The organism is Campylobacter concisus (assembly GCF_002912895.1).
GTDB classification, from domain to species: Bacteria; Campylobacterota; Campylobacteria; order Campylobacterales; family Campylobacteraceae; genus Campylobacter_A; species Campylobacter_A concisus_G.
This window is the reverse complement of the sequence record NZ_POZX01000066.1, coordinates 1-56,529: the sequence shown is the minus strand read 5'-3', so window position 1 is coordinate 56,529 and position 56,529 is coordinate 1. Positions and strand designations below refer to the sequence as shown.

Genomic DNA, 56,529 nt, shown 5'->3' with positions numbered 1-56,529 from the left:
GTCCTGCGTTGGATTCGAACCAACGGCCCCCTCATTAAAAGTGAGATGCTCTACCGACTGAGCTAGCAAGACATTTACTTAAAAAAGAATTGAGATTATACAAAAAACATTATTACATGTCAAGAAAAGGATGTTTAAAATTTGTTTTTAGCTAACATAGTTGCATGGTTAGGTTGGTTTGGCATCAATAAGTTTTCAAAATAAAATATATTATAAAGCCCACTTGCAAGATATGCAGACACCAAATAGGTGAATATTGGATTTATGTAATAAAATTTATTTATATTTAAGTATCTTGTCTTTTAGTATTATGTGGACAGCTATTGCTATACGATAGATGATGCGTGATTTGTGGTAAAAATTGTGAATAATATGGATCAACGACATTGATTGCACATATGGCTAAATAAGTTATTTTTGAACTAAAGAGTTGTTTAAAGACAGTATATATTTGAGATGTCTACTTGAATAAATTCTATTTACCTCGTGCAAGTTAAATCAAAATTATAGATAGTACTTGAAAAATATTTTAAACTGTGTTCAATAAATAAAAATCTGTAAGAATATAAATCTAGGATATTTAAGATTAGGATAAACCCCGTTAATAGGGGCTTAATAAGTTAATTAATTATAGTCCATCAAAAGGATTTGAAACTACATCTTTGCGATCTACTATGTAAGGTATAATAGCTGCATGACGAGCTCTTTTGATCGCTTTTTCTACCATTTCTTGATGTCTTTTTGATGTGCCAGTTAAACGCCTTGGCATTATTTTAAATCTCTCTGATAAACAATACTTTAAAAGAGAAGTATCTTTATAATCTATAAAATCAATTTTTGCTTCTGTAAATTTGCAATATTTGCGTGAATATTTTCTTTTTTCTGCCATTTTCTATCCTTTAAATTAAAACGGTATTTCGTTGTCGCCATCAAAATTATCGGCGTCAATGTTTATATCAGGGATTTTCTCCTCATAGTACTCTTCTTGTACTTTTTTATTTTGTGGTTGCATTTGCTGTCTTTGTGGTGCTGAATTTTGATATCCACCATTGCCATAGCTATTATTTGAACCATTATTTCGTTGTTGCGAGTATGAACTATTTTGATTAAATCCACCTTGACTTTGTCCATTAGCTCCGCTATTTCCGCCAAGCATCTCCATATTTTCAACTACGATTGAGTGCTTTGAACGGTTTTGTCCATTGTTGTCGGTCCATTGATCAAATTTTAATCTTCCTTCAATCAGAAGCTTAGAGCCTTTGCTTAAATATTGATTTGCTATCTCAGCTGATTTGCCAAAGAATGATATGTCAATAAAGCATGTCTCTTCACGTTTTTCGCCGTTAGTATTAAATTTTCTAGTAACAGCAATACCGGAATTTCCTATAGCAGATCCACTAGTAGTGTATCTTAGCTCGATATCTCTTGTTAAATTCCCAACTAGTACTACTTTATTGAACATTTTTTATCCTTGATTATTCTTCTGTAAAAGTTTGCTCGTCTACTTTTTCAACTCTTGGCTCACGCGGTGCTCTTGGCTCACGAGGCTCTTTTTTTATAGTTTGTTTGATACCTTTGCAAAGTCTTTCCCAAGCTGCGATTTCGCGTTTATTTTCATATTTAACGCTTAAAAATCTTATTATATCTTCAGTGATCCTTACATTTCTTGTAAGTTCTGCAAGAAGCGCTGGTGGTGCTTTGTAATAGATAACAAAGTATGTTCCACGCTCGTATTTTTTGATGGTATAAGCTAGTTTTCTAGTACCCATCTCAACGACAGTAGCGATCTCGCCACCATTTTTTGTTATAACTTCTTTTACGAAGTCAACTTTAGCTTTAACTTCCTCTTCCGTTAATGTCGGCTTAAGAATAAATAAAAGCTCGTAATGTTTCATTTCTTCTCCTTATGGATATTTAGCTCACTTTGTGAGCAAGGATTTTGCTTTAAGCAAGGGTGGATTTTAGCTTAAAGTTACTTAATATTTGCTGTTGATATGAGATGTTGCAAATTTAAAATAGTTGATAATGCAAAAATTTCTTTATCCATTTTTGTGTTTGTTTTTAGCTCTAGCTCGGCTAAATTTAGCGTTTTAAATATCTCCAAATAGGTATTTAAATTTAGTTTTAAGCTATTTGCTTTTAATAAATTTGCGACATTTACAGGCGGTTGATAACCGATTGCTTCATCTAAATTCAATCGACCATTTATCTTAATGTAAGAGTAAATTTTAAACAGCCTAAAAAATGCTTTGTAAAGTGAGTTTAGAAGTAAAATTTCATTAAAATTTGGATCTTCTAGATAGGTAAAAAAGTCGTTTTTTATATCTTTTAGAGCCATAAATTTATTGAAAAAGTCATCAAAATTTATCCCGCCAAGTCCAAAAACTAGCCTTTTTACATCATCTTGTTCGATGTGTGTGTTTAGGCTCTTTAGCTTTGTTAGCTCGCTTGCTGCAAGGTATAAATTTTCATTATGCGTAAAGTAAAGTTCATAAAGTGCGTTTTTAGTTATGTTTAGTCCTATTTTGGCTGAGTTTTTGGCTAGTAAATTTATCGCTTCATCTGGGGTTGAGGGCTTAAAAAATCTCGCAAAATTTGTCCCAAAAGCCTTTTGTGTATCAAAAACTAGCTTCATATCGGCCTCATAAAGCTCAAACAAAAAGTAATTATACTGGCTCTTTGAGCAAAGCGAGATGAGCTCTTTTAGCTCTTTTGCTGGGATCTTTTTGTCGCTTTTTATATAAAGGATATTTTTGCCGCCAAAAAGTGACTGTTCGCTTAGATGAGAGCTTGCTTGCGTGTAGTTGTACTCGTCAAAATAAAGACTAAGCAAATTTACATCTTCGCTTGCATAAAAGCTCAAAATTTCCTTACCAAAGAGCTCGATCTGAAACTCATCCGCCCCAAAAAGTAAGAAGTAGTTGCCTAAATTTGCATTTGCTAAATTTAGCTCCAAATCTTTTCTATACATCGATCTTTCTTACCACTTTTGCAAAAATTTTAGCACTTGCGATGTCGGCCTCTGTGATCTTGACGACAAGTTTTTGGAGTAAATTTGCACTGTATCCTGTTATAAAAATCCTAGCTCCAACAAAGTAATCATCAAGCTTTGCGATCAAGACATTTTGGTTTTCGCTCACGTAGCAGCGCACCTCTTTGCCAATGTTTGCTGCTGCCCAGCGTGCAAATTTCCTATCCATAAAGTCGTAGGCTACCTTGTCGGCTTCTCTTTCAAGCTCGCTTAAGGTTGCACATGTGCTTTGGATGTTTAAAAGCAAGAAGTTGTAAAGCTTCTCATCTTTTGAAATTTTAGCCTTTAAAAGTCTATGTAAAATAAGGTCAGAATAGCGTCTAATAGGGCTTGTAAAGTGTGTGTATCTATCAAATCCAAGCCCAAAGTGGCCTAAATTTTCACTTGAGTATTCAGCTTTTTTTTGAGACTTGATGATGAGCTTATCTATCTCTTCACGGTTGCCAAGTTCATCGGCTTTTAGCTGGATCTTTCTTATCAAATTTGCAAGATCGTTTTCATAAGTAAAGTCAAGCCCTAGAAGCTGCAGGTCCTCAAGCAAAGTATCTATCTTTTTAAAATCAGGCGAAGCGTGACTTCTAAAAACACCTTTTGTGATGAGCTTTGCGGCAGCTTTGTTTGCTAAAAGCATGCAGTCCTCGACTAGTCTATGGGAGTCGGAGTCACTTTCAAACCTGGTTTGCGAAATTTGACCCTCATCATCAAGGCTCATTCTAAGCTCTTTTGTCCTAAAGTCAAATGCGTGCAAAAGCCTTTTTTTGCGAAGTTTTGTGGTGAGTTTAAAAAGTGGCTTGACCCATGAAATTTCACACTCTCTTTTGCCCTCTAAAATTTCATCGATCTCATCGTAGTTAAAGCGCCTTTTTGAAAGGATGATCGCCTCAAAAAGCTCCTCTTTTTTTACCTCGTTGTTTGCATCAAGTGAAATTTTAAAACAAAATGCAAGGCGAGGCACATTTGGCTTTAGCGAGCAGATATTTTCACTGAGCGCGCGCGGCAACATCGGTACTGAGATGTGCGGAAAGTAGATCGAAAAGCCTCTTTTTTTAGCCTCGCTGTCAATAGCGCTATATGCGGTCACATACTCGCTTACATCAGCGATTGCAACGTAAATTTCATGCTTTTTCTCATCGAAATATATCGCATCGTCAAAGTCTTTAGCATCGACTGGATCGATCGTACAAAAGTCTAAATTTCTTAGATCAACTCTGTTTGGATACATGCTAGCATCGACTTCGTCGCCAAAAGCCTTTGCTTCAAGCTCGCAAGCCTCGCTAAATTTATCGTTTTTATTATAAATAGCAAGCGAAATTTTTTCATCACTTAGCGGATCGTCTAAATTTCCTAAAACCTCGACTATCTCGTTGTTTAGGTTGTTTATCTTAAGCAGCGTCCCAAGAGGAAGCATCTTTAGGCTTTTTTGCGTCGCTTTTAAGGTAGTGCTTAGTCCAGTTTTTAAATTTACACCTAAAATGGCCGCTCCAAAGCGTTTTGTATAGACCACACTTGTCTCATGTGCAAGCTTTAGGCTCATTACTATCTTAGCGCTTTGGCGTTTTTTCTTAAGCGGCAAAAGCTTTGCTAACACAATGTCGCCAAGGTGAGAGTTGTTTAAATTTTTATTTTCTACGATGATATCTTGCTTGAAGCGTTTGTCAAATGGCATGATAAAGCCAGTTGCATTTTGACTGATGTCTAGCTTGCCGCAGACGTAGCCATTGTTTAGGTAAAATTTATCTTTATGGGAGCTTACGGCACCAAGATTTAAGAGATTTCGTAAAATCTCTTTATCTTCGTTTGAAACTTCTTTTTCCTTGATGCCAACTAGTAGTGAGGTTAGAAATTCTTTCACAAATTATCTTTGACTTTAGCGACAGCCATTAAAAACGTATCATGTCCAAAGCCGTATTCGTCAAGAAGAGGTAGGGTATTTTGTATGCTTATATCATCAAGTTGATTAAAGATATTTACAGCTGTTTTTATCACCTTTAGGGCTTTTGCATAGTCTTTTATATGATCTGGTGCCTCTTCTGGATTATTTGAATAGAGTATTGAGCTACTAAGCTCCGTCTCAAGGTTCCATTGTTCAAAAATTTTAGCTGTAACTTCTTCATTTGACATATCTAAAATTTCTGTTTCAAATAGGGCAAGATCGATTGGACTAGATATATTTTTAAGTTTTTCTCTAAATTCGACGTCTTGTTTATTTTCGGCTAATTCATGAGCAAGAACTATCTTGCCAATCTCAAGCATAAATGAAGCTGGAGAGAGAATTTCCAAGCTTTTAGGATTAACTTTAGAATGCCAATTGTACATCAGTGCATTTTGTATTATCGAGATATTTAAAAAATCTTGTGTAGTAATGCCATAAGGCTCTAAATTTATAGAAAAGCTCTTTTTAATCGTACTTGAAAGCGCAAAACCTCGAATAGTAGCCATACCAAAAAGAGAAATAGCTCTTGCGATGGTTGTGATCTCTTGAGAAAACCCATAAAGTGGAGAGTTTGCTGAACGCAAGATATTTGCTGTTAGCATCGGATCCTTTTCGACCACTTTTGTAAGATCACTTATTGAGCTATTTTCGTCCGCATGTAAGCGTTGAATTTGTATAACTGTGTCATCTAATGGTGGAAGTGCTTTGATTTTTTTAAAAACTGATTCATTCATTGAGTTATCTCTTTTTTTGAAATTTCAGCGTATTTTATCAAAATAAATTATCATAAAACTTAAAAAGAGTTTCTATATATTTCAGCCGAATTTTTGCTGGCTAAAGTTATAATTTTGCCAAATTTTAATAATAGGAGTAACAATGGCTATAAATGTTTATTATGATAAAGACTGCGATTTAAGCCTTATTCAAAGTAAAAAAGTAGCAATCATCGGCTTTGGCTCACAAGGTCATGCACATGCTGAAAATTTAAGAGATAACGGTGTAAGCGTTGTGATTGGCCTTTCAAAAGGTGGCAAAAGCTGGGCAAAAGCTGAAGCAAAAGGCTTTGAGGTAAAAACCGTAAGCGAAGCTACAAAGGGCGCTGATGTGGTTATGATTTTAACTCCAGATGAGCTTCAAGCTGAAATTTATAAAAATGAGATCGAGCCAAATTTAAAAGATCATGCTGCTATCGCATTTGGACATGGATTTAACGTTCATTTTGGCCAGATAAAAGCTCCAGCAAATATAGATGTCATTATGATCGCTCCAAAAGCTCCAGGACATACAGTCAGAAGCGAATTCGTAAGAGGCGGAGGTATACCTGATCTTATCGCTGTTGAGCAAAATGCAAGTGGAAAGGCAAAAGAGATCGCTCTAAGCTATGCTTGCGGTATAGGCGGCGGCAGAACCGGCATCATTGAGACAACATTTAAAGATGAAACTGAAACAGATTTGTTTGGTGAACAAGCAGTACTTTGTGGTGGTCTTTGCGCGCTAGTAAATGCTGGTTTTGATACGCTTGTAGAGGCTGGATATGAGCCTGAGATGGCCTATTTTGAATGCTTGCACGAGCTAAAACTAATCGTTGATCTAATGTATCAAGGTGGCATGGCTGATATGCGCTACTCTATCTCAAACACAGCTGAATACGGCGACTACGTAAGCGGCGTAAGAGTAGTTGGCGAAGAGAGCAGAAAAGCTATGAAGGAAGTTTTAAAAGAAATTCAAAATGGCAAATTTGCAAAAGACTTCATACTTGAGAGAAAAGCGGGTTACGTTAGAATGAACGCTGAACGCGGTATAGCTGAGAGAAGCTTGCTAAATCAAACTGGCAAAAAACTTCGCGCGATGATGCCTTGGATAACTAACGGCAAACTTATAGATCAAAATAAAAACTAAGCCTTGAGCGAAAAAAAGACTACAAAGAAGCGACCTACAAAAAAGAGCGCAGGTCGCTCTAACAACAAAACCTATCTTGGTATCGGCATTATCGCAGCTATTTTGATAATAGCACTTAGCGTAGCCCTTAGTATAAAAAATAATAGTGCAGAACAGATAAGCAAAGCAAATGAGCCAAAGATAGAGAAGCAAATTCTAAAAAAAGCTGAGACAAAGGTTGCTAGCAAAGAAAAAAAACAAGAATACGAGAAGAGAAAATACCCTCTAAAATTTGATGAAGATGAAAATTTAAGTAAAATTTTTACCGATCCTAAGCATAAAAGTGAGCTTGTTTTAAATTCAAAAGTTGAGCCAAAAGAGCAAAAAAAGATAGCTGAAGTAAAGAGTGAAGCCAAAAAAGAAGAGATAAAAAAAGAGCAAAACGATACTAAAAATTTACTTGCAAGTTATAAAAACACAGAACCTAGCGTAATAGAAAATGAACAAAAGATAGAGCCATTTTATAGCTCAAAAACTGAACAAAAAACCGAGTTAAAATCTCAAAATTTTGAAGTAAAAGTCGATCAAAATAAAAGCACTGAAATAGAAAAAAAAGAGAAATTTAAAAGCGAGAACACAAAAGTCGAGCCAACTAAAAAAGCTGAAAATTTAACTACCAAAAAGATAGAAAAAATAAAATACGAAGAAAAAAATATAAAAAAAGATAGCTTTGAAGCGGTACCTTTTACGCCAAACGCTAGCATAAAAGGACGTGCAAAGCTCGTTATCATAATAGACGATGTGGCGACATTTGAACATGCGAGTATGATAAAGTCGCTTGGCTTAAAAATCACGCCGTCTATTTTTCCAGCGACAAAGACTCATCCAGATACGCCAAATATCGCAAGAACATTTGAGTTTTATATGATACATCTTCCGATGCAAGCAAAACACTTTGATAGTCCAGAGATAGGCACTCTTACGATCAACGAGAGTTTTGAGAGCATGCACGAAAAGATAAAAAAGATACGCAAAGACTTCCCGCGTGCAAAATATACAAACAACCACACAGGATCACGCTTTACAAGCGATTTTGACGCTATGGATAAGGCTTATAGGGCGCTGATAGAGCAGGGCTTTGTCTTTGTTGATAGCAAAACTATCGCCCAAACCGCAGTAGCAAGAGCTGCAAAAAAACATAATCAGCCATACATTTCAAGGGATATATTTTTAGACGACGATCCATCGGCTAGTGCTGTTAGGCGTGAGCTTGTGGCTGCTGTAAATTTGGCTAAAAAAAGAGGCTATGCGATCGCCATCGGGCATCCAAAGAAAAATACGATCTCGGTTATAAAAGAGAGTAAAAATAATCTTTTAAAAGATGTTGATGTGGTTTATTTAAAAGATATTTTATGAGACTCGACTTTATCCCAGAGCCGTTAAAAAGACTAAAAAATCCACCAAAACAGCTAAATTTTATCGGAGATACTTCGCTTTTATCCTTACCAAAGATCGCAGTTGTTGGCTCAAGAAAAGCAAGTGTTTATACAAAAGAGTGCGTCACAGCACTTTGCGCAGTACTAAAAAGTGCAAACGTCTGTGTGGTAAGTGGTGGAGCAATCGGCGTTGATATCGCAGCTCATAAAGCTGCTATGCCACGAACGATTGGCATTTTTGCGAGCGGGCTTGACACCATCTATCCAAGCCAAAATAAAGTGGCAATAAATGAAATTTACGCCAAAGCCTTGGCTCTTAGTGAGTATGATGAAGGTGAGCCGCCACTTGCTTATAGATTTTTGGAGCGAAACCGCATAGTTGTGGGGCTTTGTGAAGCTCTAGTTGTCGCGCAAGCTGATCTTAAAAGTGGCTCTATGCAAAGTGCGAGGCTTGCAAACGAGCTTAAAATCCCAGTTTATGTACTGCCACAACGCATGGGCGAAAGCGATGGGACAAATTTTTTGCTTGCAAATAAAAAAGCCGAGCTTATTGATGACTATCATAAATTTGCTTCACTTTTTGGCGAAATAAAAGAGCAAGAAAAAACTAGTGACGAGATCTTAAAATTTTGTAAAAATGGTGTAAGTCTTGATGAAGTTTTAGCAAAATTTGGCGATATCATCTATGAGTACGAGCTTGAAGGTCTAGTTGAAATTTCAAATCTAAGAGTAAAGAGCTTGCTATGAGAGAGAAATTTATGGCTATTGATGTTGGGCTAAAGCGAATAGGGCTTGCTTTTGGTTTTGGCGAGATCGTGACTCCGCTTGAGCCAGTGCTTAGAAAAAATAGAAACCAAGCCGCAAGAGATGTGAGCCAAAAGGTAAATGAATATGCCCCAGATACGCTAGTGGTGGGCGTGCCAATCGGTGGTAGTAGCGAAGATGAGATGAGAAGACGCATCGAGCATTTTGTCTCACTTCTTGATGTAAAGGCAAATATTGTCTATCAAGATGAGGCCTTTAGCAGCAGCGAAGCTAGTGAAATTTACACCAATACAAGACGAGATGGTAGGCTAGATAGCATTTCAGCCACTATTATTTTAAAAAGATATCTTGGGATAAATTAAAAAGTAAAAATCGGTCTATTTCTCAAGCGAATTTTTAAAAGCTAGCTGAAAGCTATCTGTGCTAAAAGGCTGCTTTAATACCGTGACATGATTTGGCAGATCGTTAGCCGACTCATCGTTTTTGCAAATGGCTACGATACGAAAATTCTTAATATTTTTAAACTCAAGTATATCCTCTAACATCGCTTCATTTTTTAAAATTTTACTATCGATAAAAATAACAAATGGGGTAAAAATAGAATCTTTTATATGTCTCATTAGATTGCCAATGTCGTTTTTGCCGATAACTTTTAGATCTAAAAAATTTATCTGAGCACTAATGGTGTCAAACAAAGCATCGTCATCGCAAGCAACTAAGATATTTGTATTTGTTTGATTTTTGATATTTATTTGTCTTTGGATGGCTCTATCGCCCGTTAGTGCCGCGCTAAAAGATATTAAAAATTCTCCATCATTATGAGAGATCATAGATTCATTTGCTTTTTTTAGATAGTCATTTATCTTGCTGAGATAGTAATGACTTGGCCTCATTACGCTATGGCTAGATTTTATCTTAATGTCAAAATGTACAGATTTGGGACTATAATTTTTAAGCTGAAAGAGAATGTAAATGTCTGCATATTCGGTAGAGTAAAGGAAAAATTTGCAAATATTTTCAAGTGTTTTTATAAAATTTGTAGCATCAAATTTTAAAAGCCTTGGATAACTTGGATCGTAGCTAAAAATGATGGAATTTTTAGTATCTTGCGCATCTTGGTATATGGTACTAAGAAAAATTTCCATTCTGTTTATGATATCGATAGGCTTATCTTTCATATTATCAACATCCCGTCGCCGTATGAGTAAAATCTATACTTTTCATCAACTGCCGTTTTATAAATTTTCATCGTCTCTTCAAGCCCTATAAAGCTGGTTACTAGCATTATTAGAGTTGATTTTGGTAGATGAAAATTTGTAAGAAGGTAGTTTTGCCTGATAGGCTTATTATTTAGGTTTAAAAATAGCTTGCAAAAGCCGCTTGCTTGCTTGCTTCTTGCAAATTCTTCAACACATCTAGTAACCGTCGTGCCAACGCCAAGGATTGGTTTATTAGAATTTATAATCTCTTGAGCTTGCTCGCTTAGCTCGTAAATTTCTGAGTGCATTTTGTGGTCATTTATATTTTGGCACTCCACACCTTTAAATGTCCCAGCACCAACATGAAGCGTAATGTAGGCGACTTCATGCTTTGCTTTTATCTGCTCTAACATTTGTTCACTTATATGAAGGCTAGCTGTCGGAGCTGCCACTGCACCGCTATTTTTGGCAAATATGCTTTGATACCAGCTCTCGTCATCCTTTGTATCAGCTCTTTTAATGTATGGCGGAAGCGGGACGTGACCAATCTTTTCAAGCTCACTAAAAAGGTGAACATTATCAAGCAAAACGCCATTTTGCGTAAAATTTACCACCCTTGTGCCATCGTCATTTAGCTCAAGCACATTTACTTTTAGGTTATCAGGAAAATTTAAAATGCTACCAGCGCTTACTTTGCCTCTTATATAGACGCTAAATTTATTTTCGCCTATGGGCTGATTTAGCATTACTTCGCAAGCCCCACCGCTTTCTTTTTGTCCTAAAATGCGAGCTTTGATAACTTTTGTGTTATTAAAAATGACCGCTGCGTCCTCTGGGATGAGGCTGGAGAGATCTTTAAATTTGTAGTGTTTTATCTCTTTTGTATTTTTAAAATAGACAAGCAATCTTGCCTCTTCTTTTGGCAAAACTGGCTCTTTTGCGATGAGCTCTTCAGGCAAAAAATAATCATAACTTGAGATGTCGTTTATATTACTCATCGCTTGCTACGTCGCTGTCTTGTTCTTCTTTTTCGTCTTCATCGTCGCTCTTGTTAGCTCTTTTAGCGACGATTATTGAAATTCCATAAAGTCCGATGAGTGGCAGTGCCATTAAGACTTGACTTATTACATCAGGTGGTGTAACGATGGCTGCAAAGATAAAGATGATAACAACAGCGTATCTGAAGTAATCTTTTAGCATCTTGTCATCGACAAGTCCGATCTTTGCTAAGAAAAATGTAATGACTGGTAGCTCAAATGAAATTCCAAAGCCAATTAGTAGTTTTGCAAAAAAGCCAACATACTCGCCAATGCTTGGTAATGCCGTAAAGAGCTGGCCACCAAAATTTACCAAAAATGCAAAGCCAAGTGGGATGACCACGTAGTAACAAAACGCCGCCCCGCACGCAAACATAAATGAAGCTGAGATGACAAATGGGATCACATATTTTTTTTCATTGTCATAAAGCCCAGGTGCGACAAATAGCCAAAACTGCCAAAAAATGATAGGTAGCGCGATCACGACACCAGCAAAAAATGCAACTTTCATCGCTGTAAAAAATGGCTCTTGAATTTGAGTAAATATGATATTTGAGCCAGCTGGCAATACCTGTTTTAGTGGTTCGCTCATCCATGCAAGCAGTGGGTTCCAAAACGTAAAGCAGACGCCAAAGCAGACAAAAACGCTTACTATGCTTATAAAAAGTCTCTTTCTAAGTTCGATTAAATGGGGTCTTAGCTCTTCAAACATTATGCCTCTTTTTTATCGTTTAAGATCGCATCTTTAACTAAATTTGTTGGATTTTGTATATTTTCTACCGTTTTTTTGGTGTCGCTTACGACATTTTGTATATCGTTTGTGATATCATTTGCGCTTTTTTTGATCTCGTCAAGCTCTTCAAAAGTAAGCTTTTTGCGCACACTTTGCGTACTTTTAGTTATGCTTTCTTTATATTTTTGAGCATCTTCTTTTAGCTCAGCTATCTTCATTTCTTGATCAAATGTTGATTTTGCGTCGTTTATGCCTTTTTTAAACATTTTTAGAAATTTTGCAATCTGAACCATCGCGCTTGGCAGCTTGTCAGGACCTAAAACTAACACTGCAATAATGGCGATAACTAAGATTTCAGAAAAACTCATTCCAAACATTTTTTGCCTCTATTAAATTTTATTTAAGCTTTGTATTTTATCTTGACTTTGCTCAAAATTTTATAAATTTAGCCCTCGATAAAGAGTGCGATTTCGTCGCTTAGTAAGAAATTTGGATTGTAAAATTTGCCATTTTTAAAGAGCAGTTTTTCATTTTCTACAAGAAAATTTGCTCTTTTTATCTGAGCCTCACTTAAGCGTCCAGCCTCCACGCCAACTATGCTTCTAAACCCTAAAAATATATGCTCTCTTGCTAGCTCACTCTCGTTTAAAATTTCCTTTTCTCTATATGTTGGTTTGGCGATGTAGGTATCTATGCTATTTTTGGCGTAGTATCTAGTGCCATCCACAAAACCCACGCTAAAAGCCCCTACACCAAGGTAGTTTTTGCCTTGCCAGTAGCCAAGATTGTGCTTGCAAATTTGACCAAAATTTGAAATTTCATACTGTTTAAAGCCAGCAAGCCCAATTTGCTCTATCATAAGTTTAGCCAGGCTGTCGCTATCCTTTTTATAGCTTTTTTTGCCAGCAAATGGGGTGTTTTCTTCAAGCGTGAGTGAGTAAGCGCTAAGGTGAGTGATATTAAGATCTTTTAAATTTGCCACTTCAGCTAAAAGGCGTTTTTTAGTATCAAATTTGGTGTCGTAGATAAGGTCTAAATTTATGCTCTCAAAGCCAGCTTTTCCAGCATTCTCTACAGCTTTAAAAATTTGCTCCCTGCTGTGAATGCGACCAAGAAATTTAAGCTTATCTTCAAAAAAACTTTGAGCACCAAAGCTTATGCGATTTGCCCCTAAACTTTTCATCGCTTTTAGCCAAACAAGGCTTGCTGAGTTTGGATTTGCCTCGAGAGTGATCTCGGTTGTTGGTGTGCAAAGAGGCACTAAAATGCTAAAAATTTCATCATAAAATTTAGCATTTACAGCACTTGGTGTACCTCCGCCAAAAAATACGCTTGAAATTTCTCTTACATTTTGGCTTTTTAGCTGAAAATTTAGATCAAGAACTAGCGCTTGAAAATAAGTGCTAGCCTTGTTAAATTCGTCGTCACTTGATCCAAAAGCACAATAAGGACACTTGCTTTCGCAAAATGGCACATGGATATAAACTTGCAAATTTCTCTCTTTTAAATTTTGAGGATTATAAGAAATTTGGCATTTATAGTAGTTTAAAAGTAGCTTTTGGTCTTTAAGAGTTTGCTTGGCAAAAAGCCAAAATTTATCTTAAAAATTTTTGCAAAATGTGCAGTATTTGTATAACCTACGATATTTGCAGCTTCTTTTATGCTGATATCATTTTGCTTTAAAAGAGTAAAAGCGAGCTTTAGACGCTCTTTTGCTAAGAGCTGGTAGATCGTATCTTTGAAAAATAGCTTAAAATTTTTCTTTAGCCAAAAGTCATTTGTACCACAAAGATGAGCTAGCTCTTTGATACTTGGAGGATTTTGCATACGACTTAACAAGATTGTTTTAGCCTTTAAAAGAGTCTTTTCTTCGTCACTGTTAAGTGAAATTTCGCTCTCTTTTTGTATTTTGCTTTTATAAATAAGCTCTAAAATTTTTGACTCAGTAAAAATTTCCCTCAGCGCGCCTTCATATAAATTTGTCGTCTCAAGTTCATTTAAAACGCAAATTTGCGCTAAATCTTTTTTGTATTTCAAAAGCTCAAATTTATCATCAAATCTAAGTCCAGCAAATATCTCAAGCTTATTTGCATAACTTTCGTCAAAAAGTAGTGTTTTTGTCTTATAAAATTTATTTTGATACTCAAAGATGCCTTTAAAATCGTCATTAACAAGCCCAATGCAAAATTCATCTTTGTTTAAAATATACTCTTTTCTATCAAGTTTAAAGCAAAGATCGTTTTTAGCCTCATTAAACATTAAAAATAGGTATTTTTTAGACTTGTGACGATCTCTTTTTATCCTGCCGTTACATAAAATTTCACTTTTTAGATAGCTAATACCGCTGCTTTGCTTGTAAAACTCTACGCTTATTTGTTTTTCTTTTTGAGATATCTTTCTCGTTCCATATTTTTTGTCTAAATTTATCATTTTATCCCTCAAGCGTTAAATTTAATCCCTTTAGCGTTACGTATGATATTGATAACGATTATTTAATTTTAGTAAAATGCGCATTAAATTTTTATAAGGAGTTTTTGTGAAAAGTGCATTAAAAATTTCTATTTGTGCGGCAATTTTTATAAATTTACCGCTTTTTGCAAATGAAGATAAAGTTCTACCAGAAGTTAAAGTAGTGAGTGCAACAGGATTTGAGCAAAATATCAAAGACGCACCAGCAACGCTTAGTGTTATAACTAAAGAGGCATTAGAAAAGAAAAATCACAAAGATGTCGAGAGCATGACCAAAGATATCCCAAGTCTTTTTGGAACTACTCCCGAAGCGGCAAATAGACGAGGAATTTCTATACGTGGATTCTCACCAAGATTTACTAAAATTTTAGTAAATGGCATGCCAGTACCAGGCGATAACGCCTATAAAGGGCTTAGAAGCGTTGGAGGCTCATATAGTTTCGTCCCACCAGCAAGTGCGATAAGCCGTATCGAAGTGATACGTGGACCTATGAGCTCGCTTTATGGAAGTGACGCACTAGGCGGAGTTATAAATATCATAACAGATGAGTTTAGTAATGAATTTGGTGCAAATCTTGGCTCAAGCTATAAATTTGCAAGAAATAAAAATATAAGTGGCGAGTTTTACAATAGCCTTTATTTGCACTCTGGGCTAATAGATGATGTTTTAAGTGTTTCTGTTTATGGTAAAAATTTAAATAAATCAGAAGATAAAATTTATTATGCAAATAGAGAGCAAAAGGATAGAAATTTTGGTGCAAAACTATTTTTTAGGCCAAATGAAAATAATGATCTTACGCTTGAGCTTGTAAGAAGCGATGTAAAATATAAAAGAACTAAAGGCAAAACACTATCAACTGGTACTAACTCGGTTGCTAGCGAGAGAATAAAGGGCGATATGATAAATTTAAGCCACGAAGCAAGGCTTGATAATATCTTGCTTCAAAGCTATTTATCTTATGGCAAGATAAAAGAGATAGCACAACAAAATTTGACGCTAAAGACTCTAAATTTTGATACAAAAGGCTCATATTTTACTGATAATAATGCTTTTACATTAGGACTAAATGCCAAAAAAGAAAAGCTTGACGAAAAGGCTACCACGGCAGATGCGGCAAATGTAAAAAGATATGATGTTTCACTTTACGGCGAAGATGACTATCATCTTACAAAAGATTTTATCTTAAGTACTGGTATCCGCTATAACTACGATGAAAACTATGGCTCGCACGTTTCACCAAGAATTTATGGCATCTATAACTTAAATGACTTTTTTGCCCTAAAAGGCGGAGTTAGCACAGGTTATGCAACACCCGATATCAAGCAACGCACGCAAGATCTTGCATTGCCATTTGCTGGAGGACGTGGAGCACAGCTTGGTAGAAGTAGTCTTAAGCCAGAGTCAAGCGTAAGCTATGAATTTGGCGGCGTTTATAATAACAATGAAGGTTTTGAAACATCTTTAACTGGCTTTTACACAAGTTTTAAAGATATGTTAAGCTATAGCCCTATCTGCTCAAGAGGCAGTGTTTGCAGACACAAAGGCAAAATTTATCCAAATGGTATTTGGGAGAGTATAAATATCGGTAAGGCTGAAATTTACGGAGTTGAGCTAACAAATGAGTGGCAGGCAACAAATGCTCTTAGACTAAATCAAAGCTATGTTTATACAAAATCAAAACAAAAAGATGGATCAGAAGTTGGCAAAAGCTTAAACAACTATCCGCTTCATACATTTAAATTTGGAGCGAACTACGAGCTAAATAGATGGCTAAATTTCTGGTCACAGATAAATTATTATGGTAGAACTAAAAATTCATTTAGCTATGCTGATGATATGAGAGCTTATGTGATCGCAGATCTTGGCATAAATTACAATGTAACTAAAAATTTCAGCCTAAACTTAAGCGTTTATAATCTCTTTAATGAGTTTTTTACGACAAGATCAGGCAGATACGATGTTTTGATAGTTGATGGACAAAAGATCGAACTTGGCTTTAATCTAAAGTTTTAAAATGTTTAAAATTTGGCGAAAATTTCACTTAATTTTAGCTCTTATCTTTGCTTTGCCACTTTTGATAATCTCAATTAGTGGAGCAATTATTTCGTATCACGATGAGATAATTGAGGCTTTTAGCAAAGATGAGATAGACATAGCAACTAATAAAAGTGCTTTAAAAATAGATGAAATTTTAAAGGTCTTTAGTAAGACTAGGCCAAATTTTAACCTTAGTTATATAAAGATAAAAGGCGAGGCAAATAGAGCTTATGTGGTAAGCGGCACAAGCGAGAGTGGCGAGTTTAAGTCATTCTTTGTAGATCCCTATACGGGTGAGATAGTCTCTGAAAATAGTGTAGAAAAATTTATAGGGCTAGCTTTAAATTTACATAAAAATCTAGGACTAGCTCTATTTAAAAATGAAAATTTATCTAAATTTACAAGTGAGCTAGTGGCGATTTCAACGCTTGCACTACTTGCGATTTTATTAACTGGAGCGTTTATACAATTTTGGAGATTTAGAAGCAAATTTATGAGTGCCTTTAAGCTAAATCTAAAGGCAAAGAAATTTGCATTTTTATATTCGTTGCACGGATTTTTGGGGCTTTATTTGGGAGCCATTTTGCTTATTATCTGTGTTAGCGGTCTATACTTTTCTTATGAGAGTTTTGCTAAGGCTATAAATCAAATTTATGGCGAAGAGAAGGTCTTTAAAAAGCCAAATTTTACTAGCAAAAATGGTTTTAGCCTAAATGATGAGCAAAAGGTAGAAAATCTTAAAAAAGCTTATGAAATTTTTACTTTAAAATTTGGAAATGAGTTTGACGCTTTAAATTTTATCCTCAATAAAGACGGCGTAAAATTTATGATCTTTTACTTGCCAAAAGGTGCTAGTGAGAGTGATGGCGTTAGACTTGTAGTCGATACGGCAAGTGGAGAAATTTTAAAAAACACCATGCCAAAATCTTTTGAAATTTATAAATTTATGCTTGATCTGCACGCTGGATATACATTTGGGGAGGCTGGAAAATTTATCTTTTTTATGGCTTCTTGTGGAGTTGGCGTGCTACTTTTTAGTGGCTATGTGATTTACTACAAACGTCGTAAAAGGTAGTCTTATTTATCTATCTCTTAACTCTTTTTAGTTATTATCCCAAATAAAATTTTTGGAAAAATCATGCAAAAAAAATACAGACCAAATGTGGCAGCTGTTATTTTGTCTAGCTTGTATCCATTTAAATGTGAAATTTTAGTCGCAAAAAGGGTGGATATGGATGATATTTGGCAGTTTCCTCAAGGCGGAATAGATGAAGGTGAGAGTCCAAAGCAGGCCTTAAAAAGGGAGCTTAAAGAAGAGATCGGAACTGATAAAATAGATATCTTAGATGAGTATCCGCAGTGGCTAAGCTACGACTTTCCAGCTAATGCGGCAAAGAAATTTTATCCATTTGATGGACAGACGCAAAAATATTTTTTGGTTAGACTTAAAAATGGAGCCAGCATAAATTTAAAGACAGAGCATCCCGAGTTTAGCGAGTATAAATTTGTAGATTTTGGTAGAAGTTTAGAGGGAATAAATCACTTTAAAAAGCCTATTTATGAAAAGGTTTTGAGTTATTTTAAAGAGAAAGGATATTTTTGATGTTGATCGTTCAAAAATTTGGCGGAACTAGCGTAGGAACACTTGAGCGCATCGAAGCTGTGGCAAATAGAGTCATTGAGACAAAAAATAGCGGTGCAGACGTAGTTGTGGTAGTTTCTGCGATGAGCGGAGTTACAAATCAATTGGTTGAATATAGTGAGTATTTTTCAAAACATCCAGATGGCGTCGCCACTGATATGCTTTTAAGCTCTGGAGAGCAAGTAACGACCGCGCTTTTAACGATCGCACTTAATGCAAAAGGCTATGCGTGTGTAGGTATGACAGGTGCGATGGCAGGCATAATTACCGATGATATTCATACAAAAGCAAGGATCGAAAGGATAGAGACTGCTAGGCTAAAAGCCGAGCTAAAGGCTGGCAAGATCGTGGTTGTAGCTGGTTTTCAGGGGATAGATGAAAAAGGCGATATCACAACCCTTGGTAGAGGTGGCAGTGACCTTAGTGCAGTTGCATTAGCAGGAGCGCTAAATGCTGATCTATGCGAAATTTTTACCGATGTTGATGGCGTTTATACGACTGATCCAAGGATAGAAAAAAAGGCAAAAAAACTTGAGAAAATAAGCTATGATGAGATGCTAGAGCTCGCTTCTGCTGGAGCAAAGGTACTACAAAATCGCTCAGTCGAGCTAGCAAAAAAACTAAATGTAAAACTCATTACAAGAAGTAGCTTTAATCACAACGAAGGTACATTAATAGCAAAGGAAGATGACAATATGGAAGCAGTTTTAGTAAGCGGAATAGCACTAGATAAAAATCAAGCAAGAGTAACTCTAAGAGGCGTAGTTGATAAGCCTGGCATTGCAGCAGAAATTTTTACAGCTTTAGCTCATGAAAATATAAACGTAGATATGATAATCCAAAATGTAGGACATGACGGCACTACAAATTTAGGCTTTACGGTACCACAAAATGAGCTTGAAGTAGCAAAAGAGACTATGCAAAAGCTCTCGGCTGCAAAACATATAGAATTTGATGACGCGATCGTAAAAGTTTCGGTTATAGGCGTAGGCATGAAGAGCCACAGCGGCGTAGCATGTTTGGCATTTGAAACGCTTGCAAAAGAGGGCATAAATATCCAAATGATCTCGACAAGCGAGATAAAAATTTCTATGATCGTTGATCAAAAATATGGCGAGCTAGCGGTTCGCGTACTTCACGATGCTTATAAGCTAGATAAATAATGCAAGATTTTATACAGTGGACGTTAAAGGCTATTAGGGATGAAGGTCCTTTGATGAGCTGGATGGAGGAAAGGCGTGTTGAATGGACGCCTTTGCTCGCATCTAGGCTTAAATTTTTACTTGAAGGAAGGGCTTTTATAACTATAAGTGATGAAGAGCGAAGATGGTTTGAAATTTATCTTTTAAAAAAGATGAACCATTCAAAAAGCATAAGGCCGTTTTTGCCATTTTTTAGCCTAAGATCGCTTTATCCATCACTTGATGAGATAGAGACAAATGAGCAAAAGCAGCTTCTAAAAGATATGCTAAGTCTTGCTTTTCCAAACGGATACTTGTTTTTTTATATCGGAAAGAGCCTTGATAGATATGCGAATTTAGCCAAAAGTGATGAGGATAGTTATATGTGGCTATTTGACGAGCAGGCGCAAAATAGCTTTACTCTTAGCTCGAGTGACGAAAATTTAGACGTTAAGCTAATAAGCCTTTGCAAAATTTTTGATAAAAGCATCGATGCAGCGCTTTTTGCCAAGGTGATACTCTAAATGCTTAATAAAATCGTCGTTACAAGCGATTTTGAAAATTTAAAAGCTAAGCTTGAAAGCGAGTTTGGCATTAATAATTTAAGATTTTTTATAAGCGATGATTTTTTGCTAGAAAACGCAAAAGAGGTCATTGCAGAAGCTTACATTGCTGAAAAAGATGAAAAAATTTTAGTAATAAATGCTAATTCTTTTAGGATAGAGGCTCAAAATGCACTTTTAAAGATCATAGAAGAGCCTCCAAGAAATATCAAATTTATAATAGTAACGCAGAGTAAAAATTTACTTCTACCAACAATAAGATCGAGGATGCTCATAGAAAATAAGCTCACCAAAAAGCCAAAAATGAGTGTGGAGCTAAATTTAAAATCGCTCAGCCTAAAAGAGCTAACAAGCTTTATCGATCAAAAGATAGCAGAGGAGCAGGCGCAAAAATTTGGCAAAAACGAGCTAAAAGAGCTTGTGGGCGCTATCGTAACAAAGGCGGTTGATAGTGGTTATAAATTTAGTGGCGATGAGATGGAGTATTTTTTCTCGCTCATTAAGCTTGCCGATCTAAACGCCAAGTCTCATGCCGTTTTGACGCCACTCTTGCTTACTATCTTTGAGAAAGGACGACGTTGAAATTTTATAAGATAAATAACAAAAGCGACTTTGATCAAATTTGCAAGGCCGTCTCGCCAAGTCCGGCTGGTGCGAAGCTCATGTATGAAAAGAGCGAGATAAATTTTATCTTCATTGACGAGATAAAGACCCCAGCGGCAAATATCCTAAAGCAAGACGCCCTAAGTGTTGGCGCCGAGCTGGTGACGCATAATGATACGATTTTGGGTCGCGAGAGCCTAAACAAAGCCTTGCTAATGGCGACAAACGCGCAGCTTAGGCAGTTAGCTAAAAAAGAGAAGCTGCAAGACTTTGGACTTAAAAAGCTTGCAGGTTTTTTAGAGAGTAAATTTACAAAGCCAGCAAAGCCTCTTATAATGGGCGTTGCAAATATAAATTCGGATAGTTTTAACGAGCAAAGCCGCATAAATACTCAAAATGGCATAGCAAAAATCGAAGCCATGATCGAAGTAGGCGCAGACTATATCGACCTTGGCGGCGTTAGCTCAAGGCCGGGGAGCGAGTATTGCGGACGCGAGGAGGAGTTTAGGCGCATAAAAGATATCATAGAAGAAATTTACAAGCTAAATTTACACGAAAAGGCGAAATTTAGCCTTGATAGCTTTGATGAGTATTGCTTAGAATTTGCGCTAAATCACGGCTTTAAGATGATAAATGACATCACAGCAAATGCAAATTTAGCCTCGCTTGCTGCAAGATATGATGCCGAGCTTTGCATGATGCACATGCAAGGCGATCCTGCCACCATGCAGATTGCACCAAAGTATAACGATCTAATCGGCGAAATTTCAGACTTTTTTGAGCAAAAGATAGCCCTTGCAAGGGAGCTTGGCGCTAAAAAGATAGTGCTTGACGTTGGCATTGGCTTTGGTAAGACGGCTGAGCAAAATTTGCTGCTTATTAAGCATTTGGAGCATTTTTTGAAATTTGGCTGCCCGCTACTTGTTGGTGCTAGCCGCAAATCAGTCATAAATTTTTATAGCCCCAGCGAGATAAAAGACCGCTTACCAGGCTCACTTTACCTGCATCTAAAGGCCTTCGAAAACGGCGCTCAGATCATTAGAACACACGACGTGGCCGAGCACAAGCAGCTTTTTGATATGCATGAGGCGATGAAGCAAGCCACGCTTTGGTAGAGTGTAAGGCTAAAAAGGCTCGGTGTTTTGGTGATAAAGAGGCTTTGGAGCAAATTTTATCTGCCAAAGATCCAGCGCAGATGAAGGCGCTTGGTAGGCAGGTGCGAGGCTTTGATGCTAAGGTCTGGGATGAGATCAAATTCGGCATTGTGCTAAATGCTAGCTATCTAAAATTTAGCCAAAATGCCTCTTTGCGTGATTTTTTGCTTCGGACAGGGAGTAAAATTTTAGTTGAGGCAAGCCCAGTTGATAAAATTTGGGGCATAGGTTTGGCCGCAAGCGATGAAAATGCGCAAAATCCTATGAAGTGGCGAGGGCAAAATTTACTTGACTTTGCGCTGATGAGGGCGAGGGACGAGATAGCAAAGGTCTATAAAAATGTCCATTTACTTGACGCTAAAGAGCTAAATTTAGATCATTTATAAAGTATGTTTAAGATAAAATGCGGTGTAAATTTGGAGCAAAAATGACAAAACAAGAGTACGAAAAAGCGGTAGAGACGCTAAATGCGTGGGCTAAGGCCTACTACGACGAGGACGAGCCACTTGCAAGCGACGAGGAGTATGACGCGCTATATCACGCGGTTTTAGCCTTCGAGCAGGCAAATCCAGCTGAAATTTCGCTATTTTCGCCGACTAAGCGAGTGGGTGGGAGCGTAAAAGATGGCTTTAGCAAGGCAAGCCACATAAAGCGCATGTGGAGCATGGAGGATATCTTTAGCCTTGGCGAGCTTGATGCGTGGCTAAAACGCGGCGATAAAGAGAACTTAACCTTTGTCGCTGAGCCAAAATTTGACGGAGCGAGCCTAAATTTGCTTTATGAAAACGGTGTTTTGGTTAGGGCTACGACTAGAGGCGACGGCGTTACAGGCGAAGACGTGACGCAAAATGCAAAGACGATAAATTCTGTTTTAAAGAGCATTGATTACAAAGGGCTAATTGAAATCAGGGGCGAGGTTGTTATAAAAAAAGAAGATTTTGAGCTGCTAAACGCAGAGCGCGCAAAAGAGGGTGAGGCGCCGCTTTCAAACCCTAGAAATGCAGCTGCCGGAAGCCTAAGACAGCTTGATAGTGCGGTGACTGCTAAAAGAAAGCTACTTTTCATACCTTGGGGTGTGGGCGAGCAGAGCCTTGGGCTAAAAGATCACAGCGAGGTGATGAAATTTGTGCGTGATCTTGGCTTTGAAAGAGATGATTTTTTTAAAATTTTAACAAAAGATGAGCTTGAAGGCGCGTATAATGAGCTTTTGGCAAATCGTGACTCAAAAAGCGTGATGATGGATGGTATGGTGATACGAGTAAATGACCTTGCGCGCTGCGAAGAGCTGGGCTATACGGTCAAATTTCCAAAATTTATGGTGGCGTTTAAATTTCCAGCTATTGAAAAGGTGACTAGGCTAAAAGACGTCGCGCTTCAAGTTGGCAGAAGTGGCGTAGTAACGCCTGTTGGTGTGCTTGATGAGGTAAATATCGATGGCGCAAATGTGAAATCCGCCACGCTTCATAACTTTGATGAAATAGAGCGCCTTGGTGTTATGAAAAACGACTATATAGGCATCATCCGCTCAGGTGATGTTATACCAAAGATCACAAAGGTTTATAAAGATAGACGAGATGGCAGCGAAGAGGCGATAGAAAGACCTAAATTTTGCCCAGTTTGTGGCTCGCATCTGCTTGATGAGGGAGCGTTTTTAAAGTGTCAAAATTTAAGCTGCAGAGCAAGAGTGGTAGGCTCAATAATTCACTACGCATCGAAAAAATGCCTAAACATAGACGGCCTTGGCGACGCGATCGTAAATTTGCTATTTGACAAGGGGCTGATCTCTTGCATAAAAGACATCTACGGTCTTAAATTTGATGATCTCATGGCGCTTGAGGGTTTTAAAGAGAAAAAGGTAAATAACCTTTTAAATGCTATCGAAGCCAGTAAAGGTGCGGAGCTTTCGCGCTTCATCACGGGGCTTGGCTGCGAGCACATCGGCGAAGTGGCGGCTAAAAAGCTTGCAAGTAGCTTTGGGCTGGGCTGGCTTGATGCTAGTTTTGAGGAGCTTGTCTCACTTGAGGGCTTTGGTGCGGAGATGGCAAATAGTTTAATCGACTTTACCGAGGTAAATAGGGACGAAATTTTAGCTCTAAGCCAGATCGTGCAGCCAAGCGTGACGCAGGTGCAGAGCATCTCAAACGCGCTAAGTGGCAAGACGGTCGTTATAACTGGCACGCTAAGTCGCCCAAGAGATGAGATAAAGGCGGAGCTTGAGAGTTTTGGCGCAAAGGTTTCTGGTTCAGTTTCTAAAAAAACGGACTTTGTCTTAGCTGGCGAGGAGGCTGGCAGTAAGCTAGAAAAAGCAAATGAGCTAGGCGTGCTGGTGATCGATGAGAGCGAATATGAGAGGCTAAAACTTGAGGTTTGATAACTACGTCGCAAGCGTTTTAAACATAAGTAGAAACAAGGCGAGCGAGCTTATAAAATCTGGCAAGGTGCTAATAAATGGCGAAATTTGCACCAAGGTTTCAAGCGAGGTTAGCGAGGCTAAAATTTCGCTGCTTGATGAAATTTATGTTGGGCGAGGAGCGCTGAAATTAAAAAGCTTTTTGGAGACGATAAAATTTGATCTAACTGGCAAAAATGCGCTTGATATCGGCAGCTCAACTGGTGGCTTTATGCAAATTTTGCTTGAGCGTGGCGTAAAAAGCGTGACTGGTGTGGATGTTGGCACCGATCAACTTGACGCTAGCCTAAGAAGCGATGAGCGAGTAAGAATTTATGAAAAGACCGATATCAGAGAGTTTGCCAAGCAAGAGCAAAATAAATTTGATCTAATAACCTGCGATGTTAGCTTTATCTCTTTGGCTGAAATTTTGCCTGCTATTTGTGAGCTAGCAAGTGGGAATTCGCTCATTATCACGCTTTTTAAGCCACAATTTGAAGTGGGTGTTGGCGTAAAACGAAATAAAAAAGGCGTCGTCACTGATATGAAAGCTATAAATTTAGCGATGAAGAGGTTTGAAGTGATGGCTAATAGCTTAGGATTTAAAATGATAGCTTGCAAAGAGTGCGAAGTAAAAGGGAAAGAGGGAAATGCCGAATTTTTCTACGCTTTTAACAAAAGATAATATCACTGCCGTTGCGATCGGGCATTTTGACGGTGTGCATAGAGGGCATAAACAGCTTTTAAAGCAGCTAGGCGAGTTTGGCGGACTTGTCGTAATCGATAAAAATAAGGCCAACATCACGCCAAAGCTAAAACGAGCCGAGTACTCAAACTATCCTTGCTTTTTGTATGATTTTGACGCTATAAAAGGGCTTAGCGGCGAAGAATTTATCACACTTTTAAAGAGGGATTTTAAAAATTTAAAAAAGATCGTTGTTGGCTTTGATTTTAGATTTGGCAGAGATAGAGCGTGGGACAAGCACGATTTGAAAAGAATTTTTGATGGAGAGGTGGTCATTGTTGATGAGGTTTGCTACGATGGTATGGGCGTGCATAGCTCAGCTATTAGGGAGCTGATACGTCAGGGCAACATTGAAGAGGCAAACAGACTAATAGGCAGGGAGTACTCGATCGAGGGCAACGTGATAAAAGGGCAGGGTATCGGTGCAAAGGAGCTAGTTGCAACGCTAAATTTAGAGATCAAAAGCTATCTTTTACCGCGCGAGGGCGTCTATGCGACAAGAACTAGGATGGGCTCATACACATATGGCTCGGTCACATTTATAGGCAATAGGCTTAGTACGGATGGAAATTTTAGTGTCGAGACGCACATCTTAGACGAGGTCGCGCCAAAAGTAACAAAACACGTTGCCGTTTGCTTCATAAAACGTTTGCGCGATAATAAGAAATTTAATAATCTTAGCGAGCTAAAAGAACAGATCAAATGCGATATAAACGCAGCTAGAGCTTGTGTTGGTGTGTGCGATCTTTTTGGTAACGAGACAATGAGATACTTTGATGGATACGGAGCTGGTATATGAGAGATGAAATTTTTAAAGAGCCTATAAGCAAGCAGTTTGAGTTTGACGACTTTGTGGCGAGCGTTTTTGATGATATGATCTCGCGCTCGGTACCGTTTTACGATGTGAGCTCAAATCTAAACGCAAAACTACTTGCTAAAATTTTGCCAAAAGATGCAAGTGTATGCGACCTTGGCTGCTCGACGGCAAATAGCTTACTTTTACTAAATAATCTTAGAAACGATCTCGTGCTAAGCGGCGTGGATAACTCTGAAGCTATGCTAGCAAATGCCAAAAATAAAGCAAAAGCTTATGGAGCAAAGATAAAATTTTTGCTTGATGATATTTTAAAGTGTGAGCTAGCGGGCTTTGATGCAGTTTTGGCAAACTATACTTTGCAGTTTATCAGACCGCCAAAAAGGGCTGATCTAGTGCAAAAAATTTATAACGGACTAAATGAAAATGGAGTTTTTTTGTTTAGTGAAAAGATCATCTTTGAAGATAAAAAGCTTACTAAAAGCGTCATAGAAATTTACGAGGACTACAAGCAGGCACAAGGCTACTCACGCTATGAGATCGCTCAAAAAAGAGAGGCGCTTGAAAATGTGCTGGTGCCATATACCGAAGAAGAAAATAGAAGCTTAGCCCTAAATGCTGGCTTTAAGCGAGTCGAGAGCACATTTAAGTGGGGAAATTTTATGAGTTTTTTGGCGTTTAAATAAATTTAAAAATATCTGCTTTTGTATTTAAATATAAAATTTAACCACAAATAATGAAGTTAAAATTTAGATTTTTTGGCTTCGCAATGTCAAAATTTTTGGATTATGAAATTTAGTAGTAAAGAAATTTAGCGGGAGTTACCCCGCTAAATTTACTCATTTATAGCTGCATTTCCGTGATGGTGGAAGTCATCATAGATGATCTTTGAAGTTTGGAATTTTATGCGTTTTAGTTCGCGAACTCGTAAAAATTCTTCTTCATCGATCTTTTTGATCTGAATAGCTGCTTTAAATGTCGGAGTCTTGCTGATGTAATCCCAGCCACTGCTTGTTAGCTCATTGCAAGAGCTCTCCCAGTAGTGGAAAGTCATCTGGATGATGCCATCAGGCACGATGTCTGTTACTTCAGCTTTTACGACGATATAGCCGTATCTACTCCACGCTTTGATGAAGTCGCCTTGTTTTAAACCATATCTTGCCGCAAGTGCTGGATTCATCTCGGCGATAGGTCCGATGCTATCTCCGCCTTCTTCGATCGCTCGTGAGCGTCTTGTCATAGTGCCAACGGTGTATTGATAGACTTTTCTTGTAGTTAAAAGCTGTATCGGATACTCATCGTCAGTCTTTTCATCGACTGAGCCAGCCATGATAGGATACTCAGGCGACATATTCATCTTCTTAGCAAACTCAAGTTTTGCACTCTCGATCTTATCGGCTTTATCCACAAAGAGGCATGGTACAAAACGACCTTTGCCATCAGGTGTGAAAAATTTCTTATCAAGATACAAGCTTTGACCGCCCATATCATCTTCGTTTGGACATGGCCAGTGAAGTCCGTGATACTTTTTGATACGGTAATAACTCATGCCACCATATCGTCTTGGGTCACATTTTCTAACTTCTTCCCAAATTTCTTCAGGTGAGTTGAAGTTAAAGCCCTCTGTTGCACCTAAACGGCGTGCGATCTCGCAAACGATCCACCAGTCTTGTCTAGCATCTCCTGGAGGTGTGATGACTGCTTCATTGTGCTGTACGCGGCGCTCTGCGTTTGTATAAAGTCCTTCTTTCTCGCTACTTGCAACGCCAGGAAGTATGACGTCAGCTTTTAGTGAGGTTTCGGTTAAAAATAGATCTTGCACGACGTAGAAATCAACATGAGCGATACCTTTTAAGAAGTGGTTTGTATTTGGCTCAGAGATGACCGGATTTTCGCCGATAGTCCAGAAAAAATGCACTTTGCCATCAAGGATCGCATCAGGCACTTCGGTTTTGTGAACGCCTATTTTCGAGCTCAAAAATCCAGGTTCTAGATGCCACATTTTTTCAAACCAAGCTCTTTGCTCTGGATCAGTGACTGAGCCAAGATTTGGGAAGATATTTGGCAAAACGCCCATATCACAGCAGCCTTGAACATTCTCTTGGCCTCTTAGTGGTAAGTCGCCTGTGCCAAGCTCGCAGATGTTGCCAGTGATCAAGAATAAATTTGACACATCGCAAACTCCGCCAACGCCGTGGTTAAAGTGAGTTACGCCCATGCCGTGAGTGATGACAGCTGGTTTTGTGGTGGCGTACATTCTAGCAGCTGCTCTGATGTCCTCTGGATTTAGCCTTGTGTATTTAGCCACGACCTCTGGAGCATAGTCTTTTACAGCTTCTTTGACATACTCAATGCCGATTGTGTGATCTCTTACAAATTCTTCATTTACAAGGCCTTCTTCGATGATAGTGTAAAGAAGTGCGTTGATAACTGGGATGTTGTGCTCTGGCTCTAGTTGTAAGTGAATGTCAGCTCTGCTTGCAAACTCGGTCTTAATAGGATCAATAACGATCAGTTTAGCACCGCGGTTTAGCGCTCTTTGGATGTGCATAGCTGCTATTGGGTGGCCATTTTCTGGGTTTGAGCCTATCATTAATATACAGTTACTATAAGTGCCAATCTCTGTAAAGCTATTTGTGGCAGCTCCGTTTCCGATTGTTTTAGCAAGTCCTGCTACTGTCGGAGCGTGTCAAATTCTAGCACAGTGGTCGATGTTGTTTGTGCCAATTACTGCGCGCATTAGTTTTTGAGCAACGTAGTTGTCCTCAAGCGTACAACGTGCTGAGAAATTTCCAGCTAATGCGTCTGGGCCATATTTTGCTTTGGTCTCTTTCATTTTTTCTACGACAAGATCAAGTGCCTCGTCCCAGCTGGCTTCCTCAAAATCACCATCCTTTGAAAATACGCCATTTTTCTTTCTAATAAGTGGTTTTGTGAGTCTATCTGGACTTGCGACATAATCCCAGCCATAAAAGCCTTTTAAACATAAATTTCCTTGATTGACTGGATTGTCTTCAACACCAGTAGCGGCACGAACGACATTGTTTTCCACATGCAAGGTTACTTGACAGCCTGTCCCACAATAAGGACAGATGACTTTGCCTTCTTTCATCATTTTCTCCTTTGCTATGCAATATTTGCATATTTCTATATGAGTAATATTACTAGCCAAATTCTTAATCTTTAATAAAAATTCTTTATCTATAAAAATAAATTTTTAATTTAAGTTAGAATTAATTTAATTCTATTAAAGCCCATTATTTATGGACTTTAAAATTTATTTAAAATTGATAAATTTATTAGAAAAGAAATAAAAATATAGATATTTGGCTTTTTATATAAAATGAATAAATTAATTCTAATTTTACTTTATTTAAAAAGATTAGTCGTATTGTGAGTAGATAAATTAATACTAAAGATGGAAAATTTAAAATAGACTGTAAATTTTGAATAAAAAATATGGATGAAGGAAATTTAATAAGGAGAGCAGATCGCTCTCCGATGGATTATTTATCTCTTAAGCCAAGCTCAGAGATTAGTTTTGAATATGTAGTGTAGTCTTTGTTTTTAAGATACTTTAAAAGTCTTTTTCTTTGACCAACTAGTTTTAAAAGACCTAAGCGTGATGAAAAGTCTTTTTTGAAAATTTTAAGGTGTTCTGTAAGTTCAGTTATTCTAGCTGTTAAAAGAGCTATTTGAACTTCTGGAGAGCCTGTATCTCCCTCTTTTCTAGCGAATTTCGCAACTATTTGAGCTTTTTTAGCCGAATCCAAAGCCATAATGACCTCCTGATTGGTGAATTTTGGAAGAGCGATTATAGCATTTAAAACATAAAGTTAGATAAAACTACGCTTTTTAAAAATTAATGAAAAATGCAGTAAAAATTTAATAAAATTAGGGCTATTTAAAGACTTAAGGAAGATAAATGCTTTTTACAAAGGCAAGCGAATACGCTCTACTTTCACTTATTTTAATATCTCAAAAATCATCTCCAGTTGATGTTGATACGATTTCAAATGAACTTAAAATTTCAAAAAGCTTTTTAGCCAAAATTTTACAAAATCTTGCAAAAGATGGAATTTTAAAGTCGTTTAAAGGGGCAAATGGCGGTTTCGCACTAAATAACGAACCTGAAAATTTAAGCATAAAAAAGATAATAGAGTGCGCTGAAAAACGTGAACTTAACGTCTTTGAGTGCTCATCTTCTGCAGATGGCTGCCCGTCAAATAAAGCCTCGAGCTGTCAAATTTGGTCGATGTTTAGCGGCCTTCAAAGTAAGATCGACGAGATGCTTGATGCGATAAAACTAAGCGACATCGTTAAGAAGTAGACTTGGCAAAGCAAAAAAATAACATCTTAACTCTTGTTGCGCCGTTTCTTGCGCCAATTGTTAAGTTTAAAAGTCTTAGCATTGTTGGTATCATTGTTGCCATCCTTGCTATCATCATCGTACCGCTTCCAAGCGCGGTGCTTGACTTTTTCTTGGCACTTTCTATTTCTATTTCTGTGCTTATAATCTTAATTTCGATTTATGTGCCAAAACCAACCGATCTTAGTACATTTCCGACGCTAATTCTTATCGTTACGCTTTTTCGCCTCTCGCTAAATATCGCAACCACGCGTATGATCTTAAGCGAAGGTCACAATGGCCCAGAAGCGGTCAGCGAGATCATCTCAAGTTTTGGAAATTTCGTCGTTGGCGGCAACTTTGTCATCGGAACCATTGTCTTTTGTATCTTGGTTCTCATAAATTTTATGGTCGTAACAAAGGGCTCAACCCGTGTGAGCGAGGTGCAAGCGCGTTTTACACTTGATGCGATGCCAGGTAAGCAAATGGCGATAGATGCGGACTTAAACGCAGGTTTGATTGATGAAAAAACAGCGCGCGAAAGACGCCAAGCCATCATTGGTGAGGCAAATTTTTACGGTGCCATGGATGGTTCGTCTAAATTTATAAAAGGTGACGCCGTCGCTGGCATCATCATCACTATCATCAACATCATCGGCGGTTTTGCTATCGGCTCGTTTCAACATGACCTTGATATGGCTACATCGGCCCAGTACTACACGATCCTAACCATAGGTGACGGTCTTGTTAGTCAAATCCCAGGACTTATCACATCAACAGCAACTGCTATTATCATCACAAGGGCTAGCAAAGACGATGAGGACTTTGCAGAAGGCACTCTAAATCAACTCTTGGGAGACTATAAAACCTTACTAATAGTGGGCTTCATACTATTCATGTTTGCCCTTGTTCCTGGCCTACCAACTCTATCTCTTGGATTCATTGCATTACTATTTTTGGGGCTTGGCTATATCATCAAGCAGACCAAAGATGGTGGGCTAAATTTAAGCCTTGCTTCAAAAGACAAAACAGCTTCTAAAAAAGCTGGAGCCGCTACGCCAAGTGGAGCAGGAGCAGCTGCTAGTGGTGCCACTACTAAGGTGCCAAAGAAGAGCGACGAAGAGATCGCAAGAGAAGAAGAGACAAAGATCAACGACATCTTAAAGCTTGAAATTTTAGAGCTTGATCTAGGATATGGCCTACTAAAGCTAGCTGACGTGGATCTCATTGAGAGAATTCGTGCTATGAGGCGAAATATCGCTTCAAGTCTTGGCTTTTTGATGCCAAAGATAAGGATCCGCGATAACCTCCAATTACCGCCAAACGAGTACCGCTTTAAGCTAAAAGGTATCGTGATCGGTCAGGGTGAAATTTATGCTGATAAATTTCTAGCGATGGATAGTGGACTAGTTAGCGAAGATATCGAGGGGATTCCGACAAAAGAGCCAGCTTTTGGGCTGGATGCGCTCTGGATCGATGCTAGCGTCAAAGAGGACGCCATACTTAGTGGCTACACGATAGTTGATCCTGCAAGCGTCATCTCAACGCATATGAGCGAGCTTATCAAGCAAAATGCAGCCGAGCTTCTAACCCGCCAAGAGACGCAAAATTTATTAGATAAACTAAAGATCGACTACCCAGTTGTGGTCGAGGATACGTTAAGGATCGCGCCTATAAATTTGATTCAAAAGGTTTTAAAAGCGCTGCTTAAAGACAATATCCCGATCAAAGATCTACTTAGCATACTTGAATCAATTAGCGACATCGCCGAGGTTAGTAAAAACCTAGATATGATCATCGAACACGTGCGTGCAGCACTCTCACGTGTCATCACTTCGCTTTATGTCGATGAGAAAGGTCAGCTAAATTTTTACATTTTAGATAGTGCTGCGCAGCAAAAGCTTATGGATGCGGTGCAGTATAAAGACGGTGCGTATCACCTGATGATAAATGTAGCTCAAACTTCATCGATCGTTCAGGCTCTAAGACATGAAAAAGAGAAACGTCCGATGAGTCAGCATGGCGAAATGGTACTTTGTGTGGAGCCAAGTCTAAGAAAATTTATAGCAAATATCTGCGCAAATTTTGCCATCGACATCGTGGTGCTAAGCTTTGCTGAGATCTCGGCAAATACGCCATTTGAAACGGTTGGCGTCATAGAAATAGAAAATTTATAAAGGAAAACGATGAAAATTTATCACCTCTCACACACCGATCTTGACGGATACGGCGCGCAATACATAACAAATTTTTACTTCAAAGATGTGAAATTTCTAAACTCAAACTACGGCAGAGAGATAGATGATAAATTTGCTCAAATTTTAACTGAGATAGATGCCTCAAATGACGATAAAAACATCATCTTGATCACTGATCTAAATTTAACTCTAGCTCAGTGCGAGAGCTTTACTGAGATGATAGAGGGTAAAAATATAAAGCTATTTTTGCTAGATCATCACCAAAGCGGTGCCGAGTGCGCAAGTAGCTATCCTTGGTATTTCTTGGATAGTTCAAGGTGTGCTACAAAGATCACTTACGACTTTTTTGCGGGCATCTTTGGTAAAAACAAAGAGCTTGAAATTTTTAGTGACGTCGTAAATGCCGTGGATATCTGGCTAAAAGATGATAAAAATTTCGAAATGGGCAAGGTCTGCTTAGGGCTTGTGGCAAATGCTAAAGAGATAAATAAGGTGATGTTTGAAGCTGAAAATAACCTCTATATGGATCATCTCTTAAAAGAAGCTAGCAAATTTTTTAACGAGAGAAACGACTATATAGGGCTTGATATGCAGGTGCATGCTATTAAGAAGTCATTTTTCAAAGAGGATAAAGACGATACTCTAAGCAATCTAATCTCAAACTATGTCGTAAAAAAACTTAGTGAAAATAAAGAGAAATTTTGCATAAGCTATAAAGATCATAAAGGAATTTTAACCTACAATATCGGCAACGTTTCGGTTATCGGCAACGACTTTTTAGTGGCAAATCCTGAATTTAACTTCTTTATCGACGTGACAAATAAAAAAACGCTAAGTTTTCGCGCAAATGGCAAGCTTGACGTTAGCGCCATAGCAAAGCATCTAGTTGGCGGCGGCGGACACGTGAACGCAAGCGGCGGGCTGTTTGCAAATTTTAAAGATGGCTTTAGTTATGAGCCGATCAAAGCACAGATAGTAGATCTAATAACTAAAAAAACACAGGAGGAAATATGAAAGAAGAAGAGGTAAGCGTAGAAGAACTTAGCTATGAGCTTAGTATGGTGCTTGAGGCGATGTTTTACTATGCTGGAGTGAAAAAAGACAAGCTTGAAGAGGCGGCAAATCTTTATGTTGAGTGCATCGATGATGCGTTAGAAAATTCTGACGCTAGCGGTAGCGACGAGGTCATAGAGATAGTTGAGTATATGAAAAAACATCATTCGAAATTATTTAAATAAGGAAAGAAAATGAAGAAAATTTTAGTTTTAGCGGCGGCAGTTTTTGCGTTAAATGCTATGGCAAATGAAAATTTAGACAAGGCAAATGAGCTTTATACAAAGAAAAATTTTAATGAAGCTTATCTTTATTTTAATAAGGCTTGTGGAGAGGGCGAGAAAAAAGCTTGCACGATGAATGCGATCATGCTATTTAACGGCGACGGCGTAGCAAAAGATAGAGTCCAGGCTGAGAAAATTTTTACAAAAATGTGTGACGAAAATGAGGGCATGGCTTGCGAAAAACTAGGCGAAATGATCGCTTATGGCCTTGTAAAAGATAAAGACGCAAACGAAGCAAAGAACGAAGAAAAAGCAAAGGCTTTATTTAAAAAAGCTTGTGATAACGGCTACCAACCAGCTTGCGACTTTGTGACAAAATAAATTTAAGAGGCTTAAAATGGGCTACAAACATAAAGATTTGATAGGAACTAGAGAGCTTAGCAAAGAAGAAATTTTATATTTTTTAGAGGCGGCGAAAGAGTTTAAGGAGCTAAATTTAAGCCAAGTGAAAAAAAATGACTATCTTCGTGGAAAGACCACGATCAACGCATTTTATGAAAACTCGACAAGAACGAGGACATCCTTTGAGATTGCCGCAAAGAGACTTGGAGCTGATACGATAAATTTCAGCTCATCAAGCTCGAGTGTGACAAAGGGCGAAAGCCTAAATGATACGATGAACAACATGGCTGCTATGAGAACTGACATCATCGTACTTCGTCATCCAAGCTCTGGAGCGGCAAAATTTGCAGCTGATAGGACAGAGGCTAGCGTCGTAAACGCAGGGGACGGTACAAATGAGCACCCAAGCCAAGCCTTGCTTGATCTTTTCACACTAAGAGAGCATGGCAAAATTTTGGATAAAAATCTAAACGTAGCGATTATCGGCGACATCGCAAGAAGCCGCGTGGCAAGGTCTGACATCTGGGCGATGAAGAAATTTGGCATAAATTTAAAGCTATTTGCGCCAAGGATGATGATGCCAAAAGATGCTGAGGTCTTTGAGTCTCAAATTTGCAAAAATATGGAGGAGGCTTGCGATGGCAGCGACGTCATCATCATGCTTCGCATCCAGCTAGAGCGTGGCGGTGCGGACGTGGCGTTTCCAAGCTCGAGGGAGTACTCGAAATTCTTTGGACTAAATAAAAATAGGATAAAGCTAGCAAAGCCTGATGCGATCGTGCTGCACCCAGGACCGATAAATAGGGGCGTAGAGCTAAACTCTGACGTGGCTGATGGCACGCACTCAGTCATACTAAATCAAGTTGAAAACGGCGTTGCTATAAGAATGGCGATACTAAATACGCTTGCAAAAAATAGGGGCTAACGATGAAAATAGCAATAATTAACGGCACTATCGTAAATAGCGACGAGAAATTTAAGGCAAATATCCTAATAGAAAACGGCAAAATAGCCAAAATCGGAAGTGAGAAATTTGAGGCTGATAAGGTCATAGACGCTACAAATAAGCTCGTCATGCCAGGACTTATCGACATGCACGTGCACTTTCGCGATCCTGGTCAAGAGTATAAAGACGACATCATCTCAGGCTCGCAGGCGGCCGTAGCTGGAGGAGTGACCACCTGCCTTTGCATGGCTAACACAAGCCCAGTAAATGACAATGCCTCGATCACAAGAGCGATGATAGAAAAGGCTAAAAACTGCGGACTAATCGATCTTTTGCCAATAGCAGCCATCAGCAAAGGGCTTGGTGGCAACGAGATCGTTGAAATGGGCGATCTTATAGAAGCTGGAGCAGTTGCATTTAGTGATGACGGCCTACCAGTGACTAGCTCAAGCGTGATGAGGGCGGCACTTGAGTACTCAAGCATGTTTGGTAGCTTTTGTATAAGCCATTCAGAGGACTGCTCGCTTTGCAGGCAGGGCGTCATGCACGAGGGCAAGGTATCAGCCATACTTGGACTTCGTGGCATGGCAAGAGAGAAAGAGGAGATCGCAGTGAGCCGTGATATGCTGCTTGCAAAGCTTACTAAAGCGCACATCCACATCGCTCACGTAAGCTCGGAATACTCGCTAAAGATCATCGAAATGGGCAAAAAAGAGGGCATAAACATCACTTGCGAGGCCACACCTCACCACTTTAGCTTTAGTGACGATGAAATTTTGAAAAATGCCTACGATACAAATTTCAAAATGTCACCGCCACTTCGTGAGATAAGCGACGTAAAAGCGGTGAGAGAGGCACTAAAAAGCGGACTTATAGACGTTATCGCCACCGATCATGCCCCACACCATACAGACGAAAAGATAGTGGAATTTGACAAGGCGCCATTTGGCATCATCGGACTTCAAACCCTTGTGCCGCTTACTTTAAAGCTCGTAGATGAGGGTGTTATAAGCTTAGAGCGCATGGTGGAGCTAACATCGACAAATGCGGCTAAAATGCTAAATTTAAAAGATAAAGGCAGACTTGCCGAGGGCATGCTAGCTGATATTGCGGTGATTGATCCTGAGATCGAGTACATTTATGATGAGAAGATAAACCGCTCAAAATCGATAAATTCTCCGCTTTTTGGTAAAAAGCTAAAAGGCGCAGCAACTACCACGATAAAAAGTGGTAAGATCGTTTATGAGTTTGGAAAATAATATAAATTTGCTCGTACTTGCGGACAAATCCTAAATCTTCAAAATCCAAAATTTGCTAGAAATTTCTAGCAAATTTTATTTTTTATGAGTTGTATTTTTTGATGATACCGCGAACGACTTTTTCTATAAAAAGTGCAGATTCAACCTCGCAGCACTCTCTTGTTGAGTGAGGTGAGTGGATGTTTGGTCCTATTGAGCAAGCGCTAAGACCCGCTTTTTTCTCTAAAAGTACGCCGCACTCAAGTCCAGCATGCACAGCTGTTATCCTTGCATTTGGTTTATAAATTTTTAGCTCTTCTAAGATATCGTTTGCAAATTTATCATTTATAGGCTTCCAAGCAGGGTTTCTATCTTTTGCGATGACCTCAAAGCCAAGCGCTTTTGCAAGCTCAGAAATTTCAAATTCCATTCTATTTAGCCCGTCTTTGCTCATTGATCTAGCAAAAAACTCCACTTCAAGCATGTCATCATCTTTGATCTTTACAAGTGAGAGATTGACGCTATCTTGTGGTATGCCTAGCTCGCAGTTGTAGGCTCTTACGCCTTGTGAAAATGAATTGATTAGTGCTAAAATTTTCTCGCCATTTTCTAAAATTTCTTCACCCGTGCCAAGCTTTTTCACGCTTAAATTTTCGCACTCACTCTTTAGCTCTTTATCGCTTAAAACTAGTGCAGTTGCGCCACTTGGGATAGAGTTGCTTCGCTCGCCACCTTCAAATTTGACAAGCTTACAGCCATTTTTAGTCACAAATGCCGCTAAAATCTTGATCGCATTTGGGATATTTTTATGTATCTCATTACCAGAGTGTCCGCCAGGAAGCTCACTTACTTTTACTTCATAAAGCGTGCTCTCTTTTGTTTTTTTGCTATTAAGTGGGATAGTGGCAAATAAATTTACACCGCCAGCGCAGCCGATGGTGACCCTATCGTCTTCTTCGCTGTCTAAATTTAAAAGCTTATCGGCTTTGAGATCGCCACTAAAGCCAGTGGCTCCGATCATGCCGACTTCTTCGTTGTTTGTAAAGAGGCACTCAATGTCGTCAAATTCGCTTATCATCTGCATCATGATAGCTACGCCGATGCCGTTATCGGCACCTAAAGATGAGTTTTTAGCCCTCATGTAGCCATCATCGCCATAAACTATCTCAATCTTTGGAGCATCACCCATGCAGACCATATCGTAGTGACTTTGCAAGCAAATTTTTGGCTTGCCTTTAAACGCATGAATGTTGCCAAAACTATCGACTGCGACCTCACAGCCCTTATCTTTTGCATAGCTAGCTAGAAAATCACGCATCTTATCGGTCTCATAACTGCAGTGTGGTATCGCAGCAAGTGTCTCAAATTTCTTTAAAATTTCACTATTTGACATATTTGTCTCCGTAGATTTATTTTATCTCGCCCTTATAGCCAGTCGCATCGACTGCTTTTAAAAGCTCTTTTTCATCGACATTATCATCTGCTATAACGACAGCTTTTCGCTCTTTTAGCGATACATCTGCCTTTTTTACGCCCTCAACGCTAAGAGCAGCCTTTCTAACAATCGCCGTGCAAAGCGGGCAGTGCATGCTAGGTACTGAAATTTCTATCTTTTTATCAGCGTAGCTTGCAGCCACCAAAAGGGCTAAAACTAAAATTTTACGCATAAATTTCTCCTAAAAGCTCTGGGTATGTAAGGAGTAAAAGCAAAATCACTCCAAAAAGTATATATATAAGTATCCATTTTTTCTTTTTATAGCTTAAGTTGCAGCTTTTTGGCTTGTAAAATAAAGCCACACCTGAGATCACAAAGCAAATGACGGCCACGACGCTTAAAGGGACGCGGTACTCGTATAAATTTTGTGTCCAAGATAGAAAAGAAAAAGATGTGCCAAAAAGCAGAAAAAGAAGTGCTGGCAAACAGCACAAGGTAGCGCCGATAGCACTACCTATGGATGTTAGTATCAGCCAAAAGGCTCTCATTTTAGCTCGGTTGAGACATAGTCGTAGCTAAATTCTTTTGGCGAATAATAATTTTGTGTGTTGCCATCGACTTCAGCGTATGGATAGCCAAAGTTGTTTAGCGGAGTTTGCTCTGGGGTTGGCTTTAAGATAAAGTCGCGGCCGTAGTTAAAGCCTATCCAGCACATCTCCCAGTTACCAAAGCAATAATCTCTCACAGCTTTGATCTTAGCATCGTCATTTGTTAGCTTCTCGCCCAGTCTTACCTTTGTAACGTCAGCTGGATCAACCGGTATCCAACCATAGCCTTTTAGGTAAAACTCAGCCCTGCAGTGCTGTCCGCCTGAAATTTTAGCCACGCCATCTTTTGCGCTACCCATCTGATCTGAAAATCTAGACTGACCAACCCTGATACCAAAAATTTCTCTTGCTGGGATGCCAACTGATCTGCAAAGTCCCACAAAAACTGAGTTTATGTCGGTGCATTTGCCAACAAGTTTGCCGCTTTCAAGTATGGCTTTAACGTCGCCTGTGCCACATCCTAGGATGCTGTTATCGCGCTGCATAGTGTTTGCAACCCACGTGTAGATTGCTTTTGCGCGCTCCAAGTCGCCCTTTAAATTTCCAACTATCTCTAGCGCCTTTGCTCTTACTACACCGTCAGTTGGGATGTGTGAGGTTGGTTTTAAAAACTCTAAAACTGCAGGATCAACCTTCTCGTTTGGATCGTAATTTACCTTGCTAAAGTCAGTGTTACGCTCTGTTGTTTGGATTTTAAACTGCACATTTAAGATAGGTCTTGGCTCATTTTCTTCAAAATCAGCATACATTGTTGGTATTAGCGTATCTGAAATATAGACGTTTTTAGCGGTTGTGTTTATGACGTAGTCTTGGGTTAGTTGCTGATAAGTTGTGCTTAGTGGGAGCGGTAGCCAAATCCTTGAGCTTTTGCCCTTTTCAAGTAAGAAATGTTTGAAATTTACGTCGAAATTTCTAACTACTGGGTTTGCTGGCTCGTCGCTAGCTAGAGTTACACTTGGAAGCAGACTCGCTGCACCTAAAAAACTACTGAATTTAAAAAAATCTCTTCTTTGCATAAAATGCCTTTTTGCTTAATATTAGCCAAACTTGGCTCTAAAACTGCCTGCTATTCTAGCATAAAATTTTTATTTATGATAAAATCCGCCACATGAAAAAGATTATATTTTTAGGCTTTATAGCGCTATTTTGCAATGGTTGTCTTTATATGAACGAGCGTGGAGTTTCGACTCAATATTATAATGATTGTAAAGAGTATTATGACGCGACTGGCACCTACCAAAAAGAGTGTCCGCACAACATCGTCGACTGGAAATAGCGTGGATCTTAGCAAATTTAACGAGCAGCAAAAGCAAATTTATAATAGGATAGAAAATTTAGCAAATTTTGACTGCGAGCTTGAGCTAAAAGATAGTGTAAATGTGAAATTTAAAAATTTAGACCAAGCTAAAAAAGATGAAATTTTTGATCTCGCCCTTAGCCTAAAGCCTTGGCGAAAAGGGCCATTTTTGCTTGATGATATATATATAGATAGCGAGTGGCAAAGTTTTATTAAGTTTAATATTCTTGCTCCTCATCTAAATTTAGCTGGCAAGTGCGTGGCTGATGTGGGTTGTAACAATGGATATTATATGTTTAAGATGCTTGAGTACGACCCAAAAAGCATAACTGGCTTTGATCCTAGCGTGCATACATATTTGCAGTTTGCTTTTTTAAATAATTTTATCCGCTCAAATATCGCTTACGAGCTTCTTGGAGTAGAGAACTTGCCTGAGTTTGGAGTGAAATTTGACACCATTTTTTGCCTTGGCGTGATATACCATAGAAGCGATCCTATAAAGATGCTAAAAGAGCTAAAAAGCGCGCTAAATCCAGGCGGTGAGCTATTTTTAGATACTATGTATATTGATATGGATGGCGATTTTGCGCTGAGCCCAAAAGATAGATACTCAAAAATTCCAAATATCTACTTTGTGCCAACACTCTCGACACTTCAAAACTGGTGCGAGAGAGCTAAGTTTAGGGATTTTACCATGCTTGAGACGAAGGCCACTGATCTAAATGAGCAGCGAAAAACGCAGTGGATAGATGGTGAGAGTCTTGGAAATTTCTTAGATCCAGACGATAATACAAAGACCATCGAGGGCTACCCAGCGCCAAAAAGAGCATATGTTAGAGTTAAAATTTAAGGATAAAAATGGCAGAAGAAAATATCTATGATATAAAAGATGAATCGCAAATAATCCTCCCAGAGGACGAAAATCCGCTAAGAAACGAGATAAAAACAGCACCTTTAACAAAGCTAAATTTTAGCGGAACGGCATTTTTACTTGAAAAAAATCACGCAAAGACTAGATTTTTTACTACAGATGATATGGTGTGCGATACTGAGGGGCTTATTCATAGTGGATTTATTTTTATGGGCGCAAATCATGCTGCCATTTTAGCTATTAATGAAGAATTTTGCGTTAGTATCGGGGCTAGGATAAATTTCTTTGGACCGCTGAAGCTTGGCGATGTAGTGGAATTTGACGCTCAAGCAAGATTTGAAGAGAGCAGAAAAAGAGAAGTAAAAGTGCTTGGATACGTTAAAGATATAAAAATTTTTGAAGGAGTATTTCAACTTGTCACACTTGAAGAGCATATCTTCTTGGCTCAACAAAAAAATATCCAAAAAGAAGCTGCTATAAGGCAGAAAAAAGAACGAGAAGAAGCTAAGGCTAATAGCTAAAAGTAAGTAAAAATTTTTGATTTTTAATCCCAAATAAAACGAAATTTTAAAAAGACAATCTTTATCTCATTATCCTATTTTGGTAAATAATTGGTAACATTTTTTAAAATTTTAAGGAAAATTAAGCAATAAAATTAATTTTCTATGATAATATCCTTTCAAAACTTTTTATCAAAAGGAGATTTAGATGAAAATTACAAAAGTTAGCTTAGCTGCTTTGGTTGCTTTAGGTGCATTTTCAAGCGTTGCAAGTGCAACTCCACTTGAAGAAGCTATAAAAAATGTAGATCTTTCAGGATTTGCAAGATATCGTTATACAAATGATAGCACTAAGAAAACTACAGCTGGTACTGTAAAGGGTAATAATGCAGGCCATGCTTTTAGAATGGAAACAGCATTTAAAGCTGCAATAGATGATAACTTCTTTGGTGTTTTGAGACTAAGATATTCTGCTACAGATGGTTCTGGCGACAATGCAGAAGCTGGCACAGATAAGACAAATACAACTGGATCATTTGGTGTATATGAGATGTATCTAGGTTACAAAGTGGCTAATACTACCATCACAGCTGGTAAACAACTTGTCAAAGGTTTCTTTATCGATAGTGATATAGCTGGCACTGGCCTAAAAGTAGTAAGTACTGACGTACCTGGTCTTACTTTAACAGCTGCTGCTTATGATGCTATTGATAACGATGCTGAAATATCAAAAGACAAAAGAAACAATACAGAATATGATAAATTTAGACACATTAAATATAAAGCTAAAAGTCCAGATATAGATGGTCCATTATTGTCAAGACTTGGCAGTGATGAATTTAGTGATGCTGCTGGCAATATCTATAATTTAGGTGCTATGGGTAGCTATGATCCAGTATCATTCAAAGTAGCAATTACAAATATCCAAGAGGTTGCTACACTTTATGGCACTGAAGCTGGTGTAAGCTTTAATGTAACTGATGATGTGAATCTAAACTTAAAAGGTCAATATGCTTATAGCGACTCAGATCATAAAAAAGTAGTTGACGCAACTTTCTGGGCAGTACAAGCTGGCACAAAACTATTTGGTGCTAAACTTAACGCTGGTTATTTAGACTTTGACGCTAAAAACAAAGAAAATGACGCTAAAAACAAAGACAAAATCGCATTTACATCAATTGATGGAAATGGACAGTTAATCAACCCAACTAAGATCTTAAATGGTGTAATGAGTGGTGGCCAACAATACTACAATAACATCAAGGGCAATAACGACTACTGGTTTGTTAATGCTGGGTATGATATAGATAAATTTGGCTTTGGTGCTGGATATACTCAAGGTAAGGGCACAAGTTATGCGCTTGGCAAAGAGAGAGCAAAAAGAAACGAATGGTCACTTGACGCTAGCTACAAATACAGCAAAAAACTTACATTCCTTTCTTGGTATGCAGCTGCTAAAGACAAAAAAGATAGCGAAAGCTTTAAACAAAATCGTATAAGATTTGAAGCAAAATATAGCTTCTAAAACCTTTATCCGAGCGAGCTTTCGCTCGGATCTTTTTAAAATTTAAAATAGACCTCATACAAAATTTCTCTATCTTTTTTGATTGACTCTTAGTTTTATAAAAAATATAAATTTTTAATAGCGATTAAGTGTATTTTAAAAGTTTGAAAATTGAAATTAATACCACCGAAATTTTAGCTATTTTTTACTATATCTATCCAATAATTAATATTATTTTGCTCGGCCTTTAGTGTACTACTTTCTCCGTGCCCTGGATAAAGTGCGAAGTCGCCCTTTAGATTTTTACACTTTTCTAAACTAGCTAACATCTCGTTTTTATCTGAAAAAGGAAAATCCCAGCGTCCTATGCTTCCTTTAAATAAAAAATCTCCACTAAACATCATGTCATCTATCTCTATCATTGAGCAACCTGGTGTATGTCCTGGAAAATGATGAAATTTGATGCAAAAATCATCAATGTTAAAATTTTCATCATTATCAACCAAAACATCCGGAGTAAAAGTACTTTTCATATAACCAAAAATATCACTCTCACACATGAAAGCATCAAATTTATTAATATAAACTGGAATTTCTAGCTCATTTTTTAGTTCGCTCACGTCAAAGATATGGTCAAAATGCCCATGAGTACAAAGGATGGCTTTTAAATTTTTAGCATTTTGTAAAACCCACTCTTTTGCCCCGTCTCCTGGATCTATTACCAAACTTGAACCATTTTTTGTAACAATATAACAATTAGTACCAAAATCCCCAAAACTTTTGTGTATTACTCTCATTTTTTACCTTAAATTTATTATTTCTTAAAATTTTACATCTTTTTACTTAAACTTAAAGAAAAATTTTAAATTTACTTAGTATAATTTTTGCAAAAGGAAGCAAATCTAGGCAAAGGAAGAATGAAGGAGTATCAAAAAATTGAAGAAACTTTAGTTTTTAGCTTAAAAGATAAAACTAAAGATAAAAATTTGTTATTGGGTGTTAGTGGAGGTATTGATTCTGCTGTAGTAGCGACTTTGTGTGCAAGAGCAAAACCAAATGAAACTCATGCACTCATTATGCCAACAGCATCATCAAACAGACAAAATATGGACGATGCCTTAAATTTATGCGAAAAACTAAACATAAAATATAAGGTTTTATCCATAGAGGGTATTTTAAATGCCTTTTACGAAACGATAGATGTAAATTTAAGCAATTTAAGAAAAGGGAATTTAGCAGCTAGAGTTAGAATGAGCTTGCTTTATGATTATTCATCTAGTATAAACGCTCTAGTTATCGGAACAAGCAACAAAAGTGAGCTTATGCTTGGATACGGTACGATATTTGGGGATTTAGCATGTGCAATAAATCCTATCGGAGAGCTTTACAAAAGTGAAATTTTTGAATTTGCAAAACATCTTGGGGTTGATAAAAATTTTATCAACAAAGCACCTTCGGCTGATTTGTGGGATGGTCAAAGTGACGAAGGCGACATAGGTTACAGTTATGCTGTTATTGATGAGATTTTAGAAAATTTAGAAAATAACAAGGAGCAAGTCATCAAAAAGTTTGGATTAAAAGCAGTATCGGATATAGAAAATAGAGTTGTTTCAAACAGGTTTAAACGACAAATGCCGTTGATAGTGAAAATTTAAAGGATTAAAGATGAGAGAGATTCCGTTTTATAGACCAACTATCACTGAGCGTGAAAGTGAGCTTATTGAGGAGGCTTTGCACTCTGAAAATACTACTAATATCGTTGCTAGATTTGAAGAAAAGTTAAAAGAGTATTTTGGTGCAAAATTTGTAGTTACCACAAATAATATCGCAGCCGCACATCACTTGGCACTAAGCGCGCTTGACACTAAACGCGGAGATAAGGTCATTTGCTCCATAAATGCTTTTCCTAGCATTGCACAAGCTGTTAGACATTTTGATGCTGAACCTATTTTTGTGGATGTTGATGAAGAAGATTTTAACATCTGCCCAGATGCCCTTGAGAAAGTGCTAAAAGAGCAAAATCATAAAAAATTAAAATGTGCTTTTATCTCTCATGTCGCAGGTCAAAGTGCCAGGATGGATGAGATAACGGCGGTTTGTGAGAAATACGGCATAAAAATTTTAGATGATGCAAATCGCGGTATGGGCTTAACATACAATGGCAAAAAAGTTGGTTCAGACTCCTTTTTGTCATGCTTCCAGACGCATTCGCGTGTGCAAAATCCTATATCAACGGTTGGATTTTTTACGACAAATGATGAGGAAATTTATAAAAGAGCAAAACTACTTCGCAACTATGCTCTTGTAAATGGCATTGATAAATTCGGTAGCTTGAGTTATATTTATGATGTCGTAGATATTGGCTTAAAGTATGATATAAACTCGATAAATGCAGCATTTTCTATTGCGCAGCTAGAAAGAACAGATAAGCTCATACAAAGAAGACAAGAGATCGCAAAAATTTATGATAAAGAGCTTGGTGAGTGCCATAATATAACAATCCCTGTCAAAAAACGTGAGCACATTTATACTCAGTATATTATTAAGATAAATAAAAATCGTGATGGCTTTGCCAGAGAGCTTTTGGAACACGGCATTCACACATCATTGCACTACATACCGATACATTTACTAAGCTATTACAAAAACAAATACTCACTTAAAGTAAATGATTTTCCAAATGCTTTAAAAAATTATCAGCAAGTGTTGTCACTGCCTATTTATCATAGTCTAAGCGATGAAGAGGTGCAATACGTCTGCAACAAAGTAAAAGAAATTTCTAAAACTCGTGTTTAAGAAATTAAATATTTTCTTGCATTCTTGGGCGAATGACTACTTCTTTCGCCCAAATTTCTTTCAAATTTTACTAGCATTTTTACTTTTGCCATTAAGTTTTATCTATTTTCTTATTGTTATTTTTAAGAAATTTACTGCTAGAAAAATAGACTTTGGCATAAAGATAATAAGCGTGGGAAATTTGACACTTGGAGGAAGTGGTAAGACCCCGCTTTGCGTGGCAATTGCTAAAAATTTCGAAGGTGCTTTTATCGTTCTTAGAGGCTATAAAAGAAAAAGCAAAGGCATGCAAGTTGTCGCTCGAAATGGCGAAATTTTACTTGACGTAGCAGCAAGTGGCGATGAGGCGATGATATATTCCACAAGTCTTAAAAACGCAAATGTAATAGTAAGCGAAGATAGGAAAATAGCTATAAAATATGCCAAAGAGCATGGCGCAAAGTATATTTTGCTAGATGACGGATTTTCTAAATTCGATATAGCCAAATTTGACATATTAGTGCGTCCAAATCCAGAGCCAAGACTAAAATTTTGCTTACCAAGCGGGGCTTATAGATATCCATTTAGCTTTTATAAATTTGCTGATTTTATCGCTAGTGAAGGACAAACTCATTTTAGAAAGAGTGAAATTTTAAATAAAAGCGAAAAAATGGTTCTAGTAACGGCCATAGCAAACCCAGAGCGCCTCAAGCCATTTTTTGATGAGTGCATAGCTCGCGTCTTTTTCCCTGATCACTACGACTTCTCAAAAGAGGAGCTGAGTGAAATTTTGCAAAGTTACGGCGCGACCTCGCTTTTGATGACGCAAAAAGACTATGTAAAGGCAAAGGATTTTGGGCTGAGAGTATCGCTTATCACGCTTGAAGTTACGCTAAGTGAAGAGTTTAAAAAGGTTTTGGCGCAGCAAATTTAAGCCCATTTTGTTATAATGAGCCACTTTTTAAAAGGAAAATTTAGATCAAAATGAGAATTTTAATCACCTCAGTCGCAAAGAAAAAAGAGGCAAAAAAACTAAGCAAAAAGCTCGTGAAAAAGGGCCTTGCTGCTTGCGTGAGTAGCTTTAGTGTAAAAAGTGTATATATCTGGCAAGAGAAGCTTTGCGATGAAAAAGAGCAAATTTTATTCATAAAAACGGACGTGAAATTTAAAAAAGTAGCTAAATTTATAAGAAAGCACCATAGCTATGAAAACCCAGAAATTTTGGCACTTAAGCCAAAAGATGTATTTGAAAAATACGAAAAATGGATAAAAAAATCAACCAAAAAAGGCAAAAAATGAGACTAACACCAACTAGATGCGTGAAAGATGAAAAGGTAAAAAATGTAAATTTAAGCATAGCCATGCTTAGTCCAAGCTCCGCTCACGGCGGACTTTACGCGCCAAAGAAGCTACCAAAGATCACAAAGGCTAAGTGGCAAGAGCTCTCAAGTCTAAGCTACGAAAAGCTCGCACTTCACATCATCTCGCTATTTAAATTTGACGTGCCAGAGGCCTTTTTTAAAAAGGCGGTTAAGAGATACGCGAGTTTTGACGATCCAAAGCACCCAGTCATTTTTCAAAAAATAGATAAAAATTTATACGTAAATGAGCTATATCACGGCCCAACTAGGGCTTTTAAGGATATGGCGCTTCAGCCTTTTGGCTCGCTACTTAGCCAACTAGCCAAAGAGAGGGGTGAAAGATACCTTATCATGTGCGCAACTAGCGGTGACACAGGTCCTGCGACACTTCAGACTTTTGCAAATGACGAAAACATCAAGGTCGTCTGTCTTTATCCAGACGGCGGCACGAGCGAGGTTCAAAAGCTTCAAATGCAGACCATGCAGGGTGAAAATTTAAAGGTTTTTGGCATAAAAGGCGACTTTGACGACGCTCAAAGGGCGCTAAAGATGCTACTTGCAAATGATAAATTTAAGGCTGAGCTTAAGAAAAAGCGCCTTAAACTAAGCGCGGCAAACTCGGTAAATTTTGGCAGAATTCTCTTTCAGATCATCTACCACGCCTATGCCTACGCAAATTTGCTAAAACAAAAGGCGCTTAAGGCAAACGAGAGCTTTGACATCATCGTACCAAGTGGAAATTTCGGCAACGCTCTTGGGGCATATTACGCTAAAAAAATGGGCGCAAAGATCGGCAAGATCAAGATCGCCTCAAACGCAAACAACATCTTGACGCAGTTTTTTACTACCGGCATTTACGACCTCAGGGACAAAAAGCTGGTTAAGACGATAAGCCCAGCCATGGACATTTTGATCAGCTCAAACGTCGAGCGCTTGCTGTTTGATAAATTTGGAAGCGTTAGAACTAATGAGCTTATGCAAAGCCTAGCTAAAAATAAATTTTATAAGCTTAACAAGCAAGAGCTTGAAGCGTTACAAGAGGACTTTGAGGCTAGCTGGTGTGACGACAAAGAGTGCGAGGCATACATCGCAAAGCTCGCAAAGGACGGCTACGCGATCGATCCGCATACAGCTACTTGCTTTAAAATGGTGGATGCTGGCCGCATAAATGTCATCACATCGACAGCGCACTGGGTGAAATTTACGCCAAGCATGATCAAAGCGTGCCAGATCAAAGATACAAAAGATGAAAAAGATGCGCTCGCAAAGACTGCTAAAATCTTAAATGACAGCGTGCCAAGCTCGATTAATTCGCTATTTAGCGCGAAAATTTTACACAAAAATATCATAAAAGAGGATGAGATCGAGAAGTGCGTCCTAGAATGGATCGAGCGATGATAATTATCCCAGCCCGCCTTGCCTCAACAAGGTTTAGTAACAAAATTTTAAAAGAGATAAATGGCGTGCCGATGTTCGTGGCGACGGCTCTTAGAGTAAGCGGCGTGGATGATGTGGCGGTTGCGGTGGATGAGCCAAGCGTGCTTGATATCGCCAAAGCTCACGGCATAAAAGCTGTGCTAACTAGCAAAGATCATCAAAGTGGCACTGACAGGATAAACGAAGCAGCACAAATTTTGGGGTTAAGCGAGAGTGAGATTATCATAAATGTTCAGGCTGATGAGCCATTTATTGAGCCTAAAAATATCGCTAAATTTAGGGCTTTTTGCGAGCAAAATAGGGAAAAAGCCTTTATGTTTTCTTGTTATAAAAAGATGGATGATGAGTTTGCGGATGATAAAAATTTAGTCAAGGTGGTGACTGATTTTGATGGCTATGCGCTTTATTTTTCAAGGTCAAGGATACCATTTAACAGAAGCGAGTGCAAAAGCTACAAGGCGCACCTTGGCATCTACGGATACAGCGTAAAGAGCCTAAATGAGTTTTGCGGCCTCTTACCTTCAAGCCTTGAAAACACAGAAAAACTCGAGCAGCTGCGCACCTTAGAAAATGGCAAAAAGATAGCGATGCTAGAGGTTGAAAGTCAAAGTATCGGCATCGATAGCGAAGAGGACTACCAAAGAGCGCTAGCTAAATTTGGTAAAAAATAAGTCGACAAATTCTCTTTAAATAAAGTCAATATTTAAGGAGAATTTATCTAAATTATTAATCTTTAAATGTAGCAAAAAATATTTTTCTACTCAAATAATATAAAACTAATTTTTCTTGATTTTTATTTTTTTAATTCTGTCTTTAACTACGTAAAATTTTAAAATTGCACTCGAGTAAAAGTCTTTATAAAAACCTAAAAATTTAGGCTCTTTCTTAGTGCAGATAGCTGCAAACACGCTCTCAAGGTCTATTCTCTCTTTTTGTGTCAAATTTTCCATCTATTTTCCTAACAACTTTCTCATCTTATTGATAACAAATAATATTTCATCGTCGTCAAGCTCACAAAGCAGTTTGCAAACTGCAGCAGCAGCTTGTGGCTTTGAGTTACCAAGTCTCCAGTCCTGGTATGTTCTCATTGGTACACCAAGCTCTTCTGCCATTTTTGCTTGTGAAATTTTCTTACCGATATTTTTTGCCTCAACTGCATTATGAAGCAAATTAAATATATCACTTGTTTCAATCATTAAAGTATTATACGGATTATTTTATTAAATATACATAAAATAATATATAAATAATAGAAATACGTATAAATAAATTAAAATATATTATATATTATACTATAAAACATTATATTAATACGTAAAAACGTATAAAATTATTAGAACGTAGAGGTAATATAAAAGACTTTTAAGTTTGTTTAATTATTTTTTGTAATTTTATTTTCGGAAAGGCTTATATAATTAATATTAAATAAGCTTAGCTATATAGACTAAAGATATATAAATAAATTATTTTAACTTAAATACTTGACATTGATAAACTAAAGTTGTATAATCCGCTTAGCAATTAAAAAGAAAGAGTGCTAAAAGTGAGTAAAACAAATAAACGCGATTTGATACTAAATTCTATCATTGAAGCCTATTTGCAGGACAATGCGCCTATTGGCTCAAATGAGCTTGGCTCTCGTATGAGTGCAGCTATTCCAGCTTCTACGATACGCGTTTATTTTAAAAAGCTTTCAGATGAAGGCGAGATTACAAAGCTTCACATTAGCGGCGGTAGGATTCCGACAATTGCAGCGATGAGAAGATATTGGAGTGAAATTTTTGCTATAAGTGATATAAATTTAGAGATAAATGATGCCGAAGGATTGAAAAAGTTATGCGATGAATTTGAGCTTTATTGCATGATTTTTGGCACAATTGATAATGAATTGCTAGAAATTTTAAATTTAAATAATAGATATATGATCTTAAATTTTGGTGAAGATGAGATCGTTATTAAATTTGATGCCAGGATGTATAAATTTTTAAGTAATCTTGCAGGAGTTAGTTTAAACAAGCTTGAGCTTATCTGCTCTCAAGTTGGTTTAAGCGAACTAAAAAGTAAAATAAGAGAACTTAAAAGGACTAAAATTTACTTCCAAGAAAACGAAATTTTAGCCTTTGATATGTTTAAAGATAGACGTTTTAAGATGGTTTTTGACCCAAGTTTTAGTCTGCAAATGGATGAAAAACTTACATTTTCTCCTATGTTTGATGAAAATTTTATGGGGCTTAAATTTAGTACAAACTATCTTGGTAACGAAGCACAGATGATCTGTGCTGGCAGTATTTATACTGACTATGTGAAATTTATAAATCTAATAAAGGAGGCTGCGTGAGCGAAGAGGTAAAAGAGCAAAACCTACCTGAGGTTGAGCCTGTGCAAGAACTAGCTAGTGATAGCGTAAATTTGGACGCACTTGGCGATATTTCAAAGGTTGAAAAACTTGAAAAAGAGCTCGGAGAAATAACTGATAAATATTATAGAGCAAATGCTGAGTTTGAAAATATCAAAAAGCGTTATGAAAAAGAAAAGACAGACGTTGCAAACTATGCAAATGAGAAATTTGCAAGGGACTTGCTACCAGTTATAGATGCGCTCGAGATTGCTGCAAATTTTGACCCAGAGGATGATGAATTTGCTAAAAAGATCAAAGAGGGCATTTTGATAACGATAAATCAGTTCAAGAAATGTTTTGAAAAGCATGGCGTGAGCGAGATCGCAACTGATGCCGAGTTTGACCCGAATGTGCATAATGCCGTTTTAAGGGTCGATAGCGAGGAGAAGCAGAGCGGTCAGATCGTGCAAGCTTTACAAAAAGGCTATATGATAAATGGTAGGGTTTTGCGCCCAGCTATGGTCAGTGTGGCAAACTAAATTTAAAAAATAAATCTAATAAAGGAAAAATATGTCAAAAGTTATAGGTATAGACTTAGGTACAACAAACTCTTGTGTGAGCGTTTTTGAGCGCGGTGAGAGCAAGGTTATCCCAAACAAAGAGGGTAAAAACACAACTCCATCTGTTGTTGCTTTTACAGACAAAGGTGAAATTCTAGTAGGTGACGTCGCAAAACGTCAAGCAGTTACAAACCCTGAAAAAACGATATATTCTATCAAACGTATCATGGGTTTGATGAGCAATGAAAAAAATGCTGAAGAGGCAAAGGCTCGCTTACCATATCACGTTGTAGATAGAAATGGCGCTTGCGCGGTTGAGATCGCTGGTAAGGTCTATACTCCGCAAGAAATTTCAGCAAAAATTCTTATCAAACTAAAAGAAGATGCTGAAGCATACCTTGGTGAAAAGGTAACAGATGCGGTTATCACAGTGCCAGCTTACTTTAACGATAGCCAAAGAAAGGCTACAAAAGAGGCTGGAACGATCGCAGGACTAAATGTGCTTCGTATCATCAACGAGCCAACAGCTGCGGCACTTGCTTATGGTCTTGATAAAAAAGAGGCTGAGAAAATTTTAGTTTATGACCTAGGTGGCGGAACATTCGACGTTACAGTGCTTGAAACTGGCGATAATATCGTTGAAGTTTTGGCAACTGGTGGTAACGCATTCTTAGGTGGCGATGACTTTGATAACAAGATCATCGACTGGTTGGTAAGTGAGTTTAAAAACGAAACTGGTATCGATCTAAAAGGCGATATCATGGCACTTCAACGCTTGAAAGAAGCAGCTGAAAATGCTAAAAAAGAGCTTAGCTCAGCTCAAGAGACTGAGATAAATTTACCATTTATCACAGCTGACGCGACTGGTCCAAAACACCTTGTCAAAAAGCTAACTCGCGCTAAATTTGAAGGCATGATCGACTCACTTGTGGGCGAGACTATCACTAAGATAAATGAAGTCATCAAAGATGCAGGTCTAAGCAAGAGCGATATCAAAGAGGTCGTAATGGTCGGTGGTTCAACTCGTGTGCCACTTGTTCAAGAAGAGGTTAAAAAGGCATTTGGCAAAGAGCTAAATAAGAGCGTAAATCCAGATGAAGTCGTGGCTATCGGTGCTGCGATCCAAGGTGCGGTTATAAAAGGCGATGTTAAAGATGTTCTACTTCTTGACGTTACTCCACTTAGCCTTGGTATCGAGACACTTGGCGGCGTGATGACTAAGATCATCGAAAAAGGTACAACTATACCAACTAAGAAAAGTCAAGTCTTCTCAACTGCTGAAGATAACCAAAGTGCCGTTACTATCATGGTTCTACAAGGAGAGCGTGAGTTTGCAAGGGATAATAAATCACTTGGTAACTTCAACTTAGAGGGCATCCCAGCAGCTCCAAGAGGTGTGCCTCAAATTGAAGTTGAATTTGACATCGACGCAAACGGAATTTTAACCGTTTCAGCAAAAGATAAAGCGACTGGCAAAGCCCAAAACATTACTATCTCAGGATCAAGCGGCCTTAGCGAAGATGAGATAAATAGCATGGTAAAAGATGCTGAGCTTCACAAAGAAGAGGATAAAAAGCGCAAAGACGCAGTTGAGGCTAGAAACCAAGCCGATGCACTTGTTCATCAAACTGAAAAGAGCATGAGCGAGCTTGGCGAGAAAGTCCCAGCTGAAGATAGAAGCAACATCGAAGCTGCGCTAAATGATCTAAAAGAGGTCTTAAAAGATGAAAACTCTTCAAAAGAGCAAATCGATGCAAAAGTAGAAGCTCTAAGCAAAGCTAGCCACAAACTAGCAGAAGCTATGTATAAAAAAGATGAAAACGCTGGTGTAAACGGCGGAAATAACAAAAAAGACGACGACGTTATAGACGCTGAAGTCGAGTAAAACTCTTAGAGCAGGGCAACCAGCCTTGCTCTTTAAATTTCTCACATCCATGCCTTAATTTAAATCAGTAATCATTTTAAATAAAATCTATATAATGCCAAACAAAAAAGGCAAAAAATGTATCTTTTCTCTCTAATTACGCATTTAGTTTGTGCCATTATCTTTATAGGATATGTATTTTTTGATGTTTGTATATATCCATTTGCTAAAAAAACGATAAGTCCTCAAACCCTCGAAGCTGTCAAAAAAGCCTACACAAAAGGCAGTGCAAAGGTTTTTGGCACAGCATTTTTACTACTTTTGATAAGTGGGGCATATATGGCAAAGGACTATCTTGGAGGCGAGCATGGTTGGTGGCAAAGCAACTTTCAAAAGCTACTGCTTGTAAAAATTTTTGTTTTACTCGTAATGTGCCTTGTAACTTTTATCTCTGTTTTTAATGTCGTTATTTTAAAAAAGCCTGATCCATTTGGTAAATTTTCACATTTAATAGCTCTAGTGCTTTGCCTGATAATGGTCATTTTGGCAAAAGTAATGTGGTGGGCTTAAAAATTTAGCTAGCAAATCTAAGCAAATCGCCAGCTAAAAGTTAAAAATTCTTTAATCAATACTCTTTAACTTATCTTTATTTAGCCCTTCTTCTATGCGTTTTATCTCTTCACTTCCGTCTCTTACGACGTTTTTGTCAAATTCCAAGTAGTCATTTATCTTTTTTGGATATTCAACGTGACTTAGGATAAATTTAAAGACATTTAGCCTAGCTTCTTTTTTGTTATCGCTTGAGACGATAACCCATGGCGAAATGCTATTGTGAGAGGCAAGAAGCATAGAATATTTAGCGATAGAGTACTGATCCCAAAGTTCTTGTGCTTTTTGATCAACGGGTGAAATTTTAAATTGCTTTAATGGATCATTTTGCCTCTCTTTGAAGCGTTTTTTCTGCTCATCTTTTGTGATTGAAAGATAAATTTTAAAGAAAATTATGCCGGAGTTTATGATCATCTCTTCAAATTTTGGCACTTCACGTAAAAATTCTTTATGCTCTTCTTGCGTGCAAAAGCCCATCACTGGCTCAACGCCAGCTCTATTGTACCAACTTCTATCAAAGATCACGATCTCTCCAGCACTTGGTAGATGAGTCACATATCTTTGAAAATACCACTGCGTTTTTTCGACATCACTTGGCTTAGCAAGCGCCACTATACGGCAACCCCTTGGATTTAGATGCTCAGTTAGGCGTTTTATCGTTCCGCCTTTGCCGGCTGCGTCGCGTCCTTCCATTAGCATAAGTACTCTAAGGCCTTTTTCTTTTACGTAATTTTGAAATTTTAAAAGTTCAATTTGAAGTAGTCTAAGCTCTTCTTCATAGCCAAGTTTCTCGCTTTTTTGGTGTTTTTTGTCTTTTGACATCTTTGCTCCTTTAAAATTTCACGTATTTTCACGATTTTACAATAAAATAGAATAAATTTAAGAATTTAGACTAAAATCATCTTTTTTAATTTAGCAAGGATTAGTATGTTTTTAAAATTTCTTTTTTCGATTATTTTATTTGTAGGCTCGCTTTTTGCCGAGGTTTTAGATGTTAGCAAAGCCTTTGTTTTAACTCCAAGCGTTGATAGTCAAAATGTTGAAGTGAAGTTTAACTTTGGTGAAAATATCTATCTTTATAAAGAGAGTTTCGAGATTAAACTAGCTGGCAAAAAGATAAATGAGCTATTAAATTTGCCAAGTAGTGAAAATACAGGGGAATACGAAATTTATCCAAAAGATTTTTCGATTTTTATCCCATTAAATTTAGTAAAAGAAAATCTTTCACATGGCAAAGCAATACTTGACATTAACTATCAAGGCTGTGCTAAAAACGGCATTTGCTATCGTCCGCAAAGTAAAATTTATGAGATAACTGACCAAGCTGGAAAATTTAGCATCGCCACTTTTAAAAAAGAGCAAAAAAGCGATACCGACAGCTTTGCTGAAGAATTTTCTAGCGAGCAAGATATCGCAAATGGGCTTGGAGATAAAAATTTCTTTATCTCGCTTCTTACTTTTTTTGGTTATGGTCTCTTGCTTTCACTAACACCTTGCGTCTTTCCGATGATACCGATACTTTCAAGTATAATCGTCTCAAAGGGTGCTAATTTAAATGCAAAAAAAGGCTTTTTATTATCATTCATTTATGTTGTCGCGATGAGCCTAGCTTATGCACTAGCTGGAGTTGCAGCTAGCCTACTTGGTTTTGGTATCGCAGGAGCTTTGCAAAACATCTATGTACTTGGTGCTTTTGCAGCCATTTTTGTCATTTTAAGCTTTAGCATGTTTGGATTTTATGATATAAAATTGCCAGCAAAATTTGAAAATTTGATAAGTAAAAAATCGCAAAATAGTTCAGGCTATGTTGGAATTTTTATTATGGGTTTTGCCTCAGCTCTCATCGTATCACCTTGCGTTGCAGCGCCATTAGCTGGTGCGCTTCTTTATATCGCTCAAAGTGGAAATGTCTTTTATGGTGGCATTATGCTTTTTGTCATGGGGCTTGGCATGGGCGTGCCACTGCTTATTATCGGGCTAAGCTCTGGAAAGCTCTTGCCAAAACCTGGTAGCTGGATGGATGAAGTGAAAAAATTCTTTGGTTTTTTAATGCTTATCATGGCGGTTTGGATCCTTGCGCGTGTGCTCGGAGAATTTTTTGAGCTATTAGGATATGGCATTATAGGCGTTTTTATGGCAGTTTATTTTGGGGCATTTGAAGTAGCAGAGCAAAGCTGGGCTAAGTTTAAAAAAGCGTTTTTTATCTTGGTTTTTATATATTCAGTTATGCTAATAGTTGGTTCATTTTTGGGCTCAAAGGAGGCTTTTTCTCCGCTTTCTGGATTAAATTTGGCAAAAAGTGATAGTGCGTTAAAATTTAATTCCGTTAAAAATTTAGATGAACTAAATGAGATAATAAAAAACTCAACCAAACCCGTTTTAGTAGATTTTTATGCTGATTGGTGTGTAAGCTGCAAAGAGATAGAAAAGATCACTTTTAAAGATAGTGATGTTATGGATGCTTTGGCAAATTTTGCACTTATTCGTATCGATGTAACAAATGGCGGATCACAAAATGATGAGATGCTAAGAAATTTTGGGCTTATTGATCCGCCTGCACTTTTGTTATTTAATGGCGGCGATGAGCTAAAATTTCTTAGAACTATTGGTTTTATAGATGCTAAAAATTTTCTAGCAAAGCTTGAGAAGATTAAATAACCTTGTCCTTGCTGTTACAAAGATCATTTAAGATACACTCATGGCAAAGCGGTTTTTTGGCTTTACAGGTGTAACGTCCAAAGAGCACCATGGCTTGATGAAGCTTACCAAGATCTGTTTTAAAGGCATGGCTAAGATCAGCTTCAGTAGCTTCTGGCGTCTTTGCATGGCTAAGATTAAGCCTGTGTGCCACTCTAAAAACGTGCGTATCAACAGCCATAACATTTGCATTTGTAGCTTCTAAAAGTACGACATGAGCGGTCTTTTGTCCAACTCCAGCAAGCGCTTTTAGCTTCTCTTCATCAAGCGGAATTTCTCCATTATAAAGCTCAACCACGCTGTTTGCCATTTTGATTAAATTTACCGCCTTGTTATTAAAAAAGCTGCACGAGTTTATCATGAGTTTTAGGCTTGCTAAATTTGCGCTAGCTAGCTCAAAAACGTCTTTATAAGCCTCAAATAGGGCAGGGGTGATCAAATTTACCCTTTTATCAGTGCACTGGGCTGAGAGCATGACACAGACAAGTAGCTCATATAAATTTCTAAATTTAAGCTCGCTTTTGGCGTCTTTAAACTCTTCTAAAAGTCTTCTTTTTATCTCTAAAATATCTTTTTTTGTTCTCATTTTCGTATTTTACCTTATTTTCTTAAGTTAAATGAAAAGTTATCGCTTTATTTGATATAATCTTGCCC

The 56,529-nt window shown here is 37.8% G+C and carries 61 protein-coding genes; 38 read left to right on the top strand and 23 right to left on the bottom strand.

Annotation, left to right across the window (positions count from 1 at the left end; translation table 11 throughout):
* Positions 1 to 628: 628 nt before the first annotated feature.
* From rpsR to CYP51_RS08245, 6 genes are all read right to left on the bottom strand, one after another.
* A complete protein-coding gene (gene rpsR, locus CYP51_RS08270; RefSeq protein WP_021091467.1) occupies positions 629 to 889 on the bottom strand; it encodes a 30S ribosomal protein S18 in 261 nt (86 codons plus the stop codon).
* Positions 890 to 904: 15 nt separating this feature from the next.
* The gene (locus CYP51_RS08265; protein WP_103625075.1) at positions 905 to 1,462 is read right to left on the bottom strand and encodes a single-stranded DNA-binding protein; all 558 of its coding nucleotides are present in this window, start codon (positions 1,460 to 1,462) and stop codon (positions 905 to 907) included.
* 13 nt (positions 1,463 to 1,475) lie between these two features.
* On the bottom strand, positions 1,476 to 1,895 hold the full coding sequence (rpsF, locus tag CYP51_RS08260; protein ID WP_021091458.1) for a 30S ribosomal protein S6: 420 nt from the start codon (positions 1,893 to 1,895) through the stop codon (positions 1,476 to 1,478).
* 77 nt (positions 1,896 to 1,972) lie between these two features.
* Positions 1,973 to 2,971: a DNA polymerase III subunit delta gene (gene holA, locus CYP51_RS08255; protein ID WP_103625074.1), complete on the bottom strand. Its 999-nt coding sequence runs from the start codon at positions 2,969 to 2,971 to the stop codon at positions 1,973 to 1,975.
* Positions 2,964 to 4,883 carry a VacB/RNase II family 3'-5' exoribonuclease gene (locus tag CYP51_RS08250; protein ID WP_103625073.1) on the bottom strand — a complete coding sequence of 640 codons (1,920 nt, stop codon included), beginning with the start codon at positions 4,881 to 4,883 and terminating at the stop codon, positions 2,964 to 2,966. Before CYP51_RS08250 ends, holA begins: the two co-directional genes overlap by 8 nt.
* Positions 4,880 to 5,698 carry an HDOD domain-containing protein gene (locus CYP51_RS08245; RefSeq protein ID WP_021091523.1) on the bottom strand — a complete coding sequence of 273 codons (819 nt, stop codon included), beginning with the start codon at positions 5,696 to 5,698 and terminating at the stop codon, positions 4,880 to 4,882. Before CYP51_RS08245 ends, CYP51_RS08250 begins: the two co-directional genes overlap by 4 nt.
* 142 nt (positions 5,699 to 5,840) lie before the next feature.
* On the opposite strand from CYP51_RS08245, the gene ilvC reads away from it, so the two are divergent.
* The 4 genes from ilvC to ruvX are packed head-to-tail and all read left to right on the top strand — an operon-like array spanning position 5,841 to position 9,405.
* Positions 5,841 to 6,863 carry a ketol-acid reductoisomerase gene (ilvC, locus tag CYP51_RS08240; protein ID WP_054196937.1) on the top strand — a complete coding sequence of 341 codons (1,023 nt, stop codon included), beginning with the start codon at positions 5,841 to 5,843 and terminating at the stop codon, positions 6,861 to 6,863.
* Positions 6,864 to 6,866: 3 nt separating this feature from the next.
* Entirely contained in the window at positions 6,867 to 8,258 is a 1,392-nt protein-coding gene (locus tag CYP51_RS08235; RefSeq protein ID WP_103625072.1) for a divergent polysaccharide deacetylase family protein, read from the top strand.
* On the top strand, positions 8,255 to 9,025 hold the full coding sequence (locus tag CYP51_RS08230; protein WP_103625071.1) for a DNA-processing protein DprA: 771 nt from the start codon (positions 8,255 to 8,257) through the stop codon (positions 9,023 to 9,025). Before CYP51_RS08235 ends, CYP51_RS08230 begins: the two co-directional genes overlap by 4 nt.
* Positions 9,022 to 9,405 carry a Holliday junction resolvase RuvX gene (gene ruvX / locus CYP51_RS08225; RefSeq protein ID WP_103579911.1) on the top strand — a complete coding sequence of 128 codons (384 nt, stop codon included), beginning with the start codon at positions 9,022 to 9,024 and terminating at the stop codon, positions 9,403 to 9,405. Before CYP51_RS08230 ends, ruvX begins: the two co-directional genes overlap by 4 nt.
* Before the next feature lie 15 nt (positions 9,406 to 9,420).
* On the opposite strand, the gene CYP51_RS08220 is transcribed toward ruvX, so the two are convergent.
* The 6 genes from CYP51_RS08220 to CYP51_RS08190 form a co-directional block, all read right to left on the bottom strand.
* Positions 9,421 to 10,221, bottom strand: a complete 801-nt coding sequence (locus tag CYP51_RS08220; protein ID WP_103625070.1) for a hypothetical protein — start codon at positions 10,219 to 10,221, stop codon at positions 9,421 to 9,423.
* A complete protein-coding gene (gene queA / locus CYP51_RS08215; RefSeq protein ID WP_103625069.1) occupies positions 10,218 to 11,240 on the bottom strand; it encodes a tRNA preQ1(34) S-adenosylmethionine ribosyltransferase-isomerase QueA in 1,023 nt (340 codons plus the stop codon). Before queA ends, CYP51_RS08220 begins: the two co-directional genes overlap by 4 nt.
* Positions 11,233 to 11,991: a twin-arginine translocase subunit TatC gene (tatC, locus tag CYP51_RS08210; RefSeq protein WP_103625068.1), complete on the bottom strand. Its 759-nt coding sequence runs from the start codon at positions 11,989 to 11,991 to the stop codon at positions 11,233 to 11,235. The genes queA and tatC overlap by 8 nt, the downstream gene beginning before the upstream one ends.
* A complete protein-coding gene (gene tatB, locus CYP51_RS08205) occupies positions 11,991 to 12,389 on the bottom strand; it encodes a Sec-independent protein translocase protein TatB (protein ID WP_087577664.1) in 399 nt (132 codons plus the stop codon). Before tatB ends, tatC begins: the two co-directional genes overlap by 1 nt.
* 68 nt (positions 12,390 to 12,457) lie before the next feature.
* Entirely contained in the window at positions 12,458 to 13,504 is a 1,047-nt protein-coding gene (gene hemW, locus CYP51_RS08195; protein ID WP_103625067.1) for a radical SAM family heme chaperone HemW, read from the bottom strand.
* Between the two features lie 53 nt (positions 13,505 to 13,557).
* Complete coding sequence (locus tag CYP51_RS08190) at positions 13,558 to 14,442, bottom strand: helix-turn-helix domain-containing protein (RefSeq protein ID WP_103625066.1); 885 nt, start codon at positions 14,440 to 14,442, stop codon at positions 13,558 to 13,560.
* A gap of 106 nt (positions 14,443 to 14,548) precedes the next feature.
* Between CYP51_RS08190 and CYP51_RS08185 the strand changes: the two genes are divergently transcribed.
* From CYP51_RS08185 to cmoA, 12 genes are all read left to right on the top strand, one after another.
* Positions 14,549 to 16,495: a TonB-dependent receptor domain-containing protein gene (locus CYP51_RS08185; protein WP_103625065.1), complete on the top strand. Its 1,947-nt coding sequence runs from the start codon at positions 14,549 to 14,551 to the stop codon at positions 16,493 to 16,495.
* A gap of 1 nt (position 16,496) precedes the next feature.
* The gene (locus tag CYP51_RS08180) at positions 16,497 to 17,594 is read left to right on the top strand and encodes a PepSY-associated TM helix domain-containing protein (protein WP_103625064.1); all 1,098 of its coding nucleotides are present in this window, start codon (positions 16,497 to 16,499) and stop codon (positions 17,592 to 17,594) included.
* Between the two features lie 63 nt (positions 17,595 to 17,657).
* Entirely contained in the window at positions 17,658 to 18,122 is a 465-nt protein-coding gene (locus CYP51_RS08175; protein ID WP_021091471.1) for an RNA pyrophosphohydrolase, read from the top strand.
* A complete protein-coding gene (locus CYP51_RS08170) occupies positions 18,122 to 19,324 on the top strand; it encodes an aspartate kinase (protein ID WP_103625063.1) in 1,203 nt (400 codons plus the stop codon). Before CYP51_RS08175 ends, CYP51_RS08170 begins: the two co-directional genes overlap by 1 nt.
* Positions 19,324 to 19,866 (top strand): HobA family DNA replication regulator, encoded by a 543-nt coding sequence (locus tag CYP51_RS08165; protein WP_072594585.1) that lies wholly within the window; start codon positions 19,324 to 19,326, stop codon positions 19,864 to 19,866. Before CYP51_RS08170 ends, CYP51_RS08165 begins: the two co-directional genes overlap by 1 nt.
* Complete coding sequence (locus tag CYP51_RS08160; RefSeq protein WP_103625062.1) at positions 19,867 to 20,487, top strand: DNA polymerase III subunit delta'; 621 nt, start codon at positions 19,867 to 19,869, stop codon at positions 20,485 to 20,487.
* Positions 20,484 to 21,623 (top strand): dihydropteroate synthase, encoded by a 1,140-nt coding sequence (gene folP, locus CYP51_RS08155; protein WP_103625061.1) that lies wholly within the window; start codon positions 20,484 to 20,486, stop codon positions 21,621 to 21,623. Before CYP51_RS08160 ends, folP begins: the two co-directional genes overlap by 4 nt.
* Positions 21,617 to 22,048, top strand: a complete 432-nt coding sequence (locus tag CYP51_RS08150) for an NADAR family protein (RefSeq protein ID WP_258032829.1) — start codon at positions 21,617 to 21,619, stop codon at positions 22,046 to 22,048. Before folP ends, CYP51_RS08150 begins: the two co-directional genes overlap by 7 nt.
* Positions 22,049 to 22,089: 41 nt before the next feature.
* Positions 22,090 to 24,033, top strand: a complete 1,944-nt coding sequence (gene ligA / locus CYP51_RS08145; RefSeq protein ID WP_103625060.1) for an NAD-dependent DNA ligase LigA — start codon at positions 22,090 to 22,092, stop codon at positions 24,031 to 24,033.
* Positions 24,023 to 24,736: a 23S rRNA (cytidine-2'-O)-methyltransferase TlyA gene (gene tlyA / locus CYP51_RS08140; RefSeq protein ID WP_103625059.1), complete on the top strand. Its 714-nt coding sequence runs from the start codon at positions 24,023 to 24,025 to the stop codon at positions 24,734 to 24,736. Before ligA ends, tlyA begins: the two co-directional genes overlap by 11 nt.
* Positions 24,702 to 25,595 (top strand): bifunctional riboflavin kinase/FAD synthetase, encoded by an 894-nt coding sequence (locus tag CYP51_RS08135; protein WP_103625058.1) that lies wholly within the window; start codon positions 24,702 to 24,704, stop codon positions 25,593 to 25,595. Before tlyA ends, CYP51_RS08135 begins: the two co-directional genes overlap by 35 nt.
* The gene (gene cmoA / locus CYP51_RS08130; protein WP_103625057.1) at positions 25,592 to 26,296 is read left to right on the top strand and encodes a carboxy-S-adenosyl-L-methionine synthase CmoA; all 705 of its coding nucleotides are present in this window, start codon (positions 25,592 to 25,594) and stop codon (positions 26,294 to 26,296) included. The genes CYP51_RS08135 and cmoA overlap by 4 nt, the downstream gene beginning before the upstream one ends.
* Before the next feature lie 149 nt (positions 26,297 to 26,445).
* On the opposite strand, the gene CYP51_RS10195 is transcribed toward cmoA, so the two are convergent.
* Complete coding sequence (locus CYP51_RS10195) at positions 26,446 to 28,725, bottom strand: molybdopterin oxidoreductase family protein (protein WP_346209767.1); 2,280 nt, start codon at positions 28,723 to 28,725, stop codon at positions 26,446 to 26,448.
* A gap of 391 nt (positions 28,726 to 29,116) precedes the next feature.
* Positions 29,117 to 29,389 carry a 30S ribosomal protein S15 gene (rpsO, locus tag CYP51_RS08115; RefSeq protein ID WP_004317763.1) on the bottom strand — a complete coding sequence of 91 codons (273 nt, stop codon included), beginning with the start codon at positions 29,387 to 29,389 and terminating at the stop codon, positions 29,117 to 29,119.
* A gap of 146 nt (positions 29,390 to 29,535) precedes the next feature.
* On the opposite strand from rpsO, the gene CYP51_RS08110 reads away from it, so the two are divergent.
* The 7 genes from CYP51_RS08110 to CYP51_RS08080 are packed head-to-tail and all read left to right on the top strand — an operon-like array spanning position 29,536 to position 36,040.
* Positions 29,536 to 29,940 (top strand): RrF2 family transcriptional regulator, encoded by a 405-nt coding sequence (locus CYP51_RS08110; RefSeq protein ID WP_054196916.1) that lies wholly within the window; start codon positions 29,536 to 29,538, stop codon positions 29,938 to 29,940.
* 2 nt (positions 29,941 to 29,942) lie between these two features.
* Positions 29,943 to 32,135, top strand: coding sequence for a flagellar biosynthesis protein FlhA (gene flhA / locus CYP51_RS08105; RefSeq protein WP_103625055.1), 2,193 nt, complete (start codon positions 29,943 to 29,945; stop codon positions 32,133 to 32,135).
* Positions 32,136 to 32,144: 9 nt separating this feature from the next.
* Entirely contained in the window at positions 32,145 to 33,170 is a 1,026-nt protein-coding gene (locus tag CYP51_RS08100; protein ID WP_103625054.1) for a DHH family phosphoesterase, read from the top strand.
* Positions 33,167 to 33,394, top strand: a complete 228-nt coding sequence (locus CYP51_RS08095; protein ID WP_021089755.1) for a hypothetical protein — start codon at positions 33,167 to 33,169, stop codon at positions 33,392 to 33,394. The genes CYP51_RS08100 and CYP51_RS08095 overlap by 4 nt, the downstream gene beginning before the upstream one ends.
* A 9-nt stretch (positions 33,395 to 33,403) precedes the next feature.
* The gene (locus tag CYP51_RS08090) at positions 33,404 to 33,814 is read left to right on the top strand and encodes a tetratricopeptide repeat protein (RefSeq protein ID WP_103625053.1); all 411 of its coding nucleotides are present in this window, start codon (positions 33,404 to 33,406) and stop codon (positions 33,812 to 33,814) included.
* 16 nt (positions 33,815 to 33,830) lie between these two features.
* Entirely contained in the window at positions 33,831 to 34,760 is a 930-nt protein-coding gene (locus CYP51_RS08085; RefSeq protein WP_103625052.1) for an aspartate carbamoyltransferase catalytic subunit, read from the top strand.
* A 2-nt stretch (positions 34,761 to 34,762) separates the two neighbouring features.
* Entirely contained in the window at positions 34,763 to 36,040 is a 1,278-nt protein-coding gene (locus CYP51_RS08080) for a dihydroorotase (RefSeq protein WP_103625051.1), read from the top strand.
* Between the two features lie 82 nt (positions 36,041 to 36,122).
* Here the strand turns inward: CYP51_RS08080 and CYP51_RS08075 are convergent, their stop codons facing one another.
* Genes CYP51_RS08075 through CYP51_RS08060 form a run of 4 tightly spaced genes read right to left on the bottom strand, consistent with a single transcriptional unit; the run spans position 36,123 to position 39,078 of the window.
* Entirely contained in the window at positions 36,123 to 37,412 is a 1,290-nt protein-coding gene (locus tag CYP51_RS08075; RefSeq protein WP_103625050.1) for a M28 family peptidase, read from the bottom strand.
* A gap of 16 nt (positions 37,413 to 37,428) precedes the next feature.
* Positions 37,429 to 37,686: a heavy-metal-associated domain-containing protein gene (locus tag CYP51_RS08070; protein ID WP_103625049.1), complete on the bottom strand. Its 258-nt coding sequence runs from the start codon at positions 37,684 to 37,686 to the stop codon at positions 37,429 to 37,431.
* On the bottom strand, positions 37,679 to 38,002 hold the full coding sequence (locus CYP51_RS08065) for a hypothetical protein (protein ID WP_009294140.1): 324 nt from the start codon (positions 38,000 to 38,002) through the stop codon (positions 37,679 to 37,681). The genes CYP51_RS08070 and CYP51_RS08065 overlap by 8 nt, the downstream gene beginning before the upstream one ends.
* Complete coding sequence (locus tag CYP51_RS08060; RefSeq protein WP_087578989.1) at positions 37,999 to 39,078, bottom strand: transglutaminase-like domain-containing protein; 1,080 nt, start codon at positions 39,076 to 39,078, stop codon at positions 37,999 to 38,001. The genes CYP51_RS08065 and CYP51_RS08060 overlap by 4 nt, the downstream gene beginning before the upstream one ends.
* Positions 39,079 to 39,170: 92 nt before the next feature.
* Here CYP51_RS08060 and CYP51_RS09850 point away from each other — a divergent pair, with 92 nt between their 5' ends.
* The 4 genes from CYP51_RS09850 (at position 39,171) to CYP51_RS08045 (ending at position 42,255) form a co-directional block, all read left to right on the top strand.
* Positions 39,171 to 39,338: a hypothetical protein gene (locus CYP51_RS09850; RefSeq protein ID WP_002942642.1), complete on the top strand. Its 168-nt coding sequence runs from the start codon at positions 39,171 to 39,173 to the stop codon at positions 39,336 to 39,338.
* Between the two features lies 1 nt (position 39,339).
* Positions 39,340 to 40,209, top strand: coding sequence for a tRNA 5-methoxyuridine(34)/uridine 5-oxyacetic acid(34) synthase CmoB (gene cmoB, locus CYP51_RS08055; RefSeq protein WP_258032830.1), 870 nt, complete (start codon positions 39,340 to 39,342; stop codon positions 40,207 to 40,209).
* Between the two features lie 8 nt (positions 40,210 to 40,217).
* The gene (locus CYP51_RS08050) at positions 40,218 to 40,751 is read left to right on the top strand and encodes a thioesterase (protein ID WP_103625047.1); all 534 of its coding nucleotides are present in this window, start codon (positions 40,218 to 40,220) and stop codon (positions 40,749 to 40,751) included.
* Between the two features lie 187 nt (positions 40,752 to 40,938).
* On the top strand, positions 40,939 to 42,255 hold the full coding sequence (locus CYP51_RS08045) for a porin (protein WP_103625046.1): 1,317 nt from the start codon (positions 40,939 to 40,941) through the stop codon (positions 42,253 to 42,255).
* Positions 42,256 to 42,428: 173 nt separating this feature from the next.
* On the opposite strand, the gene CYP51_RS08040 is transcribed toward CYP51_RS08045, so the two are convergent.
* Positions 42,429 to 43,031 carry an MBL fold metallo-hydrolase gene (locus CYP51_RS08040; RefSeq protein WP_103625045.1) on the bottom strand — a complete coding sequence of 201 codons (603 nt, stop codon included), beginning with the start codon at positions 43,029 to 43,031 and terminating at the stop codon, positions 42,429 to 42,431.
* A 120-nt stretch (positions 43,032 to 43,151) separates the two neighbouring features.
* Here CYP51_RS08040 and CYP51_RS08035 point away from each other — a divergent pair, with 120 nt between their 5' ends.
* From CYP51_RS08035 to kdsB, 6 genes are read left to right on the top strand one after another with little or no spacing between them, the layout of a single operon-like run.
* A complete protein-coding gene (locus CYP51_RS08035; RefSeq protein ID WP_103580590.1) occupies positions 43,152 to 43,889 on the top strand; it encodes an NAD+ synthase in 738 nt (245 codons plus the stop codon).
* 10 nt (positions 43,890 to 43,899) lie between these two features.
* The gene (locus CYP51_RS08030) at positions 43,900 to 45,030 is read left to right on the top strand and encodes a DegT/DnrJ/EryC1/StrS family aminotransferase (protein WP_103625044.1); all 1,131 of its coding nucleotides are present in this window, start codon (positions 43,900 to 43,902) and stop codon (positions 45,028 to 45,030) included.
* On the top strand, positions 45,023 to 45,943 hold the full coding sequence (locus CYP51_RS08025; RefSeq protein WP_103625043.1) for a tetraacyldisaccharide 4'-kinase: 921 nt from the start codon (positions 45,023 to 45,025) through the stop codon (positions 45,941 to 45,943). The genes CYP51_RS08030 and CYP51_RS08025 overlap by 8 nt, the downstream gene beginning before the upstream one ends.
* A 50-nt stretch (positions 45,944 to 45,993) precedes the next feature.
* On the top strand, positions 45,994 to 46,308 hold the full coding sequence (gene cutA, locus CYP51_RS10305) for a divalent cation tolerance protein CutA (protein WP_103625042.1): 315 nt from the start codon (positions 45,994 to 45,996) through the stop codon (positions 46,306 to 46,308).
* On the top strand, positions 46,305 to 47,768 hold the full coding sequence (gene thrC, locus CYP51_RS08015) for a threonine synthase (RefSeq protein WP_103625041.1): 1,464 nt from the start codon (positions 46,305 to 46,307) through the stop codon (positions 47,766 to 47,768). The genes cutA and thrC overlap by 4 nt, the downstream gene beginning before the upstream one ends.
* Positions 47,765 to 48,478 carry a 3-deoxy-manno-octulosonate cytidylyltransferase gene (gene kdsB, locus CYP51_RS08010; protein ID WP_103625040.1) on the top strand — a complete coding sequence of 238 codons (714 nt, stop codon included), beginning with the start codon at positions 47,765 to 47,767 and terminating at the stop codon, positions 48,476 to 48,478. The genes thrC and kdsB overlap by 4 nt, the downstream gene beginning before the upstream one ends.
* Positions 48,479 to 48,583: 105 nt before the next feature.
* On the opposite strand, the gene CYP51_RS09845 is transcribed toward kdsB, so the two are convergent.
* Positions 48,584 to 48,757: a hypothetical protein gene (locus tag CYP51_RS09845; protein WP_021091517.1), complete on the bottom strand. Its 174-nt coding sequence runs from the start codon at positions 48,755 to 48,757 to the stop codon at positions 48,584 to 48,586.
* Positions 48,758 to 49,003 (bottom strand): DNA-binding protein, encoded by a 246-nt coding sequence (locus CYP51_RS08005; protein ID WP_072594609.1) that lies wholly within the window; start codon positions 49,001 to 49,003, stop codon positions 48,758 to 48,760.
* A gap of 347 nt (positions 49,004 to 49,350) precedes the next feature.
* Here CYP51_RS08005 and CYP51_RS08000 point away from each other — a divergent pair, with 347 nt between their 5' ends.
* The 4 genes from CYP51_RS08000 to CYP51_RS07985 all read left to right on the top strand — a co-directional run bounded on the left by CYP51_RS08000 (position 49,351) and on the right by CYP51_RS07985 (position 53,139).
* The gene (locus CYP51_RS08000) at positions 49,351 to 50,145 is read left to right on the top strand and encodes an HrcA family transcriptional regulator (RefSeq protein WP_103625076.1); all 795 of its coding nucleotides are present in this window, start codon (positions 49,351 to 49,353) and stop codon (positions 50,143 to 50,145) included.
* Entirely contained in the window at positions 50,142 to 50,684 is a 543-nt protein-coding gene (gene grpE / locus CYP51_RS07995) for a nucleotide exchange factor GrpE (RefSeq protein ID WP_103625039.1), read from the top strand. Before CYP51_RS08000 ends, grpE begins: the two co-directional genes overlap by 4 nt.
* A gap of 31 nt (positions 50,685 to 50,715) precedes the next feature.
* Positions 50,716 to 52,590, top strand: a complete 1,875-nt coding sequence (gene dnaK, locus CYP51_RS07990) for a molecular chaperone DnaK (RefSeq protein ID WP_103625038.1) — start codon at positions 50,716 to 50,718, stop codon at positions 52,588 to 52,590.
* 117 nt (positions 52,591 to 52,707) lie between these two features.
* On the top strand, positions 52,708 to 53,139 hold the full coding sequence (locus tag CYP51_RS07985) for a trehalose-6-phosphate synthase (RefSeq protein ID WP_103625037.1): 432 nt from the start codon (positions 52,708 to 52,710) through the stop codon (positions 53,137 to 53,139).
* A 51-nt stretch (positions 53,140 to 53,190) separates the two neighbouring features.
* Here the strand turns inward: CYP51_RS07985 and ppk2 are convergent, their stop codons facing one another.
* The gene (gene ppk2, locus CYP51_RS07980; RefSeq protein WP_021091543.1) at positions 53,191 to 54,000 is read right to left on the bottom strand and encodes a polyphosphate kinase 2; all 810 of its coding nucleotides are present in this window, start codon (positions 53,998 to 54,000) and stop codon (positions 53,191 to 53,193) included.
* Positions 54,001 to 54,105: 105 nt separating this feature from the next.
* Between ppk2 and dsbD the strand changes: the two genes are divergently transcribed.
* Entirely contained in the window at positions 54,106 to 55,836 is a 1,731-nt protein-coding gene (dsbD, locus tag CYP51_RS07975; RefSeq protein ID WP_103625036.1) for a protein-disulfide reductase DsbD, read from the top strand.
* Here dsbD and nth read toward each other — a convergent pair.
* Positions 55,829 to 56,461 carry an endonuclease III gene (gene nth / locus CYP51_RS07970; protein ID WP_103625035.1) on the bottom strand — a complete coding sequence of 211 codons (633 nt, stop codon included), beginning with the start codon at positions 56,459 to 56,461 and terminating at the stop codon, positions 55,829 to 55,831. The two genes, dsbD and nth, sit on opposite strands and share 8 nt — an antisense overlap.
* Positions 56,462 to 56,529 lie beyond the last annotated feature (68 nt).

Bases quoted from the DNA above. Each gene is read 5' to 3' on its own strand.
- CYP51_RS08170 (WP_103625063.1), top strand. From the start codon at position 18,122: ATGTTGATCGTTCAAAAATTTGGCGGAACTAGCGTAGGAACACTTGAG.
- CYP51_RS08110 (WP_054196916.1), top strand. From the start codon at position 29,536: ATGCTTTTTACAAAGGCAAGCGAATACGCTCTACTTTCACTTATTTTA.
- CYP51_RS08045 (WP_103625046.1), top strand. From the start codon at position 40,939: ATGAAAATTACAAAAGTTAGCTTAGCTGCTTTGGTTGCTTTAGGTGCA.
- ligA (WP_103625060.1), top strand. From the start codon at position 22,090: ATGACAAAACAAGAGTACGAAAAAGCGGTAGAGACGCTAAATGCGTGG.
- tatC (WP_103625068.1), bottom strand. From the start codon at position 11,991: ATGTTTGAAGAGCTAAGACCCCATTTAATCGAACTTAGAAAGAGACTT.
- CYP51_RS09845 (WP_021091517.1), bottom strand. From the start codon at position 48,757: ATGGAAAATTTGACACAAAAAGAGAGAATAGACCTTGAGAGCGTGTTT.
- CYP51_RS08085 (WP_103625052.1), top strand. From the start codon at position 33,831: ATGGGCTACAAACATAAAGATTTGATAGGAACTAGAGAGCTTAGCAAA.
- CYP51_RS08075 (WP_103625050.1), bottom strand. From the start codon at position 37,412: ATGTCAAATAGTGAAATTTTAAAGAAATTTGAGACACTTGCTGCGATA.
- CYP51_RS08035 (WP_103580590.1), top strand. From the start codon at position 43,152: ATGAAGGAGTATCAAAAAATTGAAGAAACTTTAGTTTTTAGCTTAAAA.
- CYP51_RS08230 (WP_103625071.1), top strand. From the start codon at position 8,255: ATGAGACTCGACTTTATCCCAGAGCCGTTAAAAAGACTAAAAAATCCA.
- CYP51_RS08090 (WP_103625053.1), top strand. From the start codon at position 33,404: ATGAAGAAAATTTTAGTTTTAGCGGCGGCAGTTTTTGCGTTAAATGCT.
- thrC (WP_103625041.1), top strand. From the start codon at position 46,305: ATGAGACTAACACCAACTAGATGCGTGAAAGATGAAAAGGTAAAAAAT.
- CYP51_RS08160 (WP_103625062.1), top strand. From the start codon at position 19,867: ATGCTTAATAAAATCGTCGTTACAAGCGATTTTGAAAATTTAAAAGCT.
- CYP51_RS08100 (WP_103625054.1), top strand. From the start codon at position 32,145: ATGAAAATTTATCACCTCTCACACACCGATCTTGACGGATACGGCGCG.
- CYP51_RS08060 (WP_087578989.1), bottom strand. From the start codon at position 39,078: ATGCAAAGAAGAGATTTTTTTAAATTCAGTAGTTTTTTAGGTGCAGCG.
- CYP51_RS08245 (WP_021091523.1), bottom strand. From the start codon at position 5,698: ATGAATGAATCAGTTTTTAAAAAAATCAAAGCACTTCCACCATTAGAT.
- nth (WP_103625035.1), bottom strand. From the start codon at position 56,461: ATGAGAACAAAAAAAGATATTTTAGAGATAAAAAGAAGACTTTTAGAA.
- CYP51_RS08190 (WP_103625066.1), bottom strand. From the start codon at position 14,442: ATGATAAATTTAGACAAAAAATATGGAACGAGAAAGATATCTCAAAAA.
- dsbD (WP_103625036.1), top strand. From the start codon at position 54,106: ATGTTTTTAAAATTTCTTTTTTCGATTATTTTATTTGTAGGCTCGCTT.
- rpsF (WP_021091458.1), bottom strand. From the start codon at position 1,895: ATGAAACATTACGAGCTTTTATTTATTCTTAAGCCGACATTAACGGAA.
- rpsR (WP_021091467.1), bottom strand. From the start codon at position 889: ATGGCAGAAAAAAGAAAATATTCACGCAAATATTGCAAATTTACAGAA.
- CYP51_RS07985 (WP_103625037.1), top strand. From the start codon at position 52,708: ATGTATCTTTTCTCTCTAATTACGCATTTAGTTTGTGCCATTATCTTT.
- ilvC (WP_054196937.1), top strand. From the start codon at position 5,841: ATGGCTATAAATGTTTATTATGATAAAGACTGCGATTTAAGCCTTATT.
- ppk2 (WP_021091543.1), bottom strand. From the start codon at position 54,000: ATGTCAAAAGACAAAAAACACCAAAAAAGCGAGAAACTTGGCTATGAA.
- rpsO (WP_004317763.1), bottom strand. From the start codon at position 29,389: ATGGCTTTGGATTCGGCTAAAAAAGCTCAAATAGTTGCGAAATTCGCT.
- CYP51_RS08050 (WP_103625047.1), top strand. From the start codon at position 40,218: ATGGCAGAAGAAAATATCTATGATATAAAAGATGAATCGCAAATAATC.
- ruvX (WP_103579911.1), top strand. From the start codon at position 9,022: ATGAGAGAGAAATTTATGGCTATTGATGTTGGGCTAAAGCGAATAGGG.
- CYP51_RS08080 (WP_103625051.1), top strand. From the start codon at position 34,763: ATGAAAATAGCAATAATTAACGGCACTATCGTAAATAGCGACGAGAAA.
- tatB (WP_087577664.1), bottom strand. From the start codon at position 12,389: ATGTTTGGAATGAGTTTTTCTGAAATCTTAGTTATCGCCATTATTGCA.
- CYP51_RS08135 (WP_103625058.1), top strand. From the start codon at position 24,702: ATGCCGAATTTTTCTACGCTTTTAACAAAAGATAATATCACTGCCGTT.
- holA (WP_103625074.1), bottom strand. From the start codon at position 2,971: ATGTATAGAAAAGATTTGGAGCTAAATTTAGCAAATGCAAATTTAGGC.
- queA (WP_103625069.1), bottom strand. From the start codon at position 11,240: ATGAGTAATATAAACGACATCTCAAGTTATGATTATTTTTTGCCTGAA.
- CYP51_RS08180 (WP_103625064.1), top strand. From the start codon at position 16,497: ATGTTTAAAATTTGGCGAAAATTTCACTTAATTTTAGCTCTTATCTTT.
- cmoA (WP_103625057.1), top strand. From the start codon at position 25,592: ATGAGAGATGAAATTTTTAAAGAGCCTATAAGCAAGCAGTTTGAGTTT.
- CYP51_RS08165 (WP_072594585.1), top strand. From the start codon at position 19,324: ATGCAAGATTTTATACAGTGGACGTTAAAGGCTATTAGGGATGAAGGT.
- CYP51_RS08175 (WP_021091471.1), top strand. From the start codon at position 17,658: ATGCAAAAAAAATACAGACCAAATGTGGCAGCTGTTATTTTGTCTAGC.
- CYP51_RS08030 (WP_103625044.1), top strand. From the start codon at position 43,900: ATGAGAGAGATTCCGTTTTATAGACCAACTATCACTGAGCGTGAAAGT.
- CYP51_RS08040 (WP_103625045.1), bottom strand. From the start codon at position 43,031: ATGAGAGTAATACACAAAAGTTTTGGGGATTTTGGTACTAATTGTTAT.
- CYP51_RS08220 (WP_103625070.1), bottom strand. From the start codon at position 10,221: ATGAAAGATAAGCCTATCGATATCATAAACAGAATGGAAATTTTTCTT.
- CYP51_RS08005 (WP_072594609.1), bottom strand. From the start codon at position 49,003: ATGATTGAAACAAGTGATATATTTAATTTGCTTCATAATGCAGTTGAG.
- cutA (WP_103625042.1), top strand. From the start codon at position 45,994: ATGAGAATTTTAATCACCTCAGTCGCAAAGAAAAAAGAGGCAAAAAAA.
- CYP51_RS08065 (WP_009294140.1), bottom strand. From the start codon at position 38,002: ATGAGAGCCTTTTGGCTGATACTAACATCCATAGGTAGTGCTATCGGC.
- CYP51_RS08070 (WP_103625049.1), bottom strand. From the start codon at position 37,686: ATGCGTAAAATTTTAGTTTTAGCCCTTTTGGTGGCTGCAAGCTACGCT.
- CYP51_RS08095 (WP_021089755.1), top strand. From the start codon at position 33,167: ATGAAAGAAGAAGAGGTAAGCGTAGAAGAACTTAGCTATGAGCTTAGT.
- kdsB (WP_103625040.1), top strand. From the start codon at position 47,765: ATGATAATTATCCCAGCCCGCCTTGCCTCAACAAGGTTTAGTAACAAA.
- CYP51_RS09850 (WP_002942642.1), top strand. From the start codon at position 39,171: ATGAAAAAGATTATATTTTTAGGCTTTATAGCGCTATTTTGCAATGGT.
- dnaK (WP_103625038.1), top strand. From the start codon at position 50,716: ATGTCAAAAGTTATAGGTATAGACTTAGGTACAACAAACTCTTGTGTG.
- CYP51_RS08265 (WP_103625075.1), bottom strand. From the start codon at position 1,462: ATGTTCAATAAAGTAGTACTAGTTGGGAATTTAACAAGAGATATCGAG.